The 57671-nt window shown below is 69.4% G+C and carries 28 protein-coding genes and 4 pseudogenes (2 of these 32 running past the window's edge); 19 read left to right on the top strand and 13 right to left on the bottom strand.

What is annotated here, in order from left to right:
- From EWH70_RS36320 to EWH70_RS26495, 6 genes and pseudogenes are all read left to right on the top strand, one after another.
- On the top strand, positions 1-9233 hold the 3' portion of the coding sequence (locus tag EWH70_RS36320; RefSeq protein WP_240687244.1) for a type I polyketide synthase. Its footprint begins 9718 nt before the window's first position; 9233 of the gene's 18951 nt are visible here — the last part of the coding sequence; its start codon lies off the left edge, out of view; it ends in the stop codon at positions 9231-9233.
- A 17-nt stretch (positions 9234-9250) separates the two neighbouring features.
- Positions 9251-14350 (top strand): annotated as a pseudogene (locus EWH70_RS26475) (type I polyketide synthase); the annotation flags it as partial.
- Between the two features lie 17 nt (positions 14351-14367).
- Complete coding sequence (locus EWH70_RS26480; RefSeq protein WP_130478225.1) at positions 14368-15630, top strand: activator-dependent family glycosyltransferase; 1263 nt, start codon at positions 14368-14370, stop codon at positions 15628-15630.
- Positions 15627-16913, top strand: coding sequence for a glycosyltransferase (locus EWH70_RS26485; RefSeq protein ID WP_130478226.1), 1287 nt, complete (start codon positions 15627-15629; stop codon positions 16911-16913). The genes EWH70_RS26480 and EWH70_RS26485 overlap by 4 nt, the downstream gene beginning before the upstream one ends.
- Positions 16914-16955: 42 nt before the next feature.
- Positions 16956-18203: a cysteine desulfurase-like protein gene (locus EWH70_RS26490; protein WP_130478227.1), complete on the top strand. Its 1248-nt coding sequence runs from the start codon at positions 16956-16958 to the stop codon at positions 18201-18203.
- Positions 18200-18964, top strand: a complete 765-nt coding sequence (locus EWH70_RS26495; RefSeq protein ID WP_130478228.1) for a thioesterase II family protein — start codon at positions 18200-18202, stop codon at positions 18962-18964. The genes EWH70_RS26490 and EWH70_RS26495 overlap by 4 nt, the downstream gene beginning before the upstream one ends.
- A gap of 168 nt (positions 18965-19132) precedes the next feature.
- On the opposite strand, the gene EWH70_RS26500 is transcribed toward EWH70_RS26495, so the two are convergent.
- Positions 19133-19543, bottom strand: coding sequence for an aromatic ring-hydroxylating oxygenase subunit alpha (locus tag EWH70_RS26500; protein WP_165436423.1), 411 nt, complete (start codon positions 19541-19543; stop codon positions 19133-19135).
- A gap of 358 nt (positions 19544-19901) precedes the next feature.
- Between EWH70_RS26500 and EWH70_RS26505 the strand changes: the two are divergent.
- Positions 19902-25082, top strand: a pseudogene (locus EWH70_RS26505) (type I polyketide synthase); the annotation flags it as partial.
- A 345-nt stretch (positions 25083-25427) separates the two neighbouring features.
- On the opposite strand, the gene EWH70_RS26510 reads toward EWH70_RS26505, so the two are convergent.
- Positions 25428-26546: an aromatic ring-hydroxylating oxygenase subunit alpha gene (locus EWH70_RS26510; protein ID WP_130478231.1), complete on the bottom strand. Its 1119-nt coding sequence runs from the start codon at positions 26544-26546 to the stop codon at positions 25428-25430.
- Between the two features lie 314 nt (positions 26547-26860).
- Between EWH70_RS26510 and EWH70_RS26515 the strand changes: the two genes are divergently transcribed.
- The 4 genes from EWH70_RS26515 to EWH70_RS26530 all read left to right on the top strand — a co-directional run bounded on the left by EWH70_RS26515 (position 26861) and on the right by EWH70_RS26530 (position 41662).
- Positions 26861-35674, top strand: a complete 8814-nt coding sequence (locus tag EWH70_RS26515) for an amino acid adenylation domain-containing protein (RefSeq protein WP_420809097.1) — start codon at positions 26861-26863, stop codon at positions 35672-35674.
- A gap of 27 nt (positions 35675-35701) precedes the next feature.
- Complete coding sequence (locus EWH70_RS26520) at positions 35702-36139, top strand: SRPBCC family protein (RefSeq protein WP_130478233.1); 438 nt, start codon at positions 35702-35704, stop codon at positions 36137-36139.
- A 199-nt stretch (positions 36140-36338) separates the two neighbouring features.
- Positions 36339-40514 (top strand): non-ribosomal peptide synthetase, encoded by a 4176-nt coding sequence (locus EWH70_RS26525; RefSeq protein WP_130478234.1) that lies wholly within the window; start codon positions 36339-36341, stop codon positions 40512-40514.
- Positions 40511-41662, top strand: coding sequence for an acyl-CoA dehydrogenase family protein (locus EWH70_RS26530; RefSeq protein ID WP_130478235.1), 1152 nt, complete (start codon positions 40511-40513; stop codon positions 41660-41662). Before EWH70_RS26525 ends, EWH70_RS26530 begins: the two co-directional genes overlap by 4 nt.
- 30 nt (positions 41663-41692) lie before the next feature.
- On the opposite strand, the gene EWH70_RS26535 is transcribed toward EWH70_RS26530, so the two are convergent.
- From EWH70_RS26535 to EWH70_RS35585, 4 genes are all read right to left on the bottom strand, one after another.
- Positions 41693-42436 (bottom strand): helix-turn-helix domain-containing protein, encoded by a 744-nt coding sequence (locus tag EWH70_RS26535; protein ID WP_130478236.1) that lies wholly within the window; start codon positions 42434-42436, stop codon positions 41693-41695.
- A 63-nt stretch (positions 42437-42499) separates the two neighbouring features.
- Entirely contained in the window at positions 42500-43480 is a 981-nt protein-coding gene (locus EWH70_RS26540) for a sporulation-delaying protein SdpB family protein (protein ID WP_165436425.1), read from the bottom strand.
- Entirely contained in the window at positions 43477-43995 is a 519-nt protein-coding gene (locus EWH70_RS26545; RefSeq protein ID WP_130478238.1) for a hypothetical protein, read from the bottom strand. Before EWH70_RS26545 ends, EWH70_RS26540 begins: the two co-directional genes overlap by 4 nt.
- Before the next feature lie 58 nt (positions 43996-44053).
- Positions 44054-44218, bottom strand: coding sequence for a hypothetical protein (locus EWH70_RS35585; RefSeq protein WP_165436426.1), 165 nt, complete (start codon positions 44216-44218; stop codon positions 44054-44056).
- A 192-nt stretch (positions 44219-44410) separates the two neighbouring features.
- Here EWH70_RS35585 and EWH70_RS26550 point away from each other — a divergent pair, with 192 nt between their 5' ends.
- A complete protein-coding gene (locus EWH70_RS26550) occupies positions 44411-47428 on the top strand; it encodes an AfsR/SARP family transcriptional regulator (RefSeq protein WP_130478239.1) in 3018 nt (1005 codons plus the stop codon).
- A 404-nt stretch (positions 47429-47832) separates the two neighbouring features.
- On the opposite strand, the gene EWH70_RS26555 is transcribed toward EWH70_RS26550, so the two are convergent.
- Positions 47833-48576 carry a helix-turn-helix domain-containing protein gene (locus EWH70_RS26555; RefSeq protein WP_130478240.1) on the bottom strand — a complete coding sequence of 248 codons (744 nt, stop codon included), beginning with the start codon at positions 48574-48576 and terminating at the stop codon, positions 47833-47835.
- Positions 48577-49192: 616 nt separating this feature from the next.
- Between EWH70_RS26555 and EWH70_RS26560 the strand changes: the two genes are divergently transcribed.
- Positions 49193-49921, top strand: a complete 729-nt coding sequence (locus tag EWH70_RS26560; protein ID WP_165436427.1) for a Clp protease/crotonase-like domain-containing protein — start codon at positions 49193-49195, stop codon at positions 49919-49921.
- A 62-nt stretch (positions 49922-49983) separates the two neighbouring features.
- On the opposite strand, the gene EWH70_RS35590 is transcribed toward EWH70_RS26560, so the two are convergent.
- The 3 genes from EWH70_RS35590 to EWH70_RS35600 are packed head-to-tail and all read right to left on the bottom strand — an operon-like array spanning position 49984 to position 51709.
- Positions 49984-50553: an AAA family ATPase gene (locus tag EWH70_RS35590; RefSeq protein WP_165436428.1), complete on the bottom strand. Its 570-nt coding sequence runs from the start codon at positions 50551-50553 to the stop codon at positions 49984-49986.
- 29 nt (positions 50554-50582) lie between these two features.
- The gene (locus tag EWH70_RS35595) at positions 50583-51032 is read right to left on the bottom strand and encodes a 3'-5' exonuclease (protein WP_165436429.1); all 450 of its coding nucleotides are present in this window, start codon (positions 51030-51032) and stop codon (positions 50583-50585) included.
- Complete coding sequence (locus EWH70_RS35600) at positions 51029-51709, bottom strand: hypothetical protein (protein ID WP_165436430.1); 681 nt, start codon at positions 51707-51709, stop codon at positions 51029-51031. The genes EWH70_RS35595 and EWH70_RS35600 overlap by 4 nt, the downstream gene beginning before the upstream one ends.
- Between EWH70_RS35600 and EWH70_RS26575 the strand changes: the two genes are divergently transcribed.
- The 6 genes and pseudogenes from EWH70_RS26575 to EWH70_RS26595 form a co-directional block, all read left to right on the top strand.
- Entirely contained in the window at positions 51702-52043 is a 342-nt protein-coding gene (locus tag EWH70_RS26575; protein WP_130478244.1) for a hypothetical protein, read from the top strand. The genes EWH70_RS35600 and EWH70_RS26575 overlap by 8 nt on opposite strands.
- Positions 52044-52249: 206 nt before the next feature.
- A complete protein-coding gene (locus tag EWH70_RS36725) occupies positions 52250-52672 on the top strand; it encodes a response regulator transcription factor (RefSeq protein ID WP_420809095.1) in 423 nt (140 codons plus the stop codon).
- A complete protein-coding gene (locus EWH70_RS36730) occupies positions 52660-52878 on the top strand; it encodes a winged helix-turn-helix domain-containing protein (protein WP_420809096.1) in 219 nt (72 codons plus the stop codon). The genes EWH70_RS36725 and EWH70_RS36730 overlap by 13 nt, the downstream gene beginning before the upstream one ends.
- An 88-nt stretch (positions 52879-52966) precedes the next feature.
- Entirely contained in the window at positions 52967-54253 is a 1287-nt protein-coding gene (locus tag EWH70_RS26585; protein WP_130478279.1) for an IS256 family transposase, read from the top strand.
- Positions 54254-54321: 68 nt separating this feature from the next.
- Complete coding sequence (locus EWH70_RS26590) at positions 54322-54561, top strand: hypothetical protein (protein ID WP_130478245.1); 240 nt, start codon at positions 54322-54324, stop codon at positions 54559-54561.
- A gap of 36 nt (positions 54562-54597) precedes the next feature.
- Positions 54598-54708: pseudogene (locus tag EWH70_RS26595) on the top strand (winged helix-turn-helix domain-containing protein); the annotation flags it as partial.
- A 67-nt stretch (positions 54709-54775) separates the two neighbouring features.
- Here the strand turns inward: EWH70_RS26595 and EWH70_RS26600 are convergent.
- The 3 genes and pseudogenes from EWH70_RS26600 to EWH70_RS36735 form a co-directional block, all read right to left on the bottom strand.
- Positions 54776-56212, bottom strand: coding sequence for an FAD-dependent oxidoreductase (locus EWH70_RS26600; RefSeq protein WP_165436431.1), 1437 nt, complete (start codon positions 56210-56212; stop codon positions 54776-54778).
- A 47-nt stretch (positions 56213-56259) separates the two neighbouring features.
- The gene (locus EWH70_RS36635) at positions 56260-56673 is read right to left on the bottom strand and encodes a carotenoid oxygenase family protein (RefSeq protein ID WP_130478247.1); all 414 of its coding nucleotides are present in this window, start codon (positions 56671-56673) and stop codon (positions 56260-56262) included.
- An 844-nt stretch (positions 56674-57517) separates the two neighbouring features.
- Positions 57518-57671: pseudogene (locus tag EWH70_RS36735) on the bottom strand (CGNR zinc finger domain-containing protein); its annotated part runs 74 nt beyond the window's last position; the annotation flags it as partial.

Consider the following 57671-nt stretch of genomic DNA (forward strand, 5'->3'; position numbering starts at 1 on the left):
ACGGCCGGTGCCGATCGTTCGACACGGCCGCCGACGGCACGGGCTGGGCGGAGGGCGTCGGTGTGCTCGTGCTGGAGCGGCTGTCCGACGCGCGCCGCAACGGGCACCCCATCCTGGCCGTCGTGCGTGGCTCGGCGGTGAACTCCGACGGAGCGTCGAACGGGCTCACCGCGCCGAACGGGCCGGCGCAGCAGCGGGTGATCCGGGCCGCGCTGGCGGACGCCGGCCTTTCACCGTCCGATGTGGACTTCGTGGAGGCGCACGGCAGCGGTACCGCCCTCGGCGACCCGATCGAGGCGCAGGCCGTGCTCGAAACCTATGGGCAGGACCGGGATCAGCCGTTGTGGCTGGGCTCGTTGAAGTCCAACATCGGTCACTCGCAGTCGGCCTCCGGTGTCGGCGGGATCATCAAGGCGGTCGAGTCGATCCGCCACGGAGTGCTGCCGAAGACGTTGCACGTCGAGACCCCGACCCCGCACGTCGACTGGTCGGCGGGTTCGGTGTCGTTGTTGACTGAGGGGGTGGTGTGGCCGGTGACGGGTGCGCCGCGGCGGGCTGGTGTGTCGGCGTTCGGGGTGAGTGGGACGAATGCGCATGTGGTTTTGGAGGAGCCGCCTGCGGCGGTGGTCGGTCCGGTGCGGGAGTGGGACGGGCCGGTGCCGCTGCTTCTGTCGGGTCGTGGCACGGAGGCTGTGCGTGAGCAGGCGGCGCGGTTGCGTTCGTTCATGGTCGCCGATCCCGCGGTGACGGTTGCCGATGTCGCGGTGTCGCTGACTCATCGGGCCGTGTTGGAGGATCGGGCGGTGGTGGTGGCGGATGACCGGGAGGAGGTGTTGGCCGGGTTGGCGGCGTTGGTGGGGGGTTCGTCGCATTCGGCTGTGGTGTGTGGTTCTGGCGATCCAGTGGGTGTGGTGTTCGTGTTTCCTGGGCAGGGGTCGCAGTGGGCGGGTATGGCGGTGGAGTTGTTGGGGTCGTCGCCGGTGTTTGCCGGGGTGATGGCTGAGTGTGATGCGGTGTTGCGGGGGTATGTGGACTGGTCGTTGTCTGAGGTGTTGTCGGACAAGGAGGCCCTTGGGCGGGTTGAGGTTGTGCAGCCTGCGTTGTTGGCGGTGATGGTGTCGTTGGCGGCGTTGTGGCGGTCGTATGGGGTCGAACCGGCGGCCGTGGTGGGGCATTCGCAGGGTGAGTTGGCGGCGGCGTGTGTTGGTGGGGCGCTGTCGATCGAGGTGGCGATGCGGATTGCGGTGTTGCGTAGTCGGGTGATTGGCCGGAGGTTGTCGGGGCGCGGTGGGATGGTGTCGGTTCCGGCGCCGTTGGCCGAGGTCGAGGCTGAGCTGTCACGTTGGCGCGGGGTGTCGGTCGGCGCGGTGACCGGGCCGGAGTCCACCGTCGTTTCCGGGGACCTGGCCGACCTGGACGAGGTTCTCGCACGTTGGCCGGGTGCTCGTCGGGTGTTGATCGACTACGCGTCCCACTCGGCTCAGGTCGAGTCCATCGAGGACGAACTGCGTGCCGTGCTGGGTGAGGTTGTGCCGGGTGAGTTGTCGGTGCCGATGTTCTCCACGGTGACCGGTGAGTTCATCGACGGGTCGGCGTTGACGGCCGAGTACTGGTACCAGAACCTGCGGCAGTCCGTGCGGTTCGCTGATGCGGTCGACGCACTGGATGACCATCTGTTCGTCGAGTGCAGCGCGCATCCCGTGGTGACGCCGGGGATCGACGCGACCTCGGTCGGGTCGTTGCGGCGTGGCGACGGCAGCCCGCGGCGGTTCCTCACCTCGGTGGCCGAAGCACACGTCGCGGGGGCGACCGTGGACTGGCGGCGGCTTCTCGACGGCACCGGCAACCGGGTGGACCTGCCCACTTACGCCTTCCAACATCAGCGTTACTGGCTCGAGGGGACTGTGCGCGACCAGTCACTCGTGACCGACGTGACCAGGCTCGCCGACACCGGCGGCGTCGTGCTCACCGGCCGGGCGTCGACTCGGGACCGGCAGTGGATCGCCGACCACCGGGTGCTCGGCTCGGTCCTGTTGCCCGGCACCGCGTATGTCGAACTGGCGCTGCGTGCGGCCGACGAGTCCGGGTGCGCACTCGTCGACGAGCTGACGCTCGAGAACCCCTTGGTGTTCAACGACTCCGGCACGGTAGAACTGCAGACCGTCGTCGGCGCGCGGGACGAGTCCGGCCGCCGCCCGGTCGCCGTCTATTCCCGCGCCGCGGGTGAACCGGACTGGACCCGGCACGCGACCGGCACACTCAGCGAGGAGAGCGGCGCGGCCGAATCGATGCCCTGGCCGCCGCCGGACTCGACGCCGGTGGCGCTCGACGACGTTCATGCCGTGCTCGCCGACCTGGGCTACGAATACGGCCACGCCTTCGACGGCCTGCACGCGGCCTGGCGCCGCGGCGAGGAATGGTTCGCCGAGGCCGCACTTCCCGGCGGGGTGTCCGCAGACGGGTTCGTCCTGCATCCAGCCCTGCTGGACACGGTGTTGCAGCCCGCGGTGCTCACGCTCGCGGGCGAGGCCAGGCTGCCGTTCGCGTGGCGGCGGGTGTCCGTGCACGCCAGCGGTGCCACGGCCATCCGGGCACGGCTGTCCCCGGCGGCCGACGGCACCTACTCGGTGCTGGTCACCGACGCCAGTGACCAGCCGGTGCTCGCCGCAGGCTCGGTGGTCATGCGGCCGGCGCCGAAGCGGGCGGGGGCCACCACGTTGCTGCGCCTCGACTACGTCCAGGTGGAACTACCCGTCGCGGCCGAGCCCGACGTCACCGTGACATCCGATGTGGAAGGTGTGCTCGGGACCGTGCAGGCGTGGCTCGCGGAAGAGCGGCCGGGGCAACTGGTTGTGGTGACGGAGGACGCCGAACGTGATCCGGTCGCCGCGGCCGCCGCCGGGCTGGTCCGGTCCGCGCAGGCGGAGCACCCCGGCAGGTTCGTCCTCGTCGACGGCTGGGCCGACGGACTGCTGCCAGGTGTCGTCGCGTTGGGCGAGCCCGAGGTCGTGGTCCGTGACGGGCGAGCGCACGTACCCCGCCTACGGCGGGTCTCGGCGAGTGGCGCGGTCTGGTCGCCGGATGACTGTGTACTGATCACCGGCGGCACCGGGACGCTCGGCCGGCTGGTGGCCCGGCACCTCGTCACCACCCATGGCGTGGGCAGGATCGTACTGGCCGGGCGGCGCGGACTCGACGCGCCGGGCATGGGGGAACTGGCTGACGAGTTGCCCGCCGAGGTGACGGTCGTGGCCTGCGACGTGACGGACCGCGACGCCTTGGCCCGGCTGCTGGCCGACCATCCGGTCACCGCCGTCGTCCACACCGCGGGAGTGACCGACGACGGAATGATCACTTCGCTCTCGCCCGATCGGCTCGCCGCCGTGCAGGGGCCAAAGGTCGTTGCTGCACGACATCTCGACGAGCTGACCCGCGACCGGCAACTGACGGCGTTCGTGTTGTTCTCCTCCGCCGCGGGAGTCTTCGGCGCGGCCGGGCAGGCGTCCTACGCCGCGGCCAACGCAGCACTCGACGCGCTCGCGCGGCGCAGGCACGCGGACGGGCTGGTGGCGACCTCGATCGCATGGGGTCTCTGGGCACAGGACAGCGGGATGACCGAGCGGCTCACCGCGACCGACCGCGCCAGGCTGGCCGCCTCCGGCCTCACCCCCCTGTCCACAGCGGACGGGTTGACGATGTTCGACGCGGCCGTGGCGGGCGGCGAGCCCGACTACGTCGGCGCCCGGGTCGACCTAACGGCCCGGAGCACGCACCCGCTTCTGCGTGAGTTCACCAGCCCGCCGGTCCGCCGGGTGGCGGCAGCGCCGGAGAGCGGCGCGGCCACGTCGTCCGCCCAGGAGCTGCTGCGGGTGGTGCGGGGCCTGATCGCCGAGGTGCTCCGGCACGACGGGGCGACCGCCGTGAAAGCGAGCAAACCGTTCGACCAACTCGGCTTCGACTCACTGACCGCGGTCGAGTTGCGTAACCGGCTGAGTGCGGAGCTGGGCATGACGCTGCCCGCTACCGTCGTGTTCGACCACCCCACCCCGGAGGCACTCGCCGAGTACCTCGCCACCGTACTGGCCGGATCGACCGCGCCGGACGACGCCGACGAAACGCGGGCGGAGAGCGACGACCCAATCGCGATCGTCGGCATGAGCTGCCGCTACCCCGGCGGTGTCACAAGCCCCTCGGACCTGTGGCGGCTGGTGTACGAGGGACGGGACGGCATCACCGAGTTCCCGACGGACCGGGCGTGGGACCTCACGGACCTGTTCGACGACGACCCGGACAGCCACGGCCACAGCTACGTCCGCCGGGCCGGGTTCCTGTCCGGGGCCACCGACTTCGACGCGGCGTTCTTCGACATCTCACCACGCGAGGCCCTGGCCATGGACCCGCAGCAGCGGCTGCTGCTGGAGGTCGCGTGGGAGGCCGTCGAGCAGGCCGGGTTGGACCCGGCCTCGTTGCGGGGCAGCCGGACCGGCGTGTACGCGGGCGTCATGTCCGGTGACTACGGCATGTGGGTGCGGCGCGCGGCCAAGGAGGTCGAGGGGTACCTGGGCAACGGGATCACCGGAAGCGTCGCCTCCGGCCGGGTCGCCTACGCGCTCGGGCTGGAGGGACCCGTGATGACGGTGGACACGGCATGTTCGTCGTCGCTCGTCGCCATGCACCTCGCCGCCCGGTCGTTGCGTTCGGGGGAGTGCTCACTCGCACTCGCCGGTGGCGTCACGGTGATGTCCAGCCCGGCCGTGTTCGTCGAGTACAGCAGGCAACGCGGGCTGGCGGCGGACGGCCGGTGCAAGTCATTCAGTGACGACGCCGACGGTACGGCGTGGGCGGAGGGCGCCGGAATGGTCGTGCTGGAGCGGCTTTCCGACGCCGTCGCGAACGGCCACCAGGTCCTCGCGGTGCTGAAGGGTTCCGCGATGAACTCCGACGGAGCGTCGAACGGGCTCACCGCACCCAACGGGTTGGCGCAGCAGCGGGTGATCCGGGCCGCGCTGGCGGACGCTGGCCTGTCACCGTCGGATGTGGACGTGCTGGAGGCGCATGGCACCGGGACGAAGCTCGGCGATCCCATCGAGGCGCAGGCCGTGCTCGCGACCTACGGGCAGGATCGGGATCGGCCTCTCCTGCTGGGGGCGTTGAAGTCCAATCTCGGCCACACGCAAGCGGCCGCCGGTGTCGGTGGCGTGATCAAGATGATCGAAGCCATGCGGCACGGCATCGCGCCGAGGACGTTGAACATCACCGAACCAAGCTCCTATGTGGACTGGTCGGCGGGTTCGGTGTCGTTGTTGACGGAGGGGGTGTCGTGGCCGGTGACGGGTGCGCCGCGGCGGGCTGGTGTGTCGGCGTTCGGGGTGAGTGGGACGAATGCGCATGTGGTTTTGGAGGAGCCGCCTGCGGCCGTGGTTGGGCCGGTGCGGGAGTGGGACGGGCCGGTGCCACTGCTTCTGTCGGGCCGTGGTGCGGTCGGCGGCCAGGCGGCGCGGTTGCGTTCGTTCCTGGTGTCGCGGCCGGACGTGTCGTTGACCGATGTCGGGGTGTCCTTGACCCGCCGGGCCGTGCTTGAGGATCGGGCGGTGGTGCTGGCGGATGACCGGGAGGAGGTGTTGGCCGGGTTGACGGCGCTGGCGGAGAGTTCGTCGCACCCCGCTGTGGTGTGTGGTTCCGGTGATCCTGCCGGTGCGGTGTTCGTGTTCCCCGGGCAGGGGTCGCAGTGGGCGGGTATGGCGGTGGAACTGTTGGGCTCGTCGCCGGTGTTCGCCCAGGTGATGACCGAGTGTGACGCGGTGTTGCGGGAGTACGTGGACTGGTCGTTGTCCGAGGTGCTGTCGGACAAGGAGGCCCTTGAGCGGGTTGAGGTCGTGCAGCCCGCGTTGCTCGCGGTGATGGTGTCGTTGGCGGCGTTGTGGCGTTCGTATGGGGTTGAACCCGCTGTTGTGGTGGGGCATTCGCAGGGTGAGTTGGCCGCCGCGTGTGTTGGCGGGGCGTTGCCGCTTGATGTGGCGATGCGGGTCGCGGTGTTGCGTAGTCAGGTGATTGGCCGGAGGTTGTCGGGACGCGGTGGGATGGTGTCGGTTCCGGCGTCGTTGGCTGAGGTCGAGGCCGAACTGCACCGTTGGGACGGGCTCTCCGTTGGAGCGGTGACCGGGCCGGGATCCACTGTTGTGTCGGGGGATCTTGGCGATCTGGACGAGGTTCTCGCGTATTGGCCGGGTGCTCGTCGGGTGTTGATCGATTACGCGTCCCACTCGGCTCAGGTGGAGTCCATCGAGGACGAACTGCGTGCCGTGCTGGGTGAGGTTGTGCCGGGTGAGTTGTCGGTGCCGATGTTCTCCACGGTGACCGGTGAGTTCATCGACGGGTCGGCGTTGACGGCCGAGTACTGGTACCAGAACCTGCGCCAACCGGTCCGGTTCGCCGACGCCGTGCTGGAGTTGGCTGATCACGTGTTCGTGGAGTGTAGTGCGCATCCGGTGGTGACGCCGGGGATCGACGCGGTTTCGGTCGGGTCGTTGCGGCGTGGCGATGGCAGCCCGCGGCGGTTCCTGACCTCGGTGGCCGAAGCACACGTCGCGGGGGTGGCAGTGGACTGGCGGCGGCTTCTCGATGGCACCGGCCACCGGGTGGACCTACCCACCTACGCCTTCCAACATCGACGTTTCTGGCTCACACCGCAGGCGGACGCCGATGTCGCGTCCGCGGGGCTCGACGCGGCCGATCACCCGATGCTCGGGGCCGCCGTGCCTTTGGCCGCGTCCGGCGGGCATGTGTTCACCGCCACGCTGTCCACCCGCCAGCACCCGTGGCTCGCCGACCACGTCGTGCACGGCGCGGTCATCGTGCCTGCCACGGCGTGGGTCACCTGGGCCAGCCATGCGGGCGAGGTAACCGGCTGCCCTGTCGTGGAAGAACTCACAGTCGTCGCACCGCTCACGCTGACCGACGGCGTGCGGGTACAGGTCACCGCGGGCACCGAGGACGGCGATGGCCGCCGGACCGTCACCATCCACGCACGTCACGACGACGACTGGGCACTGCACGCCACCGGCGTCCTCGCACCGGGACCCGAGGCCGACCCGGACGACCTCGCGGCATGGCCGCCACCCGGCAGCGAACCGGTCGACGCCGACGACCTCTACCCGGCGTTCGCCGCCACCGGCATCGAGTACGGGCCCACGTTCCGCGGCGTGCGTGCCGTGTGGCGGCGGGGCAACGAGATGTTCGCCGAGATCGGCGCGGCCGACGGCCCGCTGCCGTTCCCGGCGCTGCTCGACTCTGCACTGCATCCGGCCGCGCTGCTCGGCGACCAGGACTCGGCACGGTTGCCGTTCAGCTGGTCGGGCGTCGTGCAGCACGCCGCCGCCGCGCCCGCGCTCCGGGTGCGGATCACGCCGACCGGCTCGGACACCTTCGCCCTGCTGGCCACCGACGTCTTCGGCTCACCGGTGCTCTCCGTGGCGGAGCTGCTCGTCCGGCCGGTCGCCCGTGGCACGACCGAACCGCTCTACCGGCCCGCCTGGGTCGAACTCGGCGCGGCGGACACACCCGCCGGACCACACGCGTGGATCGGCGGACCGGACGGATACCCGGACCTGGCCGCCTTGAGCGCCGCCGGCACCCCTGCCCCGGAGCTGGTGTTCGTGGCAGTGCACCACCACGGTGGGCCGGACCGGGCCGCTGTGCGAGGCGCGACGGCCCACGTGCTGGGTCTCATCCAGGCGTGGCTGGCGGACACCACGTTCGACCGGTCCCGGCTGGTGTTCGTCGTCCGGGACACCGACGACGATCTCGCGGGCGCCGCGGCCGCCGGGCTCGTGCGTTCCGCACAGGCCGAACACCCCGGCCGGTTCCAGCTCATCGCGGGCGAGCCGGACAGCGCGGTCCTCGCCGCCGGACACGACGAACCCCAACTGACCGTGCGTGCGGGCACCGCGTACACACGCCGCCTGGAGCGGGTCACGGACGCGCCGGCCGAAGTGTGGCGGCCGGACGGCACGGTGCTGATCACCGGCGGCACCGGGACACTCGGGCGCCTGGTCGCCAGGCATCTCGCCGAGGCGCACGGCGTCCGGCGGCTCGTACTGGCGAGCCGCCGAGGCGGCGCCGACGAACTCGTGGCGGAACTGTCGGCGCTGGGCGCGGACGTGACGGTGGTTGCCGTCGACCTCGCGGACCGGCAGGCGGTGGCGGACCTACTCGCGGCCCACCCGGTCACAGCCGTCGTGCACGCGGCGGGTGTGGTCGACGACGGGCTGGTGTCCGCCATGACGCCGGAGCGGATCGACACCGTGTTCCGGTCCAAGGTGGACGGTGCGATTCACCTGCACGAGCTGGCCGGAGACCTCGACGCGTTCGTGTTGTTCTCCTCCGCGGCCGGAGTTCTCGGCACGCCGGGACAGGGCAACTACGCGGCGGCCAACGCCTTCCTCGACGCACTGGCCACCTACCGCCGGGCCCACGGACTGCCCGCGACTTCGGTGGTGTGGGGCATGTGGGAGGAGACGAGCGAACTCACCGACGGCCTCACCGACCAGGACCGTGACCGTATGGCCGGGGCCGGGATGATCCCGCTCGACGCGGCACGGGGCACGGCACTGCTCGACGCCGCCGTCGGCCTCGCCGAACCGGTCGTGGTGGCCGCTCGGTGGGACATCGGGGTGCTGCGGCGCCGCGCGGAACGCGGTGAGCTGCCCGCACCGCTGCGCTCTCTCGTGCCCGTGTCGAGCCGGCAGGCCCGTGCGCACACCCAGGATCTCCGGCGCAGGCTCGACCGGGTGCCCGTGGCACAACGCGAACAGGTCGCGGTCGCGGCCGTGCTCGCGGAGACCGCGGCGGTCCTGGGGCACCGCGCGGACGACCTGGTGAAGGCCGGGCGGGAGTTCCGGGAGCTCGGGTTCGACTCACTCACGGCGGTCGAGCTGCGGAACCGGCTCAGCGCGGCGACCGGGCTGACGCTGCCCGCCAGCCTGGTGTTCGACCATCCGACCCCCCGCGCGGTGGCTGGTCACCTGCTTGAGGTGCTGGCGCCCGAGGAACAGACGGGCGACGACGTGCGGGCCGCGATCGCGGCCATACCACTGGAACTGCTGCGTGACAACGGTCTGCTCGACCGGTTGCTCGTTCTCGCGGGACGAGCACCGGCAGGCGCGAACGGACACATCGACGGCATGGACGCGGAGTCGCTCATCGCCATGGCGCACGGAGGGGGAGAGGCGTGACGGAGCAGGACACCAGGCTTCTGGAGGCGCTGCGAACGTCGCTGAAGGAGACCGAACGGCTGCGGCAGCAGGTCGCCGCCGGCCGGGAACCCATCGCGATCATCGGCATGAACTGCCGGTACCCGGGTGGCGTCACCAGCTCAGAGGAGCTGTGGCGCCTCGTCGTCGACGGTACCGACGCCATCGGTCCGTTCCCGGACGACCGGGGCTGGGACCTCGCGAACCTGTTCGACGACGACCCGGACAGCCACGGGCACAGCTATGCCCGCGAAGGCGGGTTCCTCCGCGACGCCACGCTGTTCGACCCGGAGTTCTTCGGCATCTCGCCGAGGGAGGCCGTCACGCTCGACCCCCAGCAACGGCTGCTGCTGGAGACCTCGTGGGAGACCTTAGAACGGGCGGGCATCGACCCGGTCTCGTTGCGGGGCAGCCGGACCGGCGTGTTCACCGGGATCATGTACAACGACTACGCCATGCGGGCGCTGCCGGTGCCTAGAGAGGTCGAGGGGCACATCGGCAACGGGAGTGCTGCCAGCCTCGCGTCCGGCCGGGTGGCCTACACCTTCGGTTTCGAAGGGCCTGCGGTCAGCCTCGACACCGCCTGCTCGTCGTCGCTGGTGGCGATTCACCTCGCGGTGCAGGCACTGCGCCGTGGCGAGTGCACCCTCGCGCTCGCCGGCGGGGTCACGGTCATGTCGACACCCGGGTTCTTCGTCGAGTACAGCAGGCAGCGGGCCCTGTCGCCGGGTGCGCGGTGCCGGTCGTTCGGTGAGGGCGCCGACGGCACCACCGGTGGTGAGGGCATCGGGCTCGTCCTGCTCGCCCGGTTGTCCGACGCGGTGCGGGCCGGGCACCGGGTGCTCGCTGTGATCAGAGGGACCGCGGTCAACTCCGACGGCGCGTCGAACGGGCTGACCGCACCCAACGGACCCGCACAGCAGCGGCTGATCCGGGCAGCACTCGCTGATGCGGGACTCGGACCATCCGATGTGGACCTCGTGGAGGCACACGGAACCGGGACGCCGCTGGGTGACCCGATCGAGGCCCAAGCGCTGCTCGCCACGTACGGTCAGGGGCGTTCGCAGCCGTTGTATCTCGGTTCGGTCAAGTCGAACATCGGGCACGCCCAGGCCGCGGCGGGAGTCGCGGGCGTGGTGAAGACGGTCGAGGCCATCCGGCGCGGGGTGCTGCCGAGGACACTGCACGCCGAGCCGTCAACGTCCCGAGTGGACTGGTCGTCCGGCGGCATCGCGTTGCTCACGTCGGAGAAGCCGTGGCCGGAGGTGAACAGGCCGAGGCGCGCGGGGGTGTCGTCGTTCGGCATCAGTGGCACCAATGCGCACGTGATCATCGAGCAGGCCACCGAGGACGAACCTGTGGCCGGGAGTCCCGACGAGCCGGGGACGCTGGTGGCCTGGCCGATCTCGGCGCAGGACGGGACCGCGTTGCGGGCGCAGGCCGCTCGACTCACGCGCTTCTTGTCGGGATCGGATGTCGCGGCCGTCGACGTCGGGTGGTCGCTCGCCACCACGCGTTCCGCGTTGGAGCACCGGGCCGTAGTGCTGGGCGAGTCTCGGGACCAGTTGCTGGCCGGGCTCACGGCGCTCGCAGAGGACCGGCCATCGCGTGACGTGGTGCGGGGCCGGACACGCGAGGGCGGTGTCGTTTTCGTGTTTCCGGGTCAGGGGCAGCAGTGGTGTGGGATGGCGGTGTCGTTGTTGGGGTCGTCGCCGGTGTTTGCGGCGAAGGTCGCTGAGTGTGTGGCGGCTTTTGAGCCGTTTGTGGGTTTTTCGTTGTGGGATGTGTTGTGGGGTCGTGCGGGTGCGCGGGGTTTGGATTGTGATGAGGTTGTTCAGCCGGTTTTGTTTACGGTGATGGTGTCGTTGGCGGGGTTGTGGCGGTCGTGGGGTGTGGTGCCGTCTGCTGTGGTGGGGCATTCGCAGGGGGAGATCGCGGCGGCGTGTGTGGCGGGTGTGTTGTCGGTGGAGGATGCTGCTCGTTTGGTGGCGGTGCGTGCGGGGTTGTTGGGGTCGTTGGCTGGACGTGGCGGGATGGTGTCGCTCGCGTGCTCGGCGGCGGATGCGGAGAGTGTGCTGGAGCGGTGGCGTGGGCGGTTGGGGGTTGCGGCGGTGAATGGGCCGGTGTCGACCTCGGTGTCGGGTGATGTGGGCGCGGTGGAGGAGTTGCTGGCGTGGTGTGAGGTGGAGGGTGTTCGGGCGCGGCGGATTCCGATCGAGTACGCCTCGCATTCGGTGCAGGTGGATGTGATCGAAGAGGATCTGGTGGCGGGGTTGGGTTGGTTGTCGCCGTCGGTTGGTGAGGTGTCGTTCTACTCGACTGTGACCGGTGGGCTGATGGACGGGGCTGAGCTAGGGGCGCGGTATTGGTTTGAGAATGTGCGGCGGCCGGTGGATTTTGTGGGTGCGGTGTCGTCGTTGGTGGCTGATGGCTATCGGTCCTTCGTGGAATGCGGCGCGCACCCCGTGCTGTCCATGGGACTGCAGGGGCTGATCGACGAGGCCGGGGTGGATGCCGCCGTGGTCGGCACCCTTCGCCGCGACGCCGGGGACCGCTTCCCGATCGCGGCGGCGGAAGCGTACGTGCAAGGCCTGCCCGTGGACGCCACGTGCTGGGTCCCCGAGGGCAACCGGGTCGACCTGCCCACATACGCGTTCCAGCGCCGTGCCTTCTGGCTTGACGTGCCCACGCGGGTCGACCACGGCCCGGAACATCCGCTCGCGGGTGCGGGGGTGCCGTTGCCCGCGACGGATGGGTTCGTGTGCACCGGAGTCCTGTCCACGGCCACCTCATGGCTCGCTGACCACGAGTTGGGGGAGACGTGCCTGCTGCCGGGAACGGCGTTCGTCGAGATGGCGTTGCACGCGGGTTCGCGGGTCGGCTACGGCGTGCTCGACGAACTGACGATCAACACGCCCCTGGCCGTGTCTCCGGACACGCTACGGACCCAGGTCGCGGTCGGCGCGCCGGACGAGACCGGGCGCCGTCCCGTGCAGGTGTACTCCCAGTCGGCCGAGGAGTGGACGTGCCATGCGTCGGGTCTGCTCACGGACGGCACACCGGACCCGGCCGTGCTGAGCGAGTGGCCACCGACGTCGGCCGAAGTGGACGTCTCGGATCTGTACGACCGGCTCGCCGACTCGGGGTTCCACTACGGGCCCGCGTTCCGCGGTCTGCGGCGGGCGTGGCGGTCAGGCGAACAGGTCTTCGCCGAGGTGGGACTGCCGCCGGACATCGCCACCGACGGTTACGGTCTCCACCCCGCGCTGTTCGACGCCGCGCTCCACGCCGCACTGCTCGGCGCGGACCAACGGTCGGTGCTGCCGTTCTCCTGGGGCGAGGTTGCCATCCACGCCCCACACGCGACCGTTCTGCGGGTCCGGATCACCCGCACCGGCGACGACTCCTGCGCGCTGGACTTCTGGGACGAGCACGGCGCGCCGGTCGCCTCCGTCGGACGGCTCGTCTGCAGGCCGTTCGCCCCGGACCAACTCGCCGGCGACGGCGCGCTGTACCGGACGGACTGGACGCCGTTGCCGGCGCCGGACACCACCGCGGCCGTCACCGCGGTCGAGGTGTCCACATCTGACATCCGGACGGCCACCCACGACGTGCTCACCCGGCTGCGTGACTGGCTGGCCGAGGAGCGCGACGGGACGCTGGCCGTCATCACCCGCCCCGCGTCGGAACCCGCCGCCGCCGCGGTGCACGGCCTCGTCCGGGCCGCACAGGCGGAACACCCCGGCCGTTTCGTGCTCGTCGACGCCGACACCGGTGCGCCGGACGTCGCGGCGGCGGTGGCCACCGGGGAACCCCACGTCTCGATGCGAGGCGGTGTGCCGCACATGCCGAGACTGACGAAGACCACCGGGCAGCCACGAACCATCGACCCCGACGGCACCGTCCTGGTCGTCGGCGGCACCGGCGGGCTCGGCAGCCACGTGGCCCGGCACCTCGTCGCCGCACACGGCGTGCGGCGTCTGCTGCTGGTGTCCAGGGGAGGCGCGGCCGCCCCCGGCCTGACCGCGGAACTCACCGAAGCGGGCGCCGAGGTGACCGTCGCGGCCTGTGACGCGGCCGATCCCGTTGCCCTGCGCGGAGTCCTAGGCGGGGTGGAGCGCCTCACCGCCGTCGTGCACGCCGCGGGCGTCCTCGACGACGGGCTCGTCGAAACCATGACACCCGAGCGCGTCGAGACCGTGCTGAGGTCCAAGGTGGATGTCGCGGTCGCGTTACGGGAAGCGACCGCCGGTCACGACCTCGACGCGTTCGTGTTGTTCTCCTCCGCCGCGGGCACCCTCGGCTCGCCGGGCCAGGCCAACTACGCCGCGGCCAACGCCGCACTGGACGCGCTCGCCGCGCACTGGCGAAGGACCGGCCTGCCCGTGACCTCCATCGGCTGGGGTCCCTGGGCCACCGGTGGCATGACCGACCAGCTGGCGGACGGCTGGGAACGCCGGATGGCCAGGAGCGGAATGCTTCCGCTGTCCGTCGACCAGGGGCTCGCCCTGTTCGACCTGGCCATCGGCGGCGACGACGCGGTCGTGCTGGCCGCCCGCTTCGGTCCCGCCGGACCGCCGCGACGGCGGCGTACCGCGTCCCGTGGCGACGGGACTCCTGCGCTGGCGCAACTCCCCGCCGCACGGCGGGACGCGGCGGTCGGCGAACTGGTCCGTGCCGAGGTGGCCGTGGTGCTCGGCTACGCCCCAGGGGCCGTCGTCGATCCGGCGCGTCCGTTCAAGGACCTCGGGTTCGACTCGCTCCTGGCGGTGGAACTACGCAACCGGCTGAGCGCGGCGACCGGCCTGCGGCTGCCCGCGACGCTGGTGTTCGACCACCCCACCACGGCCGACCTCGTCGAGTACCTGCGGGCGGAACTCACCGGTGACGAACCCGCAGGCGACGCGCTCCACGCCCACGTCGACCGGCTCGACGAGGCACTCGGCCTGCTCGAAGGGGACGACGGCACCCGGGCGGCCCTCGTTGCCCGGTTGCGGGCACTCGTCACCAGACACACCGCCGGGACGGCGGGTGCGGACAAGCTCGCGACCACAACGGACGACGAGATGTTCGCCCTCATCGACGGCGCACTCGGCTGACCGGATAGGAGATCTCGGTGCGAGTCCTGTTCACCTCGTTCGCGCTCGACGCGCACTTCCTCGGCTCCGTGCCGCTGGCGTGGGCGCTACGGGCCGCGGGCCACGACGTGCGGGTGGCGAGCCAGCCCGCGCTCACCGTGACCATCACCCAGGCCGGGCTGAGCGCCGTGCCGGTCGGCGACAACACCTCACTCGGCGGCGCGCTGACCGCGAAGACCGGCGCGTCCGGCGCGTCCTGGCACTCCGTCGACTTCGACCCCGGACGCCCCGAGGTGCACACGTGGGAGTTCGCCTCCGCATTGCACGCGGTGTTGCCCGCCGAGCTGTTCGCCGGGCTCAACGACGACACGATGATCGACGACCTGGTGCGGTTCGCCCGGTACTGGCGGCCGGATCTGGTGATCTGGGAACCGTTCACGTTCGCGGGCGGTATCGCGGCCAAGGCGGCGGGCGCCGCCCACGCACGCCTGCTGTGGGGGGCGGATCTGTTCGGGGACCAGCGAACGGCGTTCCTGTCGCACCTGGCCGACCGCCCCGAGGCTGAGGACCCGATGGCGGCCTGGCTGTCACCCGTGCTCGACCGGTACGGCCTGGTGTTCGATGAGACCTCCGTGCGTGGGCAGTGGACGATCGACCAGATGCCCGCGAGTATCCGCCTGCCACTCGGCGAGCACACGGTGCCGATGCGGTACGTCCCCTACAACGGTGCCGCGGTCGTGCCCGGCTGGCTACGTGAGCCGCCCGGACGCCCGCGGGTGTGCGTGACCGTCGGGCTCACCGCCAGGGACGGCGCGGACTACCTCGTCGGCTCGCTCGCCGGGCTCTTCGACGCGCTCGGTGACCTGGACGTCGAGGTGATCGCCACCCTGAACGCCGAGCAGCGGGCCCAGGCGGAGCCGTTGCCGCCGAATGTCCGCGCGGTGGACTTCGTGCCACTGCAGGCACTGCTGCCAACCTGTTCCGCCATCGCCAACCACGGCGGAGCGGGCACCTGGTCCACGGCCGTCGCCTGCGGGGTGCCACAGTTGATCTCGCCGTCCACCTGGGACAACTTCTACCGTGCTCGCCGCACGGCGGAGCTCGGCGCCGGAATCGTGACACCACGGGACGAACTGACCCCGGACGCGTTGCGGGACGGACTACGCCGGCTGCTCGACGACGAGCGGTTCGCCGATGGCGCGGACCGGCTCCGCGCCGAGATGACGAACGAACCGGACCCCGCCGGCGTCGTGCCCGCGCTGGAGAAGCTGACGGCCACGCACCAGGACCTGCCGCTGTGAACGTGTTGATCGTCGCCGTGGGGTCGATGGGCGACCTCGTCCCCTACACCGGCCTGGCCACCCGGCTGCGGGAAGCCGGACACGCCGTCGCTGTCGCCACGTACGAACGGTTCGCGGCCGTCGTCCGGCGGACCGGTGCGGAGGTTCGGGTGATTCCCGGTGATCCGGCGGCCGAGGGGGAGTGGACCCAGGCGCCGAACTCCGCGGGAGCCATGCGCAGGATCACCTCGGGCACCGTCGCGCTGGGGGAGCACATCTATGCCGTCGCCGAGCCGTCGGACGATCTGATCCTCCTGTGCCAGTCCGCGATCTGCGGGGTGCATGCCGCGGACCGCCTCGGCATCCCCAGCGCAGGTGTGTTCTTCGAGCCCATGCATCCGACAGCGGCGCACCCGCCGTCCTACCTCGGTACCGGGCGTTCGCTCGGCGCCGTGGGTAACCGGCTCACGGGCAGGCTGGTGCTCGCGCTGGGGGGACGGCTGATGCGCGGCCCGGTGCGGGTGCTACGCCGCAGGCTCGGACTGCCGGCACAGTCCGGACGCGCGCTCGCGGCGCGGATGGCCGACTGGCCGATCCTCCACGCCTACAGCCCGAGCGTGCTGCCCCGGCCGTCGGACTGGCCGTCCGCGCTGGACGTCACCGGCTACCTGTGGCCGTCCATCACGTCCCCGGGGTGGACACCACCCGCCGACCTCGCGGACTTCCTGGACGCGGGCGAGCCCCCGGTGTTCGTCGGGTTCGGCAGCCGGGCCATGTCGGACACGGAGTCCCGGCGCGTCGTCGGGATCGTCGAGGAGGCGCTGTCGCGTGCGGGGGTACGTGGCGTGATCCAGGCCGGGTGGGCGCGGCTCGCGGGCCGGTCGGCACACACGTTCACCATCCGGGAGACGTTGACGCCACACGACTGGCTGTTCCCCCGGATGGCCGCGGTGGTGCACCACATGGGCGCGGGCACCGCCGCCGCCGGCCTGCGTGCCGGGGTGCCCAGCGTCGGTGTCCCGATCCTGGGCGCCCAGCCGTTCTGGGCGGCCAGGATCGCGGGCCTCGGCGCGGGACCCGCACCGGTGCCCTACCGGAAACTCTCCACGACACGGCTGGCGGACGCGATCACGGCCGCGGTGTCCTACCGGTCCTATCGGGACACCGCCGCCGCGCTGAGCGAACGTATCGCCGGTGAGGACGGTGCGGGGGCCATCGTCACCGTGCTCGACCGCCTGGTGGACGGCGATCCGACCGGGATTCCACCATCGTTTCCGCCTGGTGCGGCGGCGAAGGAGCCGTGATCCTTCCACCATGTGCGGATCCGATCGACCCCTGGAGTGCACGTGACCTACGACGTCGAGACCCTGCGGGCGCAGTTCCCTGCACTCGCAGCGGGAAACGCCCATTTCGACGCGCCGGGCGGGCCGCAGGTGCCCCGGCCAGTCATCGATGCGATCGCCGAAGCTCTCGCGAACCCGACCGCCAACCGGGGCGAGAACACCGCGGGTGGGCGCAACGCTGAGGAGATCGTCGTACAGGCGAGGCAGGCGCTCGCCGACTTCCTTGGCGCATATCCGGCCGGCGTGGTGTTCGGGCGCAACGCGACACATCTCGCGTACGAGTTCTCCCGAACACTCGCCAAGACATGGATGCCCGGCGACGAGGTGGTGGTGACCCGCCTCGACCACGAGTCCAACATCAGGCCGTGGGTGCTGGCCGCGGAGCGCGCGGGCGCGGTCGTCCGGTGGGCCGACTTCGACCCGGCAACCGGTGAACTGACCGTGGACCACATCCGCGCCGTACTATCGGACCGTACCAGGGTCGTCGCGGTGACGGCGGCGTCCAACCTGATCGGCACCCGGCCGCCGGTGCCGGAGATCAGCAAGCTCGCGCACGAGGCGGGTGCGCTGTGCTATGTGGACGCCGCCCACTACAGCGCGCACGCGAGCGTCGACTTCGACCGGTTGGGCGCGGACTTCGTGGCGTGTTCGGCGTACAAGTTCCTCGGGCCGCATCTCGGGGTGCTGGCCGCGCGGCCGGGGCTGCTGCACTATCTGGGGCCCGACAAGCTGGTCGCGGCGACGAATGTGGTACCGGAACGCTTCGAGTTGGGCATCCTGCCGTATGAGGCGCTGGCCGGAGTTCGCGCCACGGTCGACTTCCTCGCCTCGCTGGGCCAGGGCGGCACCCGCAGGCAACGGCTGGTGTCCGCGATGGGCGCCGTCGCGGCACACGAGGACGCGCTGCGGAGGCGGATAGAGGAGGGGCTCGCCGGGCTGCCCGGGGTGACCGTGTGGTCGAGAGCGGCGGACCGGACGCCGACATTGCTGCTGACGATCGACGGGCGCGACCCCCTTGACGCGGCCAGGTTCCTGTCAGTCCGCGACGTCGACACGGAGGCTGGGTGCTTCTACGCCGTCGACGCCGCGGCCCGGCTGGGGCTGGACCGCCGCGGTGGCCTGCGGATCGGGCTAGCCCCTTACACCAACGACGACGACGTCGACCGCCTGCTGGAAGGCCTTGCCGCGTTCGTCGACAGCCCACTGGCGCAGACGCGGATGTTGATCTCGACGAGAGGAATTCCGTCATGACGACGTCCACGCTGGACGAGATCTGGGTCCGGCAGTTCCACCAGGATTCCGGTGCGCGGGGGAATCTGGTGTGCTTCCCGCACGCGGGCGGCTCCGCGAGCTACTTCACGCCGCTGTCGGACCTGCTGCGGTCGGAGCTGCGGGTGCTGTCGTTGCAGTACCCCGGGCGGCAGGACCGGTTGCACCACCCGATGCTGACGACGATCCCCGACCTGGCAGAGGGCGCGTACACCGCGCTGGAGCCGATCCTGGACGAGCCGGTCGCGTTCTTCGGGCACAGCATGGGGGCGATGGTGGCGTTCGAGGTCGCGACGAGAATGGCGGCCAGGCGTGGCACGGCCCCGGTGGCGCTGTTCGTGTCCGGCCGGCGGGCGCCGTCACGCAGTCGTGCCGGGGAGGTCGTGCACCAGCGCGACGACGCGGGGGTCGTCGCGGAGCTGAAGGCGTTGAGCGGTACCGACAACCGGTTGCTCGACGATCCCGACGTGGTACGGATGATCCTTCCCGCTCTGCGCGGGGACTACACCGCGGTGGAGACGTACCGGCATGAGCCGGGTCCGCCGCTCACCTGCCCGGTCGTCGGACTGCTCGGTGAGGACGACGACAAGGCCGACCAGGACGAGGTTCGGGCGTGGGAGACGCACACCACGGCGACGTTCCGGCTGCACATGTTCCCCGGTGGGCATTTCTACCTCGATGACACGGCGAACCGGCGCGCGGTGGTGGAGATCATCACCCGCCAGCTCGCCGGAACCGCCTGACTCGTGAAGGCCACCTTCACCACGTGATACGTCAGGGCCCGGCAAAGTCTGGTGGCCGGAGCGCGTAACTCGCGTTCCGGAGCCCGTAACTCATACTGCGAGAGGTGGTTCTCACTCTGTGGTGATCGTGCCTGAGCGGTGCTTTGGCCGAGCCAGGCGCTGGGCGGCTCAGCCACCCCACTCGTCCAGTTCCACCGCGGGCGAGCGCAGGCCGTTGAGGGTCTCGCGGTCGAAGTCCGGACGGTCCGGGACTCCGGTGACCCGGCCCTCGATGTCATAGGCCCAGTTGTGCCAGCGGCAAGTGAAACGCCTGGCGCCGGTGCCGCTCTCGGGCACGATCCGGGCGCCCCGGTGCTGGCAGACATTGTGGAAACCGGCCAGGCCGCCGTCCTGGCGCCTTGTTATGACGATGTTCTCGCCGTTGCCCGACCACGCGTGGAAGTCGCCGGGGTTCGCGATCTGGCTCGACCGGCAGATGATCTGCCAGCTGCGGTTGAGCACGCGGATACGTTCCAGCTCATACCGCTGCGGGTCCCGGTAGACGTCCGCGTCCAGTGTGGATGGGCCGATCGGCGGCACGCTCGGTATGCCAGGCCCGAAGCGGGCGGGCAGATCACCACGGTTGGCTGGAAAACCACTGTCGACCTCCGTCGAGTTTCGTTCACTCTCTGCTTACGCGCACCCGATGATCTGCCCGCGGTCCGGTGGGCGTCCATGTGGAACCGGCGGCAGAGGTGAAGGTGGACCGGGTTTCGCCGCCGTTTCCACATGGACGGGGCCGGGGCAGAACACCGACGATTCGCGGGGCGGGGAACTGTCGTGTGTGAGTGAAGGACGGGGATGCCAGGTGGGCGCTGAGACCGAGGAACGGCTCCGCGGCTATCTCAAGCGGGTGACGGCCGAGCTGCTCGCGGCGCGGGAACAGCTCGCGGACGGTGACGAGCCGATCGCCATCGTCGGCATGTCGTGCCGGTTTCCGGGCGACGTGCGGAATCCGGATGACCTGTGGCGGCTGGTGTCCCGGGGCGGTAGCGGCATCTCCGGGCTCCCCACCGACCGAGGGTGGCGGATCGACGACGGCGCGGAGGGACAGGAGAACGGCCGTCCGCTGCCACGACAAGGCGGGTTCCTCACCGACGCCACCTCCTTCGACGCCGACTTCTTCGAGATCTCCCCGCGCGAGGCTGTCGCGATGGATCCACAGCACCGGTTGCTGCTGGAGATCGTGTGGGAGGCGCTCGAACATGCCTCGATAGCGCCGGATTCGGTGCGTGGCAGCGCGACGGGCACCTATATCGGGATGATGTCCGGCGACTACGCGATGCCACTGACCGCCGCCGGACAGTCAGACAACTTCGGCGGGTTCCTGGTCAGCGGCAACACGAACGCGATCGCGTCCGGCCGGATCGCCTACACGCTCGGCCTGACCGGGCCCGCGGTCACCATCGACACGGCCTGTTCCTCCGGGCTGGTCGCCGTGCACGACGCGTGTCAGGCTCTGCGTCGTGGCGACGTGTCGCTGGCGCTGGCCGGCGGGGTCGCGGTGATGTCGACGCCCACACTGCTCGTGGAGTTCAACCGGCAGGGCGGCCTCGCGGCGGACGGCCGGTGCAAGCCGTTCGCCGCCGCGGCGGACGGGACCGCGTTCGCCGACGGCGCGGGTATGCTTGTACTGCAACGGCTTTCGGACGCCCTGCGGGACGGGCGCGACGTGCTCGCGGTGATCCGGGGCAGCGCGGTGAACCAGGACGGGACGTCGAACGGGCTGCTCGCGCCGAACGGTGCCGCGCAACGTCAGGTGATCGCACGGGCACTCGACGCGGCCGGACTGACCGCGGACCAGGTCGATGCCGTGGAGGCACACGGAACCGGGACGCCGCTGGGCGATCCGATCGAGGCGCAGGCGTTGATCGCCACCTACGGGCAGCGACGGGCGCGGCCGTTGTACCTCGGGTCGGTCAAGTCGAACATCGGCCACACCCAGGCCGCGGCCGGCATCGCCGGGGTGATCAAGATGGTGCTCGCGATGCGGCACGGTGTGCTGCCGCCGAGTATCGGGGTCGACGAGCCGACGCCGCACGTGGACTGGTCCGCGGGGGAAGTCCGGCTGGTGACCGGGACGACCCCGTGGCCGGCGACGGACGCACCCCGCCGGGCCGGTGTGTCGTCGTTCAGCCTGAGTGGCACCAATGCGCACGCGGTGCTCGAGGAAGCGCCCACGCCGGACGAGCCCGATGCGCCCGGGACGGCGCTGCCCGCGGTGCCCTGGGTGCTGTCCGCGAAGTCCGCGACCGCACTGCGCGCGCAGGCCCGCCGGCTGTTGTCCATCGACGAGTCCGCCGCGGACGTCGGGTTGTCCCTCGCAACCGGCCGGGCCGCGCTGCGGCATCGTGCGGTGGTTGTGGGCTCGGACCAGGCCGAGCTGCACGCCGGGCTCACGGCCCTGGTCGAGAGTTCCTCCGCGGTGAACCTCGTTGAGGGCACTGTGCCCGCCTCGGACGGTCCCGGACCGGTGTTCGTGTTTCCGGGTCAGGGGCAGCAGTGGTGTGGGATGGCGGTGTCGTTGTTGGGGTCGTCGCCGGTGTTTGCGGCGAAGGTCGCTGAGTGTGTGGCGGCTTTTGAGCCGTTTGTGGGTTTTTCGTTGTGGGATGTGTTGTGGGGTCGTGCGGGTGCGCGGGGTTTGGATTGTGATGAGGTTGTTCAGCCGGTTTTGTTTACGGTGATGGTGTCGTTGGCGGGGTTGTGGCGGTCGTGGGGTGTGGTGCCGTCTGCTGTGGTGGGGCATTCGCAGGGGGAGATCGCGGCGGCGTGTGTGGCGGGTGTGTTGTCGGTGGAGGATGCTGCTCGTTTGGTGGCGGTGCGTGCGGGGTTGTTGGGGTCGTTGGCTGGACGTGGCGGGATGGTGTCGCTCGCGTGCTCGGCGGCGGATGCGGAGAGTGTGCTGGAGCGGTGGCGTGGGCGGTTGGGGGTTGCGGCGGGGAATGGGCCGGTGTCGACCTCGGTGTCGGGTGATGTGGGCGCGGTGGAGGAGTTGCTGGCGTGGTGTGAGGTGGAGGGTGTTCGGGCGCGGCGGATTCCGATCGAGTACGCCTCGCATTCGGTGCAGGTGGATGTGATCGAAGAGGATCTGGTGGCGGGGTTGGGTTGGTTGTCGCCGTCGGTTGGTGAGGTGTCGTTCTACTCGACTGTGACCGGTGGGCTGATGGACGGGGCTGAGCTAGGGGCGCGGTATTGGTTTGAGAATGTGCGGCGGCCGGTGGATTTTGTGGGTGCGGTGTCGTCGTTGGTGGCTGATGGCTATCGGTCCTTCGTGGAATGCGGCGCGCACCCCGTGCTGTCCATGGGACTGCAGGGGCTGATCGACGAGGCCGGGGTGGATGCCGCCGTGGTCGGCACCCTTCGCCGTGGCGACGGCACCCTCACCCGCGCGCTCACCTCGCTAGCCGAGGCCTACGTCCAGGGCCTTCCCGCCGACTGGCCTGCGGTGTTCGCGGGCACCGGCGCGCGGCGGGTACCGCTGCCGACCTATCCCTTCCAGCGCAACAGATTCTGGATCGACCAGCCCGCCCCCAGGACGGCCTCGGCCGGACACCCACTGCTCGGTGTCGCCATGGCCCTGGCCAACGGCGACGGTCACGTGCTGGCCGGACGGATCTCCCGCGCCGACCACCCATGGCTCGCCGACCACGCCATCGCGGACACCGTCCTCCTGCCCGGCACGGTGTGGGTGGAGCTCGCCGCACACATCGGCGGGGTCGAGGAGCTGACGCTGCGGGCGCCGCTGGTGCTCCAGGACGACGGCGTCCACGCCCTCCAGGTGATCGTGGGTGCGCCGGACGAGACCGGGCGCCGGGCCGTGACCATGCACTCACGGCCCGAGAACACCGACGAACCATGGACAGTCCACGCGGAAGGCATCCTGACGGCGGCACCGGCGGACACCTGGCGAGAAGGACCCTGGCCACCACCGGACGCCACGCCTGTCGACATCGCCGACGCCTACACCGACCTGGCGGACGCGGGCTACAGCTACGGGCCCGCCTTTCACGGGTTGCGGGCGGTGTGGCGGGACGGCGACGTGCTCTACGCGAACGTGACGCTCCCGGAGACCGTCTCGCCCAGCGGCTACGGCGTGCACCCGGCATTGTTCGACGCCGTGTTGCACCCGATGCTGGTGGCCGCGGGCGGCGGGCGGGACGAGATGCGCCTGCCGTTCGCCTGGCGTGGCGTCACCGTTCACACGAAGGGTGCCACGGAACTACGCGTCCGGCTGGCCCGGGACGGTGACGGCGTCGCGATCCGGGCGACCGACACCAGCGGTACGCCGGTGCTGTCCGTCGAATCGCTCGACACCCGGCCGGTCGCGGTGGCGGGACTCCGCGTCGCGCGCCGTGCCGGCCTGTTCCGGCTTGACTGGCCGGTGCTGACGGGCGCAGGCGCGGCACCCCCGGCGGACCACGTGTTCGCCCGACTGTCGACGTCGGACGACACCGGAACGGGTCCGACCGCCGTCCGTGCTCTGCTCGGCGAACTGCTCCCCCTCTTGCAGGAGTGGCTCGCCGCTGAGCACGGGGCCAGCGCGCGGCTGGTGGTCGTGACCACGAACGCGGTCGCCGTGGACGGGGCTACCCCCAACCCGGTCGCGGCGACCGCGTTCGGCCTTGTGCGGTCCGCGCAGGCCGAACACCCCGGCCAGTTCGTGCTGGTGGACACGGATGGAACCCTCGAATCCGACGACCGGTTGCACGCCGCGGTGGAAACCGGCGAACCGCAACTCGTGCTGCGGAAGGGCACGATCCACGCCGCGCGGCTCGTCCGCGAGCCGTGGCCGTCGGCGGCGTCCGTGCCACCGATAGACGGCACGGTGCTGATCACCGGTGGCCTCGGCGCACTCGGCGGTCATGTGGCCCGGCACCTGGTGGCGAGCCACGGCGTCCACCGGTTGCTCCTCGTCGGCCGCAGAGGTGTGGACACCCCCGGGGCCACCGAACTCCTCGCCGAGCTCACCGCCGCCGGCGCGGACGTCACCGTGGCGCGCTGCGACGTGTCCGACCGGGCCGCGCTCGCGGCCGTGCTCGACGCGATCCCGGACGAACACCCGCTGACGGCGGTCATGCACACCGCCGGTGTCCTCGCGGACGGTGTGGTCACGGCGCTCACGCCGGAACGGCTCGACGACGTGTTGCGTGCCAAGGTCGACGCCGCCTGGCACCTGCACGAGCTGACCGACGGCCTCGCGGAGTTCGTGCTGTTCTCGTCGGTCGCGGGCACGTTGGGCGCCGCGGGGCAGGGCAACTACGCGGCCGCGAATGCCTTTCTGGACGCACTCGCCCAGCAACGGCGCGACGCCGGCCTACCGGGACTGTCCATCGCGTGGGGGCAGTGGGCTCAGGACAGCGGCATGACCGCCGCGCTCGGCGACGTCGACCGCGGCAGGCTTGCGGGGGCCGGACTGACACCGATGCCCGCCCCGGACGCGCTGACGCTGTTCGACGCCGCTCGCGCGGCCGGTCCGGCGAACCTGGTCGCCGCGCACGTCGACCTGGCCGCGGTGCGGGCCACGATCGGGACGGACCACGCTCCCCACGTGCTGCGGACCCTCGTCCCCGCACGCGACAGGGAAACGCCGTCCTGGCGACATGAACTGACCGGGCTGTCGCCGGCGGACCAGCTCGACCGGCTGACGGAGCTGGTCCGGTCCCGGGTGGCCGTCGTGCTGGGACACCAGGGCACCACGATCGACGTGGACCGGCCGTTCCGTGAGCTGGGCTTCGACTCGCTCACCGCCGTGGACCTGCGCAACCGGCTGGCGTCGGCGACCGGTCTGCGGCTGCCCGCGACGCTGGTCTTCGACTACCCGACGCCCGCCGCACTCGCGGCGCGGCTGCACACCGAGCTGGCCGCCGTCGCGGAAGAACCTGACCCGGTGCACGCCGCCGTCACGCGGCTCCGCACCGAGATGTCCAACTGGGACGACACGGCACGCGAGCAACTGGTGGACCGGCTGAAGGACCTGGTGCGTGAGTGGACGCCCGCCGCCACACCGGCTGCCCAGCTGGCGTCGGCGAGCCCGGACGAAGTGCTCGCGCTGCTGGACGCGCAGCTGGAACGGCACTGACGGTTCCAGGTCCGGACGTTCAGTGTCGCTGGGCCTGCAACCGGGCCTGATCCGGCCGCCAGGCCAGGCAGTCAAAGCTCGTGAAGGCCACCTTCAGCACGCCAGACGACAGAAACTCGGCGTTCATCCAGGCTCGTGTGTCTCACCGGCGCCCCGCACCACGGCAGCATCAACGGTCACCACGAACGAGACCACCGCCAGGCCAGCAACGGTCCCATGCTTGCGCAACACTGAACCAAGGGACCGTTACACGCGGCCCAGCACACCCAGCCCGCAGCACGCCACTCACGTACCCGCACCCGGGTACCGGGCCGGCCTCACCCACAACAGCCAGGGATGAAAGGCTCAGTGCAGGGTGGCGGAATCCCGCGCATGCTTCGGTTCGAGTCCTAGTCCGTTGCCGCCGGCGAGCATGTCGTCGCAGACGCGGTGGAAGTGCGTGATGAGACACTCGCGTTCGTTGAAGATGTTCTGCCGGTAGGCGGAGGATCCGGCGACCGCCGCGACGTTCGTCCACTCGTCGACGTCCTCCTGAACGATCGCCTTGACCACTTCCCAGTGCATCTCGGCGGAGTCGTTGTACTCCTCGTCGTCGGTGTCGTACTGCAGTTCCCAAGCCTCGAACCGTGTTTTGTCGACGGCGAGCGGGACCGCGCGGAACAACTGGGTGTGCACTCGGTGGCAGTTGAACACCGCGGTGGGGAACAGGTTGTAGTTGCAGATCGCCAGTGCGTTGTGGTCGAGCGTGCTACGCAGGTCGTCAAGTGCGCCCTGGAGCGGCACGACCATCATGCCGTTGCGACCGAAGACATCCATTGTGGACTGACGGGCATCCTTGACGTCGGCTGCCGGAATTCTGTGCAGTGCTTGAGCGTGGTAGTACTCGCTGAAGGCGTCGACGCAGACCTTCCAGTTGACATCGACTTCCCACTCGACCTTGTCGGCGAGCCGCATCTCCTCCATACGGTAGGCGGACAGCTCGCCCGCGATCTCCGAGCCGAGCCAGTCGAGTAGCGGCCCGGCCACCCCGGGGCCGGCCAGTACCGCCCACACCCAGCCACCCCACTCTTCGAGATCAATCGTGGGGGAACTGAGCCCTTTGAGGGCCTCGCGGTCGAAGTCCGGCCGGTCGGGTACGCCGGTCACCCGGCCGTGGATGTCGTACGCCCAGTTGTGCCAGCGGCAGGTGAACCGGCGCGCGCCGGTCCCGCTCTCCGGCACGATCCGCGTGCCTCGGTGCTGGCAGACGTTGTGGAAACCGGCCAGGCCACCGTCCGGTCGCCTGGTGATGACGACGTTCTCACCATTGCCTGACCACACATGGAAATCGCCCGGGTTCGCGATCTGGCTGGACCGGCAGATGATTTGCCAACTGTTGTTGAGCACGCTCGTACGCTCCAGCTCGTACCGCTGCGGGTCCCGGTAGACGTCCGCATCCAGCGTGGACGGCCCGATCGGCGGCACGTTCGGGATGCCGGGGCCGAAGCGGGCGGGCAGCTCACCACGGGTTGGTTGGAAAACCACAGTTGACCTCCGTCGGCTTTCGTTCGCGATTCGACGCGCCCCCGATGATCAGCCTCTCGCTGGCGGCAGTCCATGTGAAAACGGCGGCGATTCGTCGGGTGCCGAGCACTCGGCCGGCTTTCGCCGCCAGTTCCGCATGGACCTGGCTGAGTGCCGCCGCTGACGATGTGTGCGGGATTGGTGTGGTGCGAGCGGAGGACGGATGCCAGATGGGCGCTGACGACGGGGCACGGCTGGGGGAGTTGGTCGCCAGGGTGGGGGACATGTCGGGAGCTCCTGCGGAGGACACATCGCCTGCCTCGGTGGTCGAGGCGCTGCGGGCGGCGTTGCTTGAGAACGAGCGGCTGCGTGCCGGCAACCGCAGCCTCACCGCCGCCGTCCGGGAACCAATTGCCGTGGTCGGCATGGCCTGCCGGTTGCCGGGTGGTATCGCCACCCCGGACGATCTGTGGTTGGCGCTGGCCGACGGGGTGGACAAGGTAGGTCCGTTCCCGCCGGACCGTGGCTGGGATCTGGAGAACCTTTACCACCCCGATCCGGACCATCCCGGTACGTCCTACGTCCGTGAGGGCGGGTTCCTGTCGGGTGCCGCGGACTTCGACGCGGCGTTCTTCGGCATCTCACCCCGTGAGGCGCTGGCCACCGACCCGCAGCAGCGCCTGCTGCTGGAGTGCTCGTGGGAGGCACTCGAAAGCGCCCGGATCGCGCCGAAGTCCCTGGCGGGCAGCCGGACCGGTGTGTTCATGGGACTGATGCACCACGACTACCTCGGTAACACGAGCTCCGGCAGCATGGTGTCCGGCCGGATCTCCTACACGTTCGGCCTTGAGGGCCCGGCAATGACCGTGGACACCGCGTGTTCGTCCTCGCTGGTAGCTTTGCACTCCGGCATGAGCGCTCTGCGGCAGGGCGAGTGCTCGCTGGCCCTGGTCGGCGGCGCGACGGTGATGGCGAGCCCGCACGTGTTCGTCGAGCTGTCCCGGCAACGGGTGTGTGCGCCGGATGGCCGGTGTAAGCCGTTCGCGGCGGGCGCCGATGGCTCCGGGTGGTCGGAGGGCGCGGTCGTCGTCGCCATCGAGCGACTGTCGGACGCACGCCGGGCCGGACATCGGATTCTGGCTGTGCTTCGTGGCTCCGCGGTGAACCAGGACGGGGCAAGCAGCAGGTTCACCGCGCCGAACGGCTCCGCCCAGCAGCGACTCATCCAGCAGGCACTGGTGAACGCCGGGGTTTCCGCCAGTGAGATCGACGTCGTCGAGGCACACGGCACAGGCACCGCCCTCGGTGATCCCATCGAGGCGCAAGCGTTGCTGGAGACCTACGGGCAGGACCGTGAGCGCCCAGTACTTGTCAGCGCGCTCAAGTCCAATCTCGGTCACACGCAGGCCGCTGCGGGTGTCGCCGGTTTGATCAAGGTCATTCTGGCGCTGCGTAAGGGCGCGGTGCCAGGCACGCTGCACCTGGATGCGCCGAGCCAGCACGTCGACTGGGCCCAGGGAAGGGTCGAGTTGGTGACCAAGACCCGGCCGTGGCCCGCCACGGCGGGACCACGACGGGCCGCGGTGTCATCGTTCGGCCTCAGCGGCACCAACGCACACGTGATTGTCGAGCAGGCGCCTGAGCCGGAGCCCGAGCCGCCCGCGACCGGCGGACCGGTGCCGTGGGTGGTGTCCGCCCGGACCGAACGTGCGTTGCGGGCGCAGGCGGACCGGGTCGCCACGCACGTCGCCGCGCATCCGGAAGCGACACCCCACGATGTGGCGGCCGCGCTCGCGACCCGCACGTCGTTCGAACACCGCGCCGTGGTGGTCGGCACTACCACTGAGGAGCTGACCGCTGGACTTCGGACGGTGGCCGAGGGCGTTGTCGCACCCGAGCTCGCACGAGCGGGTCGCCGGGTGGTTCTCATGTTCCCCGGCCACGGCACGCACTGGGCGGGCATGGGCGCCGAGCTCCTCGACACGGAACCGGCATTCGCCGCCGAGATGGCGACGTGCGACGCGGCATTGCGTGAGTACGTCGATTGGTCGGTCGTGGATGTCCTGCGAGGCGAGCCGGGGGCGCCCGCTCTCGATGGTGAGGAGGTCGTCCAGCCCGCGGTGTTCGCCGTGATGGCCTCACTCGCGGCGGTCTGGCGCGCGTACGGCGTGGTGCCCGCGGCGGTGGTGGGACAGAGCCAGGGCGAGATCGCCGCCGCGTACGTTGCCGGCGCGCTTACGCTCGCCGACGCGGCGCGGGTCGTGGTGATGCGGAGCCGGATCATCGCGCGGACCATGGTCGGCCGGGGCGCGATGGCGACCGTGAACGCAGGGGAAGCCGAGGTCACGGAGCTCGTCGGCGCGTGGCCGGGCAAGCTGTTCGTCGGCGCGGTCAACGGCCCGGCATTCACCTTGGTCAGTGGAGACGACCACGCGATCGACGAACTGATCGCGCGGTGCGCGGACCGTGGCGTCCGGGTGCGCCGGACCGTGTCGTACGCGTCGCACTCGCCACACGTTGAGGTCGTACGTGACGTCCTGATGTCGGATCTGGAGCCGGTGCGGCCCCGGGCCGCGAGCATCCCGCTCTACTCGCCGGTGAGCGGGGACTGGGTCGACGGCGACGACCTCGACTCTGCCTACTGGTATCGCGCGATGCGTGGACAGGTCCGGCTCTCGGACGGCGTCACCGAGCTCGCCGAGCAGGGATACGACTGTTTCGTCGAAGTCGGCCCGCACACGGTGCTCGCCCCCGGGATTCAGCAGACCTTGGAACGGGTGGGCGCTCGGGGCGTGGTCGTGGGCACGCTACGGCGTGACGGTGGTGACCGGGCCCAGCTGCTCGGCGCACTGGGTGCGGCGTGGGCCGCGGGTGTACCGGTCGACTGGCGCCTTGGCGGCACCACCGTCGACCTACCCACGTATGCCTTCCAGCGCAAGCGGTTCTGGCTGGACACCCGGATGCCGGATAGCAACGCGCGCGAGGAGGAACTTCTCGCCGCGTTGCCCGAGCCGGACTCCGACATAGCAGGTACCCGGGCGACCTTGTTGTCCGGCACAGCCGCCGACCGCGCGGCCGCCGTGGTCGATCTGGTCGTCGGTGCCGTCGCGGGAGTGCTCGGACACGGCACGCCAGACGCGATCGCCCCCGACGATGCACTCGTCGAGCTGGGCTTCGACTCGCTCAGCGCAATGGAACTCCGCAACCGGCTCAACCGGGTGACAGGGTTGCTGTTGCCGATGAGCACGGCGTTCGACCACCCGACGCCGCGTGCGCTCGCCCGGTACGTGCTCGACGAGCTGACCGCCGCGCCGCAGGCCGACGACAGCGACGACCTCCTGCGGGTCGCCGCCGAGCGGGCCGCGGGCCGCGGGCCCGAGCGGCCGCCGCTCTCCTTCGCGCAGCAACGACTCTGGTCGCTGGACCAGGTCGTGCCCGACAGTCCCGCCTACAACCTGACCATGGCCATCGGCGTCCGTGGCGAGGTACGGCCGGAACCGCTGGAGCAGGCGGTCAACGAGCTCGTCCGGCGGCACGAGGTGCTGCGCACGAGTTTCCCGAGCGCCGACGGCACGGCATGGCAGGAGATCCGGCCTAGCTTGACGATCACGCTACCGTTCGTCGATCTGACCGACAGCGTCGAACCACGGGCCGAGTTCGACCGGCTCGCCGACGACATGGCCACCACCCCCTACGACCTCGCAGGAGGACCGCTGCTGCGGGTGACCCTGGTGCGGTTCGGTCCGGAGCAACACCGGCTGCTGCTGGGTATGCACCACATCGTGTCCGACGTGTGGTCCGGTGGGGTGCTCGCCAGTGAGCTGGCTGAGGCGTACGCGGCGTTCGCCCGGGGGGAACGCCCCGACCTGCCGAACCTGCCGGTGCAGTACGCCGACTACGCAGTCTGGGAACGCTGCCGACAGAGCGATGAGGGGCTCGCCGCCTGGCGGGAGGTGCTCGGCGACCACCCCGCCGGGGTCGAGCTGCGCACCGACCGGCCTCGGCCCACCACCCAGCGGTTCCGCGGCGGCACGACGGCCGTCGAGGTGGATGGTGTGCTGACCGAACGGCTCCGCTCGTTCAGCCGCGACCGTGGGGTCACGTTGTTCACCACGTTGCTGTCCGCGCTGAAGGCGACGCTCTACCGGTATGCGGGCGACGTGGACGGCACCGGTGACGTGCTGGTCGGTACCGCGATGGCGAACCGCCAGCACGACACGACGGAGCCACTGGTCGGGTTCTTCGTCAACATGGTCGCGTTGCGCACCGGTCTCGGTGACGACCCGACGGTCGCCGAGCTGGTCGACCGCGTCAGCGGCGTGGTCAAGCACGGCTACGACCACCAGGACGTGCCGTACGACGCGGTCGTCACCGAGCTGGCGCCGGACCGGGGGACCGCGAACCCGCTGTTCCAGGTCGTGTTCGACATGAAGCGGCACCGGGGCGACGCCGACCCCACCGGACTGTCTTTTGTGGACGTCGAGGAGATCCACAACGGCACCGCCAAGTTCGACGTCGAGGTCTCGGTGACCGAGTCGCCGGACTCGCTGCTCATCGACGTCGAGTACAACAGCGACGTCTTCGACCACGGCACGATCGACCGGTTCCTCGCGGGCTATCGCGTACTGCTCACCGATTTCGCCGACCGGCTCGACCGGCGCGTGTCCGGCCTGCCGGTGCTGCCGGAGGCGGTCGAGGACGAGATCCTGTCGGCTCGCAACGACACGGTCGTCGACTACCCACCAGAGCGGATGCGCTGTCTCCACACGCTGATCGAGCAGACCGTCGACGAACGGCCGGACGAGATCGCGGTGGTCTTCGGCGACGAGCACGTGTCCTTCGCCGAACTGGACCGCAGGGCCAACCAGGTGGCGCACCGGTTGCGTGCCATGGGTGTCGTGCCCGGTCAGCCGGTCGGCATCTGCGTCGAGCGGTCGACGGAGATGGTCGTCGGCCTGCTGGGCATCATCAAGGCCGGCGGTGCGTACGTGCCGATCGACCCGACCTATCCGCGCAAGCGGGTCGCGTTCATGCTCGCCGACGCGGCGCCCCGCATCCTGCTCGTCCAGCAGCACCTCGCCGCCACGCTGCCCGAGCACGACGCGGAGGTGGTCCCGCTCGATCGCCCTGGTGAGTTCGGCGACCAGCCCGTCGCCCGGCCGGAGAACGTCACCGGACTCGACGATCTCGTATACCTGATCTACACGTCCGGGTCCACCGGCAGGCCGAAGGCCGCGATGATGACGCACCGCGGCGTGGTCAACCGGCTGCACTGGCAGCAGGACTACTTCCGCCTCACGCCGGAGGACCGGGTGCTGCAGAAGACCCCGTTCAGCTTCGACGTGTCGGTGTGGGAGTTCTTCTGGCCCTTGCTGGTCGGCGCACCGATGATCGTGGCGCGTCCGGAAGGACACAAGGACCCCGAGTACCTCGCGGCCGTGATCCAGGAACACGGCGTGACGACACTGCACTTCGTGCCGTCGATGCTGCGGATCTTCCTGCAACACCCCGGCATCGGGGCCTGCACGACGGTCACCCGGGTCATCGCGAGCGGTGAGGCGCTGCCGGCCTCGTCGATCCGGTCGCTCTACGAGCAGCTACCCGGCGCGACCCTCTATAACCTGTGGGGCGCGACGGAATGTTCCGTCGACAGCACCTGCTGGGAGTGCCCGCGTGACCCGGAGCTGGTGTCGATCGGCACCCCGATCGCCAACACGCAGATCTACGTGCTGGACGCGAACATGCGGCCGGTCCCGTACGGCACGCCGGGTGAGGCCTACATCGGTGGCGTCGGCGTCGGTCGTGGCTACTACGGCCGCCCGGAGCTGACCGAACAACGTTTCGTCCCCGACCCGTTCCGCACCGAGGAGGACGCGCGGCTCTACCGCACCGGCGACCTGGCCACGTTCCTGCCCGACGGCATCATGTTGTTCCTGGGCCGCACCGACTTCCAGGTGAAGGTGCGTGGTATGCGCATCGAGCCGGGGGAGATCGAGGCCGCACTCGCCGACCACCCGGCCGTCCGGGACGTCGCGGTCATCGCGCGGGAGCTGCCGCACGACAGCGAGGGCCGGCAGCTCGTCGCGTATGTCGTGCCGGAGGACGGGGTGACCGCGCCCGACACGGGCGGCGTGCCGGAGTGGGAGACCCTGTTCGACCAGAGCTACCAGCGTGCGGGAGACGCGGCCGCCGACTTCGACACGACAGGCTGGAACAGCAGCTACACCAACGAACGGCTGCCCGACGACGAGATGCGGGTCTGGGTCGAGTCCACCGTGGCGCGGATCGCAGCGCTGCGACCCCGGCGGGTGCTGGAGATCGGCAGTGGTACCGGCATGCTGCTGGCCCGCCTGGCGCCGGACACCGACGCCTACTGGGGCACCGACCTGTCCGCCACGGCCATCGACTTCGTGCGGGAGAACCTGTTGCCGGGACTGCCGGACACGGTCGACGCACGCCTGTTCCACCGCGAGGCCAACGACTTCACCGGATTGACCGGTGAGCGGTTCGACGTGGTCGTGATCAACTCCGTGGCGCAGTACTTCCCAGGCCCTGGTTACCTGCGCGAGGTCATCGACAAGGCGGTGACCTGTCTGCGGCCCGGTGGCGCGTTGTTCCTGGGGGACCTGCGTGAGCTGCGGTTGCTCGACACACTCCAGACGGAGATCGAGCTGGCGCGGGCCGAACCGGGACTCACGGCGGGTGCGTTGCGGGAACGGGTTCGCCAGCGTGTCGCCCACGAGCGGGAACTCCTCGTGGCACCGGAGTACTTCACCGCGTTGCGGGCGGAGATCCCCGCGATCTCCCGCGTCGAGGTGATGGTCAAACGCGGCGACCACCACAACGAGCTGACCCGCTACCGGTACGACGTCGTCGTGCACGTCGGTGCGACCGGAGGCCGGGTGGTCGAGCCGGCCCGGGTGCCGCTCGCCGACGTGCGCTCGGTCCTCGGCACACGACCGGAGGCGGTGCGGGTCGACGATGTGCCCAACGCGCGGCTCGCGGCGGTCAACGGGTTCGCGTCGGCCCTGGCCGCCGCGAATGACCACGCCGTGGTCGCCGACCTCATGGAAACCACCGCACACCGGGGGATCGAGCCCGAGGTGTGGTGGCGGCTCGGCGACGAGCTGGGCTACGACGTCGACGTCGCCTGGTCCCCGGGCGCGAAGGACGGCCGGTACGGGGTGACGTTGCGCCGCCGCGACGCGAACCTGCTGCCCGACTGGGCCGGGCCCGCCGAGCCGGGCGCCGCGTACGTCAACGATCCGGGGCTGCTCACGATCAGCCGGTGGCTCACCACCGACGCCGCGCGCTTCCTGCGGGACCGGGTGCCGGAGTTCATGGTGCCGGCCGCCGTGGTCGCCGTGCCGGCCTTGCCGGTCAACGCGAACGGCAAGCTCGACCGCGACGCGCTGCCGCCGCCGGTACGCGGCGTCGAACAGACCGGCCAGGTCGTCGCGCCGCGCACCGAAACCGAACGTCGCATCGCCGAGATCTGGCGGGATGTGCTCGGGCTGGACGAGATCAGCGTCGACCGCGGCTTCTTCGCCATCGGTGGTGACTCACTGCTCGGCATCCAGATGGTGGGGCGGGCGAAGGCACTCGGCATGGCGTTGAGCCCGCAGGATGTCTTCTCCAGCCACACGATCGCGGAACTGGCCGCACTCGCCGAGTCCCGTGGGCCGACCGCTACCGCGACCACCGGCCAGCGAGATCAGAACCTGTTGATGTGGGCGCGATCGAGGTACGCCGACGCCGAGGACGCCTACCCATTGACCGGCATGCAGCGGATCGCGCTGGATCGCATCCGGCGCGAGCCGGACTCCGGTGGGTACATCACGCACCAGCGGTTCCGGCTGGCAGGCCAGGGGCTCGACCCGGCCGCGCTGGACCGGGCGTGGCAGCACGTCGCCGTCCGGTTTCCCGCGCTGCGGTCGAGCTACGTGCGCGACGACGACGGCCGGTGGGTTCAGGTGGTCCACAAGGACGTGGGCGTGGACTTCAGCGTGCACGACCTGCGTGGCCTGCGGCCGGTCGAACAGGACCGGCGGATGAACGCACACGTCGAGGCCGAGCGGCGCCGTGGTTTCCTGAGCGGACCGCCGCAGACCCGGCTCACCCTGTTCTGGCTGGAGGACGACGTGTACGAGTACGTGCACATGTTCAGCCTCGTCGCCCAGGACGGCTGGAGCTACCAGATCATGGCCCCGGTTCTCGTCGAGGCATACAACGCGTTCCGGGAAGGGCGCACCCCGGCCGCGCTGCCGCCGTTGACCGCATACGGCGACTTCTGCGTCGAGCAGGCGGTTCGCGACAACAGCGCGGCGGAAGCGTTCTGGCAGCGGGAGCTGGCCCGCACGTCGTTCCCAGCTCCGTCGATCACACTGCCCATCGCGGAGCGGCGGTCAGCCGTGGTGACCCCGCTGCTCCAGGAGACCCACGTGCTCGCGCCCGATGTGGTGACGCGACTGTTCGCGGTGGCGTCGGTCAACGACCTGAGCGTCAACACGATCATGCACGGCGCGTGGACACTCATGCTCGGCGCGCTCACCAAGGCGCCCGAGGTGGTGTGCGGGTCGGTGTTCTCCGGCCGCGGCACCACGTCGGTCGACGTCGACCAGGCGTTTGGTCTGATGTACAACATCCTGCCGGTGGTGACCGCGCTCGACCCCGAGACGGAACTGCTGCCGTGGCTCGCTGGGGTGCAGACGTCGATCTCCGACATCACCGACTACGAGTACCTGCCGCTGGAGCGGGTGTACGAACTGGCAGGCGTCGCCGCGGACGCGCAGTTGTTCGACAGCTACCTCGTCAGCGAGAACCTGCCGGGCATCGCGGGCAACATGGCGCGATTCATGTCCGTCCTCGGCGCCATGCCCGTTCAGGTGCTGGCCCAGACCGACCACCCGCTCCGGGTCGAGATCGCCGTGGCGGGCGACTTCGTCCAGGTGTCGTTCAACCATCGGGCGGGGCACTTCGCGGACGGGCAGGTCGCCGTGTGGCTGGCAGCTTACGTCCGGCTGGTGGCCGACATCGCGGCGGCGCCTTGGCGCACCGTCGGCGACTTCCTGTCCGGTATCGATTCCTGACGCACCAACAGATAAGGAGGCACCGACATGGGTGTGGTTACCGGCTCCATCGTCGTCAACGCGCGGGCAGCAACGGTCCTCGACATCCTGCTCAACCTGGAGGCGTATCCGACCTGGCAGGGTGGGATCGACCGGATCGACGTCAAGGAGGTCGACGACCAGGGGAGGCCGACCCTGACCCAGTGGCACGTGCGGGCGATGGGACATCGCGCGACGCACGCCGTGCGGTACGAGTACCCGGAGCGGGAAGCGTTCGAGTACCACCTCGTCGAGAGCGAGGTGTTGACGAAGTACGACTTCAGTTGTGCGGTCACCACTAACGACGACGGCACGAGCGAGGTCACGCTCAGCCAGGAACTCGGCATCAAGTGGAAGATGCCGGAGCGGATTCTCGACAAGCACGCGAAGAAGGGGATCAACTCAATGCTGACCGCGCTCAAGGAGAAGGTGGACCAGAGGTCGTGATCCCGTCGTCGTCCGCCTCACGCGGATGCGGCGAAGGCCACCTTGATTACGTGAGACGTCAGCAAGGTGGCCTTCACGATCTTCCGCCGGGCGTACGGTGCCGCGTTCTGCTGGTGTTCTCGCATGGAAAGCGGTGGGTTGGTTCGAGATCATGTTTACCGGCCCCACAACGCGGAGGTAGCCAACCTTGTTTCCTCTTGTGACACCCGACCCGGACGCTCTCACCGAACCGTTTCCGCTCAACGACACCCAACAGGTGCAATGGCTGGGCAGGCACGGGGCTTTCGAAGGCGGCAACTTCGACGGTGACGCCATCGTGCACGTCTACTGGGAGATCGACGCGCGGGACATCGACCTGGTCCGGTTGGAGGAAAGCTGGCAACAGGTGATGCGGCGCCACGGCATGCTGCGGGCGGTGCTGCTGCCCGATGGCCGCCAGCAGGTTCTGCCCGAGGTCGGGCACTACCACATCGAGGTCCTCGACCTGCGCGAGCTGTCACCGGACCAGCTCGTCTGCCGGCTCGGCGAGGTGCGTGCGGAGTTGACGAGCCATACCCGGGGCGCGGACGTGTGGCCGTTGTTCGACATCAAGGCAGCGCTGATGCCGGACGGTGGAACCCGGGTGTGTCTCGGTTTCGACCTGCTCATGGTGGACATCGGCAGTGTCCGGTTGATCTCGCGGGACTGGCGGCGACTGTACGCGGGGGAGGAGCTGCCGCCCCTCGAGCTGTCGTACCGCGACTACGTCCTGGCCGTGGCGAGGGCCAAGGACACACCGGAGTACGCCAAGGCGCGTGACTACTGGCGGGAGCGGGTCCGGCACCTGCCCGCCAGGCCGGAACTGCCACTGGCCGTGACCACGGCCGAGGAAGGGCGCGAGTCCGTCTCGTTCGAGCACTGGCTGGACGACGCAGGGTGGCACCGGATCACCGAACGGGCAGACGCGCTCGGGCTACCCCCTGCCACGGTGCTGCTGGCCGCATACGCCGTCGCGCTGGGGCGGTGGAGCAGGACCGCCGAATTCACCATCAACGCGACCGTTGTCAACCGGCTGCCCATGCACCCCGCGATCGATGACCTGGTGGGTGAGTTCATCTCCTTCGACCTGTTGTCCGTGGATCTGGCCGGTGCCAAGGACATCATCGACGTGGCGCGAAGTCTGCGTGAGCAGGGTGACGCGGCGGCGGAACACCGGATGTTCAGCGGGGCCGAGGTGCTCCGCGAGCTCGCGGAGGTGCAGGGTGGCATCGGCCGGGTGGCGTTCCCCGTGGTGTTCACCAGCACGATCCTGCGGGGCACCGAACCCGGCGACGTCACGTGGTTCGGCTGGCTCGGAGACATCGTCGACGTGCTCGCGCAGACACCGCAGGTGTGGCTCGACTTCGCGTTGCTGGAAACCCCCGTGGGGGCACACCTTGCTTGGCACGGCGCCCGAAAGCGGTTTCCGGACGGTGTGCTGGACGCCATGTTCGACGCCTTCCGCGCCCTGGTCGACGATCTGGCCGCCGAGGAGGACCGGTGGTCCGCGCCGTTGACCGCGGGCGTCGCGACCGCGCCGGAGGAGGACGAGGCTCCCGAGGGACTCCTGTGCGACGGCGTGATGGCGTGCGCCCGCCGGACGCCCGAGCGTGTGGCCGTGGTGTCCGGTGACGGCGAGGAACTGACCTTCGGCGCCCTGGGTTCCTGGGCCACGGGTGTGGCGGGGGAACTGCGTGCACTGGGCGTGCGGCCGGGCGAGCTGGTGGCCGTGGCCGTCCCGAAGTCGGGGGCGCAAATCGCGGCGGTGCTGGGGGTGCACCTGGCGGGCGCAGGATACCTGCCGGTGGACCTCGACCTGCCTGCCCGGCGGCGTGCGGAACTGATCGAGGCCGGTGGTTGCGACGTCGTGCTGGTGCGGTGCGCCGACGACACGGTGACCTGGCCGGACGGGGTCCGTACGGTGGTGGTCGACGACCGCCGCGACCACGTCGGCGAACTGGCGGAATCACCGGCGGCGCCGTCCGACGTGGCCTACGTGATCTTCACGTCCGGTTCGACCGGCGTACCGAAGGGCGTCGCGGTGTCGCACCGGGCCGCGCTGAACACGTGCGTGGACGTGTGCGCGCGGTTCGCCGTGACAGCCGACGACGTCGTGCTCGGCCTGTCGTCGTTGAGTTTCGACCTGAGCGTGTTCGACATCTTCGGGATCCTCGGCGCGGGCGGGCGGCTCGTGCTGCCACGCCCGGACGCGCGCCGCGAACCCCGGCATTGGCTGGAGCTGGCCCGCGACCACGGGGTGACGTTGTGGAACAGCGTGCCCGCGCTGGCCGAACTCGCGCTGTCACAGGCGGTCGCGAGCGGCGAGACGACCGCGTTGTCCGGTGTCCGGCTGGCGTTGTGGTCGGGCGACTGGATTCCGGTCGACCTGCCGGACCGGTGGCGCGAGGTCGCGCGTTCCTGCCAGGTGGTGTCCCTCGGCGGCGCGACAGAGGCGGCGGTGTGGTCGGTCTGCTACGAGGTCGGCCGGGTGGACGAGTCGTGGGACTCGATCCCGTACGGCCGGGCGCTGGGCAACCAGCGGTGTCACGTGTTGAACGACCGGCTGGCGGATTGTCCCGTGTGGACGGTGGGGGAGCTGTACATCGGCGGGGCCGGGCTGGCCGACGGGTACTGGCGTGACCCGGACCGGACCGGCGAGCGGTTCGTCGTTCATCCGGTCTCCGGGGAACGCCTCTACCGGACCGGAGATCTGGGCCGGTGGCTGCCGGATGGGAACATCGAGTTCCTCGGTCGTGAGGACCTCCAGGTGAAGGTCGGCGGCTATCGCATCGAGCTCGGCGAGATCGAGGCCGCGCTCATCCGGCACGAGCGGGTCGCGTCGGCGGTCGTCGTGGCGGCGGGCGAGCGGCAGCACCGGCGGTTGGCGGCATTCCTGCTGCCCGAAGCCCCGGTGACCGACGAGGACGCCCTCGTGGCGGAGTGCACGGAGTCGCTGCGGGCGTCCCTGCCCGGCTACATGGTGCCCGGTGTGATCACGGTGGTCGACCGGATGCCGTTGACCAGCAACGGAAAAGTCGACAGGGGCCGACTCGCCGCACTCGTCGGCGGGGTGGACGGCGACGTGGCGGCCATACCCGGTCGCGGTGACGTGGTCGCGGTACTGGCACGCATCTTCCGCGACGTGCTCGGCGTCGAGGCGGTCGGCCCCGGTGACAGCCTGTTCGCGCTGGGCGGCGATTCCATTGCCGGGATCCAGATCGTCATCAGGGCGATCGCCGAGGGTCTGGACGTGACGCCGTCCGATCTCTTCGCGAACTACACGCTCGATGAGCTGGCCATGACCGTGACGGTTCGTGGAGCCGGGGCCGCCCGCGCGACGGCGGAGTGGCCGCTGAGCCAGTACCAGACCACGGTCCTGGAACGAGCCGGCGGTCCCGAGCACGTCGGTGTCCACCGGATCGTCCTGCCGGTGTCCGATCCCGAGGCCGCGGCACGGGCCGCCGGCCGGTTGCTCGACGAGGAACCGGCGCCACGGCTGCGCCTGGCGGCCGAACCGGACGGCTGGGGGCAACGGATCGTCACCCCCGCCACCGAGGACGCGGCCGGTGTCCCGGTCGTCGACCTGACCACCCTCCCGCGGGCACGCAGGGCCGTCGCACTGGCGGAGATGGTGGACGAGCTGGCCGGCGAGCTGGACCTGGTGCATGGCCCGGCCGGCAGGGCGTCCGTGTTCACCCTCGGCGAGGACGACCATCGGGTCGCCGTCGTGCTGAGCGTGCTCGTCGCCGACGCGGCCTCGTTGCCGGTACTCGTCGGCGCACTCGGCGGGAATGACCAGGTCGTCCACCATGCGAACGCCGCCGGGACGGTGCTGCGACTGGACGCCGACCGCACCGACCTGCTGCTCAGGACATGCGCACGGCCTGAATGGCCCGCGCCGGACGAGCTCGCGGTGGCGGCCGTCGCCCTCGCGCTGGGACGGGTCGAGGCGCCGGGCCCGGTCGTGCTGGACGTCGAGCGCGACCGGCGGCGGCAGGGCACGGTCGACGTCGACGGCCAGGTGGGCCCGTTCGCGGCCATCGTCCCGGTTTCGGTGGACGTGGGCCCCGGCATGTCGGTGACCCGGATCGGTGAGGCGTGCCGTGCCGCCACCCGACCCGCGCGGGGTGACCGGACGGCGAGGGTGCTGGTGCGGCACGCCGGCGACCTCGGTGCGGCGCTCGGCGACGACACCGTTCGCGGGCTGGCCGGAGACCTGCCGTACCCGGTAGCCGTCACATCGCTGATCACCGGCGGGCAGCTGGTCCTCGTCGTCCACCAGGACGCACCGGACGACGAGCTGGTGAGCGCGCTGGACCAGGCCGTGCACGAGTTGTGCGAGCTGGCCGTCCGGTGACGCCACCACTGCCGGTGACGCGGCTACCGGTCGCTGACGAGACCTGGCGGGCCTCGGTGCGCGCGTTCGCACGCGACGCCGTCGCACCACGCGTACGTGCCATGGACGAGGCGGCGACGCTGGACGGGGCCCTGCTGCGCGAACTGTTCGACGCCGGGCTGATGGGCGTGGAGGTCCCGGAGTCCTACGGCGGCACCGGTGGCGACCTGTTCCGGGTCATGCTCGTCATCGAGGAACTCGCCACGGTGGATCCCGCGGTCGCCGTGCTGGTGGATGTCCAGAACGCGCTCGTGGTCAGTGCGGTGCTGCGGCACGGGGACGGGGACACGCGGCGCCGCCTGCTGCCCCGGCTGGCGACCGGAACGGTGGGCGCGTACGCGATCTCGGAGGCGGACGCGGGCAGTGACGCGTTCGCGATGACCACCACCGCGCATCAGGACGGCGCCGGTTTCGTACTCAGTGGCGCGAAGCGCTGGACGACGAACGCCGCCGAAGCCGGGCTGTTCCTGGTATTCGCCAGAACGGCCGGCGCGGGCATGACCGCGTGCCTTGTCGATCGGGACGCCGCAGGTGTGCGGGTCGGCGAGCCGGTGTCGAAACTGGGCATCCGGGCGACCTCCACGTGCGACGTGACCTTCGACGACGTCCGGGTCCGGAAGCAGGACGTGCTGGGACGGCCCGGCGGTGGCGAGGTCATCGCGGTGGAGACACTGAACATCGGCAGGCTCGGTATCGCGGCGCAGCTCGTCGGCCTCGCGGAAGGAGCGCTGGGTGCCGCCGTCGCCCACGCACGTGACCGCCGTCAGTTCGACCGGCCGATCCTGGAGTTCCAGGGCGTGGCCTTCCCCCTGGCGGACCGGTCGGCGGAACTGGCGGCGGCACGCACGTACCTGTACGACGCGACCAGACTGTTCCAGCACGGCGGCGACGCGGCCGAACGCGTAAGGGCGAGCGCCGTAGCGAAACACCTCGCCGCGAACGTCGCCGAACGTGCGGCGGCACAGGCGGTCGAAATCTTCGGTGGAGCGGGCGTCCTGCCGGAGAACGGTGCGGAGAAGCGTTACCGTGATGCGAAGATCGGCAAGATCTACGAGGGCACGACGAACATGCAGCTCCGTGCGATCGCCGGTTTGCTCGCCAGGGAGTAGCTGCGGGCAGCCGGCCCGTCCAGCGCCCGGTCAGGCGAATGCGCGGAGGTTCACAGTCCATACGTTGTCCCCGAGGGCGAGCTCGTGCGGGGCGATCACGACGAGCACACTGCCACTACCCGTCGTCAGCAGGGGACGAACCGCGCTGGCGTCCGTCACGTTGTCCAGCACGAGCAGCGCACGGCGGGTGTGTAGTGCGGAGCGGAGCCGCTCGACCAGAGCGGAAGACTTGTCCTCGATGCCGAACATGTCGCCGAGTCGGGGGAGAAGCGTGCCGTCCGCAGCGTCCACATAGTACCGGCCGTCGGGGAAGGACGTGCGGAATCGTGCCGATGCCCGTGCCACGAGCGCTGCCCGATTCTCAGTCGGGCGCGCGATCACCTGCAGCACCCGCTGCTGCCGTGTCGGCTCGTCGACCAGCACGCGGCACATCCACTGCGCGAGTTCAGTCGTGCCACCGACCTCCAGCTCATCCGGCGCGTGCGGTGTGGATGAAACCGCCGCGATCCTGGCGATGCGCCGGAACCGCTCCGACTCGATGTCGCCCATGCCCAGCGCGGCTGACAACAACGCCACCGACTTGCGGTGTGGTTTGCGGGTCCGCCCACGCTCCAGATCCGAGATCGTCCGGATGCTCACGCCCGAGCGCTCCGCGAGCTCCTCCTGCGTCAGGCACGCCTGCTCCCTCAGCTCGCGCAACAACGAGCCCACGTATTCCGTCCGTGGCGCGCGTACCTCGTCAGCGCGATCACGATCAACGATGTAGGCCGTCATTGAATCCCCCACAATCCCTCTAGCGAAGATCGATCCTGAATGCCTCCACTAACTCGTCCGACGCTAGAACTGTCCGCTATCAGGCTGCTCTCTGTCCTGACTCCTCTCGCCGAGAGCCGTTCCCGGCTTTGGATAGGCGGCCGGAGAATCCAGGCCGGTGCGGGCCTCCGTTGCCCGCGGGCGCCCCGCTCCTGCGCAGACGATGGCCCACAGACCCGCCATGGTCATGGCGAATGTCGTGAAGCCCATCAGAAGCGCGATCGCCCCGTGCATGCTGACCGCGAGTGCCCATCCCGTCCTACGGACACGTCCCGAGCCGAAAAGGCACAGGGCCAAGGTCAGTTCGACCGCCAGGGCGCCCCAGGTCACGACCGAAACGCCGATCCGGTCATGCAGGACGGTTCCGAGCGGTGGTTGGACAGCGAGGGCCGAGCCGTAATGCTGGTGCACCAGCCAGTAGTAGCCGGCCGTGCCGTCCCGCCACGCCGGCACTGCGAGTTTGCTGAGCGATGCCTCCGCGTAGATCGTCACTCCGAGCACGCGGACGAACAGTTGAGCCGCGTAGGCCCGGCCCCGCCAGGCGGCGGGCAGCGGACGGGCGGGTCGTCGCCACTGCCACCGCCGGTCGTCGGCCAGGCAGATCGGGATGAGCAACAGGGTGAGGATGCGGATCACCTGCTCACCCGCATCGGGCAGGGCCATTGTCACACTGAGGCTGTAGGTCACGTACCAGTGCGGGACGCAGGTCCATCGGGGCCGGTAACCGAGTGCGACGAGCGTCAGCACGACAAGCGCGATTACCCGGCAGACAAGAAGGTTCACGCCGCCGGACTCGGCCAGGCACCACATCGAGAGCCGGCCGATCCCGTCGCAGACCGGCCCATCGGTGACACCCGCCGTACGCGGGAACAACGCCTGGTCCGGACTGAGTGCCAGCAGGCATCCACTGGCCAGGGCGAGCAAGGTCCGGCCCGCCGCCAGCGGCCTGCCGCGCGGCTCGAACTCGTCCGCCGTGCGGGTCAGGTCCGCCCACAGCCGCCTCACCGGCCGCATGTCACGTCCAGCAGTGTGACGGAATCTATCCGGCGGGTCCGGCCGGTGGCCGGCTCGGCGTCTCGCCAGGCAATCGGAGTTTCCCGCGAGAACACGACCCGGCCGCACATCGTCGCGTCGAGGGTGGGATTCGCCACCGCGACGGCTGGGATCGACGCCAGCACTGGCTGGCACTCCTGGATCACGTCGGCCACGCAGACGTGCCACCGATTCGCGGGCACGACGTCGTCCAGCGCCGCGGTCTCCATCCACAGCGTGTAGGCGTTCCGGCTGAGCCCCCAGCGGTTGCCGGCGCTGGTGGCGTACATGGTGATCGAGGTCAGGTCCCGTGCGTCGTAGACGACCGTGTCCGGTCCGATCGGCGCGCGCGTGAAGACTCTCCAGTCCTGGTGCCAGATCAGGCTGGCCGTCTGAACCTGCCGTGCCCACCAGGCGGAGGTGGATTGTGGAGCCCCGACCTGGAGCAGCAAGGTAACTGCGAAGACTACCGACAGAGCGACCAGCATCGAAACGAAGCCCTTGGTGCTCCGGGCTCGGGGAGGCGAATCGGTCATTTAGGGCGAACTAGCCCTCGCATGGAGGCCCGCAGATCGGCCCCTTCATGTTGACCAGCATCGGGTCAGCCGGGGGCCGGATCGGTGAGGGGCCCTCGGTGGTGCCTGTCAGGCCCAGCGCCAGGCCCAGGCCCGTGACTACCACGGCCAGGCTGGTCACGATGACTTTCCGCATGCGCACACTCCTTCTTCGAACGACGCGCGGCATGCCGTCCTGCGTGACAAGCCGCGAGTGGTGGTTCCTCGGCGTCCCGATGATCGCAACAGCTCCTCTCCGTTTGCTATCGAGTCTCTTCGAGGCACCCTCGAGGGATTCGTTCATTGGGTACTCTGTGTCGGGTCGGCGACGCGGAGGGGGTATTGCCGCATGGATTTTCGGATCCTGGGGCCGCTCGAAGCAAGGACCGGGGAGGAAGTCGTACGCCTCGGCGGTCGCCGCCAGCAGAGGCTGCTGGCGATGCTGTTGATCTACGCGAACGAGGTAGTCACCCTTGACCGCCTGGTGGAGGGGCTGTGGGACGACGCGGCGCCCCCGACCGCCCAGGCGCAGTTACATAACGCGGTCTGGGCACTGCGCCGCGTGTTCTCCGCCGCGGGCGGGGACGGTGATTCGCTCGTCACCGAGCCCGCGGGCTATCGGCTGGTCGTACCCGGGAACAGTCTCGACGTGCACAGATTCTGGGCGGACGTCCAGGCCGCGGACAAGGCCGAGGCGGCTGGGCAGCCAGGTGACGCAATACAGGCGTTGTCGGCCGCCACTGCGCTGTGGCGGGGCCCCGCGATCGCCGGCCTGCGGATGGGCCGCGCACTCGATGCCGCGGCAGCCGGACTGGACGAGCAGTATCTGGTGGTGGTGGAACGGCTGAGCGGGCTCCGGTTGAAGCTTGGGCAGACCGAGGAGCTCGTGGTCCAGCTGAGGGGTCTGGTGGGCGAGCACCCGTTCCGGGAGTCGCTGCGCGCGTTGCTCATGCTCACGCTCGCCGCTCTGGGCCGGCAGTCCGAGGCTCTGACTGTGTATGAGGAGGGCCGTCGGCTGCTCGCCGACGAGCTGGGCGTGGATCCGGGTGCGCAGCTCCGTGAAGCACACGACCAGGTCCTGCGCGGCGCCGTCCCTGAACCCGCACCCGTGGCACCGTCCCGGCCCTCCCATCTACCCGCCGGCGCGAGCGACTTCGTCGGGCGCTCGGCCGACATCGATCGGGCGTTGACCGACGTACGCCGCGGTCCCACCGGGCCGCTGATCATCACCGCGATCGACGGCATGGGGGGCGTTGGCAAGACTGCGCTCGCGGTCCGCCTGTCCGAGCTCTTGGCCCACGACTACCCTGATGGGCTGTATTTCATCGACCTGCATGGTTTCTCGCTCGACGAGAGGCCGCGGACCCCGGAGGCTGCGCTGGACGTGCTGCTCCGCCAGGCGGGTATGCCGGTGGAGCTGATCCCGTCCGGATCTACCGAACGTGCCGAGCAGTGGCGGTCGATGACGGTGGGCAGGCGGATCATCGTCGTGCTCGACAATGCCGCCGACGCGGCACAGGTGAGGCCACTGCTGCCGGACACGACGGAGTGCCTGGTTCTAGTGACCAGCCGTCGCCGGATGACTGCGCTGGATGGCAGCCAGCCGATCTCACTGGATGTGCTGCCTCCCGCTGAAGCGGTGGCGCTGTTCCGACGGATCGCGGACCGGGGCATCGAGGACTCGGACGCGGTGGCCGATGTGACCGAACTCTGTGGCCGGTTGCCTCTCGCCATTCGGATCGCCGGTGCCCGTCTACGGCACAGACCCGCCTGGACCGTCGCGGACTTGGCTGAACGACTTCGGGAAACCCGACGTCGGGTCCACACCCTGGCTGTGGACGATCTCAGCGTGTACGTGACGCTGCGGCTGTCCTACGAATCGTTGCCGGAGCATCAACAGCGGACGTTCCGTCTGCTGGGTGTGCATCCGGGCCAGGACTTCGATCGGTACGCCATCGCCGCGCTGGTGGGGCTTCCGGTGGACGAGGCTGAGGAGCAGCTGGAAAGCCTTTGCGACTGCAACCTCCTCATGCAGCCTGCCGCGGGGCGTTATCAACTGCACGATCTGGTCCGTGATTGTGCGAAACAACTTGTGGAGGTGATGGAGCCCGAGTCCAGCCGTCGTGACGCGGCCGCCCGGCTCTTCGACTACTACCTTTACCTGGCCCACCTGCACTGTAGTCCGATGGCGCGCAAGATCTCCCGCTTCGAGCCGGAAGTCCCAGCCGACCCAATAGCAGTCCCACCAGCGCGGAACGAGGTAGAAGCGATCGGCCTGCTGGAGGCCGAATACCAGAACCTGCTCGCAGTGGCCACCCTTGCCCAGGCAACCGGTTGGCCCACGCACGCATGGCAGCTGCCCTGCGTACTGCGACCGTTCCTGGAGCTGATGAACTTCCGGGTCGCCTGGTTGCACCTGTTCGAGGGCGCCCTCGGCATGGCGCGGCAGCTGAAGCATCGCCGCGGTGAGTCCGCCGCGCTGGCTAACATCGCCGTGATCCGCCGTGAGCTCGGCCAACTCGCCGACGCGGTCGAGTTGCTGAAGCAGGCTCTGCTGATCAGCCAGGAGACCGGTGATCAGGCCGGCGAGGCGTATCAGACTTCGGACTTGGGCATCGCCTATGTGCGGATGGCCCGGTATTGGGAAGCGCAGGAGTGTTTCGAGATCGCCCGCGACCTGTCGGAGAAGCTGGGCAGCACGCGTGACGTTGGCGCACTCGTCAACAATCTCGGTTTCGTGGCAGCGGACCTCGGCGAGTATTCCGAGGCGCAGGAGCAATTCGTGCGGGCGCTCGCCATCAATCGGAAAACCGGCTTTCGGCAGGGCGAGGTGCTGGCGTTGGCCAACATCGGCAGGCTGCACGGCCGCTTCCACCGGTATCCAGCGGCCCGGTCCAATCTGACGCAGGCGTTGGAGCTCAGCCGCGAGATCGGCTACCGGTTCGGGGAGGGATGGGCGCTGGCATGGCTAGCGACGCTGCATCGCCGAGAAGGAAACCTCCAGTCAGCGATTGAACTCGGCCGGCTGGCGCTCGAGGTGGGGACGGTGGCGGGGCTCACCGACGTCGAGTGCGAGGCGCTCAACTGCCTCGGTGAGACGTACCTGACGATGGGGGACGTCAATATAGCGATCGACTTGCACCAACGCGCCGAAGAACTGGCCATGAGCCATCAGCTCACTCTGGCGATCGCACGTGCCGTCGAGGGTCGGGCCCACGTCGCACAGCGCCGTGGTGAACTGGCCGAGGCCCGCCGACTCTGGGAGCGGGCCTTGATGTTGTACCCCGAGTCTCTGGCCGACCGGGCCCACCCGCGTGCGCATCTGACCACCGATGATGCCAGATGCGAACGGTGCGTGGTCAGCTGAAACGCCAAGGGCTTGGTAGGACTCACTCGTAGGGTAGCCCTGATGGCAGAACACGAGCGACCAAGCGACCCCACGGACTCGGCTAGCTGGGCGGCGACACCGCACCGAAACGCAATCCTATCGCGTTACACGGCCGCACAAGCCGGAAGACAGTCCGGCAAGGGGCCTGTCCTGGCATGGCTCCGCAAATCAAGATCCGGGAAAGTGGCCACCACGATCGCGTTGGCGGCGATCCTCATCGTCGTCGACACGGACCTGGTGGCCGGCCCGTTCAGCCTTCTCACCTACGCGGCCGGCGCGGGATTGGGTGGTGGCTGAGCAGCGCGACGGGTCGTAGTGGTCACCGAAGGCCCAGGCGAGGCCGAAGCCGTGGAAGTGAGCAATGACCGGCCGTCAGCGCCGGGTCAGGCGAAGGCGCGGAGATTGACCGTCCAGACGCTGTCGCCGAGGTCGAGTCCGTGCGGGGCGATCACGACGAGCGCACTGCCACCGCTCGTCGTCAGCAGGGGACGAATCGCGTTGGCGTCCGTCACGTTGTCCAGTACGAGCAGCGTCTGGCGGGTGTGTAGTGCGGAGCGGAGCCGCTCGACCCGAGTCGAGGGCCTGTCCTCGATGCCGAAGATGTTGCCAAGTCGGGGGAGAAGTGTGCCGTCTGCGGCGTCCAGGTAGTAGTGGCCGTCGGGGAAGGACGTGCGGAACCGTGCCGATGCTCGTGCCATGAGTGCGGCCCGATTCTTGGCCGGGCGCGCGACCACCTGCAGTAACCGCAACTGCCGCGTCGGCTCATCGACCAGCACGTGGCCCATCCACCGCACGAGTTCTGCGGTGTCATCGACTTCCAGCTCATCCGGCGTATGCGGTGTGGATGAAACACCCGCGACCCGGGCGATGCGCCGGAACCACTCCGACTCGATGTCCCCCATGCCTAGCGCGGCTGCCAACAACGCTACCGACTTGCGGTGTGGTTTGCGTGTCCGCCCACGCTCCAGGTCCGAGATCGTCCGGATGCTCACTCCTGAGCGCTCCGCGAGCTCCTCCTGTGTCAGGCACGCGTGCTCTCTCAGGTCGCGCAACAACGAGCCCACGTATTCAGTGTGTGGCCGTCGCACCTCGTCAGCGCGGTCACGATTACCGATGTAGACCGTCATGAATCCCCTTACCGTTCCTCTCGTGAGGACCACCCTAAGAGGCCTCCACCAACTCGTCCGACCCTAGAACGTCGGATCGATACGTCGGATACCGCGCCAATATGGCGGGTTGATAACAGAGTCGGTGGCGACAGAAGTCCGAGCAACACCTTTTCGCTGGAGCGCAAAGGGTATGAATACCTGTTCCGACACTAGGTCATTCGAGTGGCTGTGACGGTGGGGCTGCGGCGATGTCGGCGCACAGGGATAGGGCGACGCCGAAGGTGAAGGCGAGCCAGGCTATCCAGCGGGCGGCTCGGTCATCCTGGGTCTTCCCTGGTACCAGTTCGGGCCACGGCGGTGCGGTCCGCACACCCGGATCAAGGGCCGCTACCCGGCCGGTGCCTCCACCGCGTGGGGACCGGGTGTGGAGGACGCGATGGCGGCCTGAGCCGGCGCCGCGGGTGCGGTACTGGGCCGCGACATCGGCGCGGCGATCCGGGTCGGCGTCGTGTTCGGCGACCCGGCCGCGCTGCCCGTCGTGCCCGCCGACTGGGTCCCGTTGATGGAGCTCGGCGGCCCCCGACATCAGCGTTTCACCCCGCGATCGGTCGCCTGAGGCGTCTGGAGGTACCCCATGAGACTGGTGAGCACGCGCCGCGACAGAACCGTGCTGACGATCCGGTTGAACAACCCGCCGTTCAACTTCCTCACCATGGACATGCTGATCGAACCGGAGAAACTCCTCGGCGAGATCCACCGGGACCTCGGCCTGCGGGCCGTGGTGCTGACCAGCCACGTGCCCGGCGTGTTCGTCAGCCACTACGACGTCGGCGAGTTTTCCCTGTTCAAGGGATGCGCGAGCGCAACTGGGCAAGAGGCGGTGTGGCCGGGGGTGACGCTGTTTGTTCGACGGAGCGCGGTGCTGTTGATGCCGTGGTCGCGGGCCGGCCTGGGGTGGTCTCGGTCAGTTAGTGTGCTCCCCGCGCACGCGGGGATGATCCGCATCAACATCGACGTGGCCGCCCGGCCGAACCGTCTGCCATTGATGCCGTGGTGCCGTCGTCGGTCGTTGCCGGCGTGTCCAGGTGGTGATGAAGCGGACCCAGCGGCCGGCTCGGCGGTGACGCGGTGCGGCTGCTCGATGGCGGAACACGGTCAGTGCGCGCAGCGTATCGAGATGGGCGATGCACGCACGGCACGGTGGCCGTGGTGGTGCGGTCATCGCTGCTGGCTGGAAAGCCGTGCCGCACAGCCCGACGAACCGGCAGCGGCCGGCGAGGGCGTTCGACAAGCGTTCGTCGGTGACCGCGTGATCGGCCGGCTCGCTCGCACTGGTCATCCAGACGGTCCGGAAAGCTCTTGACCCAGGAGTTGCCATTGCGAATACACCTCGATGTGGACGACTGAGTGCCGTCGCCGCTCAGCTCAGAGGCGCCCGGTGACGTACTCGACCGTGCGCTTCAGAGCCTCCTCGCGGTCGCCGGACGGCAGGAGCTGGTGCGGGAGTTCGAGATCGGTGAGCACTCGCGCGACGTGGTGATCCGCGAGCTGGCGGAACCGCTGGTCCTGGTCACGGGGTTTGGCTGTTCCCAGCGGGATCGTGTCGTCGAGTTCGCTGCGGAGAAGCAGGTCGTAGTGCCGGCTGTGGTTTCGGACGAGCGTTTCCAGCTGGCTCGTCAAGTGCGGATCCGCTTGCTCGTCCCGGTAGGCGAGGGCCGCGCGGTAGTAGCCGAGGGCGTCGGGTACGGCGCGATCGACAAGCACGACCTCGGTGTGCGGCCAGGTCCCGAGCTCGTTGCTGATCCCTCGGGTGACGATCCAGAAGGTTGACGTCCAGGTGTGGGCATGCAGGATCGGCAGCCCGTGGTGCTGCGCCTGCTCACCGAGGTCGGCGACGGTGGCCACCTGTACGTCCTGACGACGTAGCGCGCTCGCCAGCTGGGCGAGGAAGGTGGTCTTGCCGGTCGAGTGTGCGCCGACGATCCCGACGGTCACGGGACGATCCACCTCGGGGTGCGCGGTGCTCACCACAGGCCGCCTTCGATCGCCTGGGTACCGATCCCCGGTAGCGCCGCCATGTCGGCGACCTGGGCGAGCCGCAGCGAGTCGAGTACGAGCGCCGGCTCCCAGGCCGGAAGGTGGCTGGTGAGCACCTTGTATTCGACGGAAGCGTTGTGGGCCACCAGGATCCGGTCGGCCAGGAGCGACCTCACCTGGTCGGCCACTGCCGACCAGGGCGGCACACGGGCGACGTCTTCGTTGGTGATCCCGTGCACGCGGCGGGTCACGAACGTCGTGATCGGCTCGCTGGGGCGAACCAGCCAACCGAGGATGTCCTCGCCGCGTGCCTCTCCAGGGCTGGAGATGGGGAGCAGACCGAGCTCGACGATCTCCGGAGGGTGCTGGCCGTTGCCTTCCACATCGACGACCGCGAGCCGCCGGCCGTCGAAGGCCGGGGGAATGGTGCTGTTCACAGTGACTCCGATCCTGTGGTCGGCCAGCCGAGGTCCGCGCGGCCGTGGCGGTAGCGACGATGTGGCTTGGCGACATCGTGCACCTGGTAGCCGAAATGGTGCTGCAGGCGGTACCGGCGTTGCTCGTCCAACCCGGACACGACGATGGCTCGGGAGTTGGTCTCGACGAGCTCTCCGCCGAGGTCGGCGACCATTGTCCGCACGACCGCGGCCTCGGGCTGGTTCCAATGCCTGGAACAACGACGTTGTTGTACGGCAGGACAGATGTCGCACAGCTCCCGGATCCCGTAGTGACCTGAGTAGTCCGGCCCACGGTGGACATACGACACCGCACACGACGTCTTGCGGAAAAGCGGGCCACCATGTGGCTGGTCCGCCGCGGCCGCGAGCACTCGCTGCTCGAGATGCTGCGGGAACACCTTTCTGCGGGCACCGACCCCGTACGGCTCCGGGAGCCCGTTCGCCCGGTAGTAGTCGCGGATCTGGTCCTTGTAGAACAGTCCGGTGTAGACACAGGCATGTGCGTGCCGCCGCAGAGCGAGCGCTTGAGCCCGGGCACCAGCGGCCGCCAGTACAACACCACCCGGAAACGCTCGGCGTTCTCGAAGTGACGCGGACTTCGAGGCCGAACGCCGGGAGAAGGCACGCAAGGCAGCCGAACTGGCGAAGGTGCTCAAACACCTCATTCCCGACTTCGAAGAGTTCGAGTACGTCGGCGGCGGAAGCTGTACCACGGCGTGCGTGGGCCTCCGGATCAGCGGGGGCGCGTTCACCAGCTGCAAACTCGACGATGGGGCCGACACGACCTCCGATCGAGTCGGCATAAACGCCCAGCCAATCCTGTCGGTTTCCGAAATCGCCCGCTATCAGCGAAAAGGTACCCAGGCATCCGTTGTCACGCCGGGGATCTACTATCGTGGCTCGATAGCGAGTGATGGACGGGCCATTGCCTTCGTGGCCCAGGTGACAGTCGACGGCAGTAGCTTCTCGATAAGCCTGGGGGAGTCGTGAAATACAAGACGGCCGGCACGAATCCAGCTCGGAAGCCGAAATGGGGACCCGAGATGGGAATGGTCATGACCTACCGGCATTACCCCGGACGGCCAGTTGGTGGCCCAGCGGACACCGGTCCGGGCCTGCTGCGGGAACTTCGGGAAATGCGGGAACGTCGCTGACACTTCCCGCGCGTACGCCCAATGCGGTGTGCTGAAGACTCGATGGTGACGGACGACGAGGTGCGGTCCATGCGAGTGTTGCTGGTGGAGGACGACGATGGTGTGGTGGCGGCGCTGGTGGATGCGTTGACCGCGCGTGGCCACCACACCCATCGGGTAGCACGCGGTGCCGACGCGCTCACCGCCCGCGCGGGCGCCGACCTGGTTCTGCTCGATCTGGGCCTGCCGGACCTCGACGGCCTGGAGGTGCTACGCATGTTGCGCCGGGTGGCGCGGACGCCGGTACTGGTGCTGACCGCCTGCGGTGACGAGCGCTCGGTCGTGCGGGCTCTGCGGTTGGGTGCCGACGATTACGTCGTCGAGCCCGTCCGGCTGGCTCAACTGATGGCCCGGATGGATGCGATCATCCGGCGGGTGACTCCCATGCAGAGTCAGGACGGGAGGTGGTCCGGGTGGCCGATCTGACAATCGACCTCGCGGCACGGCGAGTCCAGGCGCACGATACCGACATCGCGCTGACCCCGAAGGAGTTCGACCTGCTGGCGATCCTGGCCCGCCGGGTGGGCGTCGCGGTGAGCCGGCAGCAGTTGATGGACGAGATCTGGGGGACGCCTACCTTGCGGTGGAGCAATGATCAGAACCTGTGGATGGTCCTCGGCGGGGAGAGGTGAGGGGCCGTACCTTCCCGAGGAAGATCTGAAAGCCGAAAGAGTTCTGATCAGGGCTGGCGTTGGCGCGCCGGTTCGGGAGGGTACGCCCATGCTCAAGGTAGTTCATGACGAGTCCGCAACCAACGACAGCCCAGGTGGCTCGTCGGCGTCGTTGATCGACGAGATCGTCCGTGAAGGTGCCCGGCGGATGCTCGCTGAGGCGCTGCGGGCCGAGGTGGACGCCTACATCGCCGCGTTCGCTGGCGAGCGCGACGAGCATGGCCACCGGCTGGTGGTGCGTAACGGCTCGCATCAGCCGCGGGAGGTGCTCACCAGCGCCGGTGCGGTCCAGGTAACCGTGCCGCGGGTTAACGACAAGCGGATCGACCCTGATACGGCCGAGCGGATGAGGTTCTCCTCGGCGATCCTGCCGCCGTGGGCGCGCAAGACGCCGAAGGTGACCGAGGTGCTGCCGCTGTTATATCTGCACGGCCTGTCCTCGGGCGACTTCGTGCCCGCTCTGGGCCAGTTCCTCGGCTCGACCAAGGGCCTGTCGCCGGCGGTGATCACCAGGCTCACCGAGACGTGGAAGGCCGAGCAGCGCGCCTTCGCCGAGCGTGACTTGTCCGAGGTGGACTACGTGTACCTGTGGGCCGACGGGATCCACGTCAACATTCGCCTGGAGGAGCACAAGCTGTGCCTGCTGGTGCTGATCGGAGTGCGTGCCGACGGCCGCAAGGAACTCGTCGCGCTGACCGATGGCTACCGCGAATCCGCCGAGTCGTGGGCCGACCTGCTGCGTGACTGTCGCCGGCACGGCATGCGCGCCCCGGTCCTAGCCGTCGGGGACGGCGCGCTCGGGTTCTGGGGCGGCCTGCGCGAGGTGTTCCCCGAAACGCGGGAACAGCGCTGCTGGTTCCACAAGTCGGCGAACGTCCTTGCCGCGCTGCCGAAGTCCGCGCGTCCCAGCGCGAAGAAGGCACTCGCCGAGATCTGGGGCGCGGAAGACAAGCGGCACGCCCAGGACGCGGTGCAGGCGTTCGCGGCCGCCTACGGCGCCAAGTTCCCCAAGGCCGTCGCCAAAATCACCGACGACGTCGACGAGCTGCTCGCGTTCTACGACTACCCCGCGGAGCACTGGGTCCATCTCCGCACCACCAACCCCATCGAATCTACTTTCGCCACCGTTCGGCATCGGACAAAGGTGACGAAAGGACCGGGGTCGCGGGCGGCTGGGCTGGCCATGGCGTTCAAGCTCATCGAGGCCGCCCAGTCACGCTGGCGCGCGGTGAACGCACCCCACCTCGTCGCCCTCGTCCGCGCGGGCGCACGCTTTGAGAACGGCCAACTTGTCGAGCGCCCCGACGAATCGGCAGACCATGACCAAGCCGCGTGACACTCCGATCGACAGGTGTTGACATTCCTCGACGCGGCCGTTTGACACGCTGCGCGACACTGGAAGCAGTGGACCACGGCACACCGCCCCCGTGGAGCGAGGACGAGATCAACGACCTCGTGTTGCTGATCCACGATCTTGACCGGGATTCACGGGTAGGCCACAACTACGAGCCTGATACCCGTCGAGACGATCCGTATGAGGACGAGATCGCAGATCGCGGCGCGTGCCCAGTCCTCAACCTCGGCGATCGGCCGGGCTGGCTGACCGAGGACGAGGACCTCACAGACGGATTCCTGCTGGAGTAAGCCGACACGCCGATCCACAGTTCTTGACTATTCCTCCTTGCGGTGTCCCGTTCGCTGGATGTCCATCTGACCCAGCTTCGGGCCAAGCTCGGTCGCCCTGGTCTGCTGACCACGATTCGCGGCTTCGGATATCGCCTGGGCGGCTGACTCGTGACAGCGGAGGGAAGAAGTCGAGAAGACCGGCGCACCGACGCGTTCCTTCCTCGTGGCGGTGCTACCTCAACCCGTATTTCAGTGAGGAGTTCTGAGACGGACTCCGGCTTGGCGAGATCCGGCATACGGCGTGGCGGGCGAAGCGGGCGAGTACCCAGGGCGAGAACAGGCTGGTCGGCGGCGATGTCATGGACATGACTTGGAAGTACCGGTTCGCCAGGGCGCTGTCGTGCACGGCGACGCTGAGCACGAGATCGATGTAGCGGCGTATGGTGCCCAGCCCGCGAGGCGGTTCTGCGCCGTGCAGGCGTACGGCAGGCCAACGCAGGTCTTCGATGGTGGTCACCATCCACGCGGTGGATACGACACGCGCCGCGAGACGGTGGTAGCGCACTTCAAGCGATGTCTCTCGGCCGGACTCTTGGCGCAGGCAGTCGCGTAGTGCGAGGGCTTGGATCGCGGCGACGGTCATGCCTTGCGCGTACACGGGGTTGAACGAGCACACGGCGTCGCCGATGGCGATCAGACCGGAGGGGCGGCGGGGCATGTGTTCGAAGTGTCGCCATCGGCTGGTGGGGGTGCGCCAGCCTCGGATCGGACTCACGGGGCGAGCACTGCGGATCGCTTGGTGGACGCTGGGGTCGGGCAGCGCCTGGGCCCAGCTCAGGAAGCCGTCCTCGTCGGTGGGAACTCGCTGCCCGTTCCCCCCGCCGAGGGTGACGTGCCAGTGATCGTTCTCGATCTCGATGATTGACCCGACGCGGGGGTTGTCCGGTGCCCGGCTCTGGACCACAAGGCTCTTGAAGTCCTCCGGGACGCCGCCTGGGCGCTGATAGATACGTGAGGCGTAGGAGAGCTCAGATGTGAGGATTTCCTCGTCGACCGGGCCGTAGCCGAGGTCGGTCAGCCAGGTCTGGAGGCGGGATTGACGTCCTGAGGCGTCGACGATGAGGTCACCGAATAGAGTCCGGTCGTCGTGCGGTCCGGCGGCGCCGCCTCGGCGTCGTACCCGTACCCCGCGGACCTGGCTGGTGTCGTCCTCGCGAGCCAGCAGCCCTACGACGTTGGCGGAGGCGACGAACTCGACCCGCGGGTGGCGGGAGAGGATGTCACGTAGGTGCCATTCGAGCAGGGCCCGGCTGAAGAACAACGCGCCGACGTCGATCTGCTGGGTCAGGGGCAGCAGGCCTTTCGGTGTCACGAACCGGGCTTGGGCGATGGTGGTGGCGTGGGCGGCGCCGTCGCGGGCGAGCCGTTCGCGCAGCTCGGGGAACAGCTCGTGGAGGATCTTCGCGCCGCGCGGCAGCAGGGCGTGGGCATGGTGGGATTGCGGTGCACCGCTGCGGTGGCCGGGTGTGGCGGGGAAACGGTCGCGGTCGAGAACGAGGACCTCGGTGAACTGTTCGGACAGCACCCGGGCGGCAAGCAGCCCGCTGATGCCCGCACCGACCACGATCGCGCGTGTTCGGCTATGCGGCGCCCCAGAGGTGCCGGTCATGGGGGTCTCCGAGGGATTCGAGGCCGTCGTCGGAGTGGCCCTGGTCATCAGGTGGGCAGCCAGTTGCCGTGGAAGCCGTGCGGTACCCGGGCGGGCAGCAGGACTTCGGCGACGGTGTCCAGGGACGCGGCGTCGAGCAGCGTCAGCCGGGACCGGTCACGGTCGGCGTCGTAGACGAACCCCATGAGCACGCCATCGTGCTCGGCGGCGTCGGAGCTGGAGGGGACGAACACGAACTCGCCGGCCTGGGCGTGAGTGCCGAGGCGGCGGCGGGTGATGGTGCCGGCGTCGAGGTCGTGCCGCAGCACCGCGTCACCGACCGGGTCGCCGATCGGGTTCGGGCCGTTGCGCACGTAGCGCCCCTCGAGGTGGGTCGGGATCGTCCCGGCCACCTCGAGCTCGACCAGAGTCTTCTCCTCGCTGACCGGGGCGTAGTTGCCGGTCAGATAGGGGTTACTCATGTCGTCCTCCCGCCACCCGCGTTCCGTAACAGCGTTACAGAACAGGTGGATTCAAGCACGGTTGTAGCGACTGGGCAAGGGTGTGGCTACCGCGGACGTGCGGGATCGGTTAGTGGAAGCCGCGCCGCTGCCGGACGTCGAGAGCCAGCAGCGGCGCGGGTGCGCCAGCCCTGGAGATTGACGCGTCGACGATGGTGGTCTACCACTGCTTTGGAGGCACACCCGCGCTGCTGTGCGGCGTTAGTGGTCGTCGTCCGGAAGCTGCCGTAGAAGCCCTGCAGGCGTCGATAGGAATCCCAACGTGCGCGGCTATTCACGAATCGCCCTCGCTTTTTTGGCTCGTATTTATTGATCGCTGATCGCGAAGATTAAAAATAAGATGAAACGCGCGTGAGAAGGTCTTTAGAAATGGGCTAATTCTGTTAGGATCGGGCGTTTCGCTCGCTGTTGATGTGCACTATGCTCGTTTTGTTGGAGCGGCGCCGAGAAATCACCGGTGGTCTCGTGTATTTGTCAACTCTACTTTTAGGAGGAACCATGCGTAGGCTAGCCAAGCTCTGCGATCGGCGCGGCGGCGCTAGGTGTAGTGATGCTGTTCGGAACCAGTATCGCCAACGCCGAGGGCGACACTGTCGCGGGCCCTCTGGTCGGCGAGTCTCAGGCGGCCCAGCTGCCCCCGCTGCCCGAGCTGCCGCAGCCGTAACGATGGCCGTGGTGGCGCGGCGATTCTTCTCGCCGCGCCACCGCGGAACACTTCTGTCGGCGCCTTCGATGAGATTCGTGCTGGCGTCATCCAGAACCGACACGTTGACGTACTCAAGTACGTCGCCTTACGCCGCTGGCGATAGCTGGCGGACTTGTACTTGTTTCCGCATTCCGCCATGCCACACCACCGGCGTGCGCCGGATCGGGAAAGTTCGACGAACAGTCGTGTGCATTCCGGGTTCGAGCATTCCTTGACTCGGTCGAGTTGGGATGAGCCCAGCAGTTCGACAGCG

The organism is Amycolatopsis suaedae, from assembly GCF_004214935.1.
Lineage (GTDB): Bacteria > Actinomycetota > Actinomycetes > Mycobacteriales > Pseudonocardiaceae > Amycolatopsis > Amycolatopsis suaedae.

What these genes read in the sequence shown, in the direction of transcription:
- EWH70_RS26550 (WP_130478239.1), top strand. Translation starts at nt 44,411, where the DNA reads ATGGATTTTCGGATCCTGGGGCCGCTCGAAGCAAGGACCGGGGAGGAA.
- EWH70_RS26560 (WP_165436427.1), top strand. Translation starts at nt 49,193, where the DNA reads ATGAGACTGGTGAGCACGCGCCGCGACAGAACCGTGCTGACGATCCGG.
- EWH70_RS26535 (WP_130478236.1), bottom strand. Translation starts at nt 42,436, where the DNA reads ATGACGGCCTACATCGTTGATCGTGATCGCGCTGACGAGGTACGCGCG.
- EWH70_RS35585 (WP_165436426.1), bottom strand. Translation starts at nt 44,218, where the DNA reads ATGCGGAAAGTCATCGTGACCAGCCTGGCCGTGGTAGTCACGGGCCTG.
- EWH70_RS26600 (WP_165436431.1), bottom strand. Translation starts at nt 56,212, where the DNA reads ATGACCGGCACCTCTGGGGCGCCGCATAGCCGAACACGCGCGATCGTG.
- EWH70_RS36635 (WP_130478247.1), bottom strand. Translation starts at nt 56,673, where the DNA reads ATGAGTAACCCCTATCTGACCGGCAACTACGCCCCGGTCAGCGAGGAG.
- EWH70_RS26585 (WP_130478279.1), top strand. Translation starts at nt 52,967, where the DNA reads ATGCTCAAGGTAGTTCATGACGAGTCCGCAACCAACGACAGCCCAGGT.
- EWH70_RS26545 (WP_130478238.1), bottom strand. Translation starts at nt 43,995, where the DNA reads ATGCTGGTCGCTCTGTCGGTAGTCTTCGCAGTTACCTTGCTGCTCCAG.
- EWH70_RS26555 (WP_130478240.1), bottom strand. Translation starts at nt 48,576, where the DNA reads ATGACGGTCTACATCGGTAATCGTGACCGCGCTGACGAGGTGCGACGG.
- EWH70_RS26520 (WP_130478233.1), top strand. Translation starts at nt 35,702, where the DNA reads ATGGGTGTGGTTACCGGCTCCATCGTCGTCAACGCGCGGGCAGCAACG.
- EWH70_RS26495 (WP_130478228.1), top strand. Translation starts at nt 18,200, where the DNA reads ATGACGACGTCCACGCTGGACGAGATCTGGGTCCGGCAGTTCCACCAG.
- EWH70_RS36725 (WP_420809095.1), top strand. Translation starts at nt 52,250, where the DNA reads ATGGTGACGGACGACGAGGTGCGGTCCATGCGAGTGTTGCTGGTGGAG.